Annotated in this window: 57 protein-coding genes and 3 pseudogenes (1 of these 60 cut by a window edge); 19 read left to right on the top strand and 41 right to left on the bottom strand. The window is 73.0% G+C overall.

The genetic code is table 11. The annotated features are described in order from the left end of the window. A protein-coding gene (locus ACZ4V1_RS32465; RefSeq protein ID WP_468343589.1) for a hypothetical protein crosses the window boundary here: on the bottom strand, positions 1-173 show its 5' portion. The gene continues 49 nt to the left of window position 1, outside the view; only the first 173 of its 222 coding nucleotides appear in the window; its start codon is at positions 171-173; its stop codon lies beyond the left edge, outside the window. Positions 174-329: 156 nt separating this feature from the next. Continuing rightward, positions 330-1,172, bottom strand: coding sequence for an SDR family oxidoreductase (locus tag ACZ4V1_RS32460; protein WP_468343586.1), 843 nt, complete (start codon positions 1,170-1,172; stop codon positions 330-332). Positions 1,173-1,263: 91 nt separating this feature from the next. Between ACZ4V1_RS32460 and ACZ4V1_RS32455 the strand changes: the two genes are divergently transcribed. Beyond that, on the top strand, positions 1,264-1,620 hold the full coding sequence (locus ACZ4V1_RS32455) for a winged helix-turn-helix transcriptional regulator (RefSeq protein ID WP_468343583.1): 357 nt from the start codon (positions 1,264-1,266) through the stop codon (positions 1,618-1,620). A gap of 260 nt (positions 1,621-1,880) precedes the next feature. Here ACZ4V1_RS32455 and ACZ4V1_RS32450 read toward each other — a convergent pair whose 3' ends face one another. After that, positions 1,881-2,096, bottom strand: coding sequence for a hypothetical protein (locus ACZ4V1_RS32450; RefSeq protein WP_468343580.1), 216 nt, complete (start codon positions 2,094-2,096; stop codon positions 1,881-1,883). 108 nt (positions 2,097-2,204) lie between these two features. Then, positions 2,205-2,699, bottom strand: a complete 495-nt coding sequence (locus tag ACZ4V1_RS32445; RefSeq protein ID WP_468343577.1) for a hypothetical protein — start codon at positions 2,697-2,699, stop codon at positions 2,205-2,207. Between the two features lie 202 nt (positions 2,700-2,901). Between ACZ4V1_RS32445 and ACZ4V1_RS32440 the strand changes: the two genes are divergently transcribed. After that, positions 2,902-3,870 (top strand): GlxA family transcriptional regulator, encoded by a 969-nt coding sequence (locus tag ACZ4V1_RS32440; protein WP_468343574.1) that lies wholly within the window; start codon positions 2,902-2,904, stop codon positions 3,868-3,870. Positions 3,871-3,975: 105 nt separating this feature from the next. Here ACZ4V1_RS32440 and ACZ4V1_RS32435 read toward each other — a convergent pair whose 3' ends face one another. The 3 genes from ACZ4V1_RS32435 to ACZ4V1_RS32425 all read right to left on the bottom strand — a co-directional run bounded on the left by ACZ4V1_RS32435 (position 3,976) and on the right by ACZ4V1_RS32425 (position 5,709). Next, positions 3,976-4,239: a DUF5133 domain-containing protein gene (locus ACZ4V1_RS32435; RefSeq protein WP_468343571.1), complete on the bottom strand. Its 264-nt coding sequence runs from the start codon at positions 4,237-4,239 to the stop codon at positions 3,976-3,978. 181 nt (positions 4,240-4,420) lie between these two features. Beyond that, positions 4,421-5,269 (bottom strand): NAD(P)H-binding protein, encoded by an 849-nt coding sequence (locus tag ACZ4V1_RS32430; RefSeq protein WP_468343568.1) that lies wholly within the window; start codon positions 5,267-5,269, stop codon positions 4,421-4,423. After that, positions 5,266-5,709, bottom strand: a complete 444-nt coding sequence (locus tag ACZ4V1_RS32425) for a nuclear transport factor 2 family protein (protein ID WP_468343631.1) — start codon at positions 5,707-5,709, stop codon at positions 5,266-5,268. The genes ACZ4V1_RS32430 and ACZ4V1_RS32425 overlap by 4 nt, the downstream gene beginning before the upstream one ends. A 191-nt stretch (positions 5,710-5,900) precedes the next feature. Here ACZ4V1_RS32425 and ACZ4V1_RS32420 point away from each other — a divergent pair, with 191 nt between their 5' ends. Further along, entirely contained in the window at positions 5,901-6,485 is a 585-nt protein-coding gene (locus ACZ4V1_RS32420; RefSeq protein ID WP_468343565.1) for a TetR/AcrR family transcriptional regulator, read from the top strand. Positions 6,486-6,573: 88 nt separating this feature from the next. Here ACZ4V1_RS32420 and ACZ4V1_RS32415 read toward each other — a convergent pair whose 3' ends face one another. Beyond that, entirely contained in the window at positions 6,574-7,122 is a 549-nt protein-coding gene (locus tag ACZ4V1_RS32415; RefSeq protein ID WP_468343562.1) for a hypothetical protein, read from the bottom strand. A 28-nt stretch (positions 7,123-7,150) separates the two neighbouring features. Beyond that, positions 7,151-7,549 carry an ATP-binding protein gene (locus ACZ4V1_RS32410; RefSeq protein WP_468343559.1) on the bottom strand — a complete coding sequence of 133 codons (399 nt, stop codon included), beginning with the start codon at positions 7,547-7,549 and terminating at the stop codon, positions 7,151-7,153. A 360-nt stretch (positions 7,550-7,909) separates the two neighbouring features. On the opposite strand from ACZ4V1_RS32410, the gene ACZ4V1_RS32405 reads away from it, so the two are divergent. Next, positions 7,910-8,137, top strand: a complete 228-nt coding sequence (locus tag ACZ4V1_RS32405; protein ID WP_468343556.1) for a DUF397 domain-containing protein — start codon at positions 7,910-7,912, stop codon at positions 8,135-8,137. Positions 8,138-8,285: 148 nt separating this feature from the next. Next, positions 8,286-9,206: a helix-turn-helix domain-containing protein gene (locus ACZ4V1_RS32400; protein ID WP_468343553.1), complete on the top strand. Its 921-nt coding sequence runs from the start codon at positions 8,286-8,288 to the stop codon at positions 9,204-9,206. Positions 9,207-9,294: 88 nt separating this feature from the next. Here ACZ4V1_RS32400 and ACZ4V1_RS32395 read toward each other — a convergent pair whose 3' ends face one another. From ACZ4V1_RS32395 to bdeA, 9 genes are all read right to left on the bottom strand, one after another. After that, positions 9,295-10,113: an SAM-dependent methyltransferase gene (locus ACZ4V1_RS32395; RefSeq protein WP_468343550.1), complete on the bottom strand. Its 819-nt coding sequence runs from the start codon at positions 10,111-10,113 to the stop codon at positions 9,295-9,297. 146 nt (positions 10,114-10,259) lie between these two features. Beyond that, positions 10,260-11,540 carry an ABC transporter substrate-binding protein gene (locus ACZ4V1_RS32390; protein WP_468343547.1) on the bottom strand — a complete coding sequence of 427 codons (1,281 nt, stop codon included), beginning with the start codon at positions 11,538-11,540 and terminating at the stop codon, positions 10,260-10,262. After that, positions 11,537-12,706, bottom strand: coding sequence for a branched-chain amino acid ABC transporter permease (locus tag ACZ4V1_RS32385; RefSeq protein WP_468343544.1), 1,170 nt, complete (start codon positions 12,704-12,706; stop codon positions 11,537-11,539). Before ACZ4V1_RS32385 ends, ACZ4V1_RS32390 begins: the two co-directional genes overlap by 4 nt. Next, positions 12,699-13,595 carry a branched-chain amino acid ABC transporter permease gene (locus tag ACZ4V1_RS32380; protein ID WP_468343541.1) on the bottom strand — a complete coding sequence of 299 codons (897 nt, stop codon included), beginning with the start codon at positions 13,593-13,595 and terminating at the stop codon, positions 12,699-12,701. The genes ACZ4V1_RS32385 and ACZ4V1_RS32380 overlap by 8 nt, the downstream gene beginning before the upstream one ends. Then, positions 13,592-14,392 carry an ABC transporter ATP-binding protein gene (locus ACZ4V1_RS32375; RefSeq protein ID WP_468343538.1) on the bottom strand — a complete coding sequence of 267 codons (801 nt, stop codon included), beginning with the start codon at positions 14,390-14,392 and terminating at the stop codon, positions 13,592-13,594. The genes ACZ4V1_RS32380 and ACZ4V1_RS32375 overlap by 4 nt, the downstream gene beginning before the upstream one ends. Further along, on the bottom strand, positions 14,389-15,180 hold the full coding sequence (locus ACZ4V1_RS32370; RefSeq protein WP_468343535.1) for an ABC transporter ATP-binding protein: 792 nt from the start codon (positions 15,178-15,180) through the stop codon (positions 14,389-14,391). The genes ACZ4V1_RS32375 and ACZ4V1_RS32370 overlap by 4 nt, the downstream gene beginning before the upstream one ends. Before the next feature lie 708 nt (positions 15,181-15,888). After that, on the bottom strand, positions 15,889-17,172 hold the full coding sequence (locus ACZ4V1_RS32365) for a PucR family transcriptional regulator (protein WP_468343532.1): 1,284 nt from the start codon (positions 17,170-17,172) through the stop codon (positions 15,889-15,891). A gap of 117 nt (positions 17,173-17,289) precedes the next feature. Then, positions 17,290-20,043, bottom strand: a complete 2,754-nt coding sequence (locus ACZ4V1_RS32360) for a helix-turn-helix transcriptional regulator (protein ID WP_468343529.1) — start codon at positions 20,041-20,043, stop codon at positions 17,290-17,292. 239 nt (positions 20,044-20,282) lie between these two features. Beyond that, on the bottom strand, positions 20,283-21,203 hold the full coding sequence (gene bdeA, locus ACZ4V1_RS32355; RefSeq protein WP_468343526.1) for a bis(hydroxyethyl) terephthalate hydrolase: 921 nt from the start codon (positions 21,201-21,203) through the stop codon (positions 20,283-20,285). A gap of 567 nt (positions 21,204-21,770) precedes the next feature. Here bdeA and ACZ4V1_RS32350 point away from each other — a divergent pair. Next, entirely contained in the window at positions 21,771-22,655 is an 885-nt protein-coding gene (locus ACZ4V1_RS32350) for a Gfo/Idh/MocA family protein (RefSeq protein WP_468343523.1), read from the top strand. A 6-nt stretch (positions 22,656-22,661) separates the two neighbouring features. On the opposite strand, the gene ACZ4V1_RS32345 is transcribed toward ACZ4V1_RS32350, so the two are convergent. Beyond that, entirely contained in the window at positions 22,662-23,030 is a 369-nt protein-coding gene (locus ACZ4V1_RS32345; protein WP_468343520.1) for a hypothetical protein, read from the bottom strand. A gap of 130 nt (positions 23,031-23,160) precedes the next feature. Then, positions 23,161-23,664 (bottom strand): annotated as a pseudogene (locus ACZ4V1_RS32340) (GNAT family N-acetyltransferase); the annotation flags it as partial. A gap of 205 nt (positions 23,665-23,869) precedes the next feature. On the opposite strand from ACZ4V1_RS32340, the gene ACZ4V1_RS32335 reads away from it, so the two are divergent. The 3 genes and pseudogenes from ACZ4V1_RS32335 (at position 23,870) to ACZ4V1_RS32325 (ending at position 26,762) form a co-directional block, all read left to right on the top strand. After that, the gene (locus ACZ4V1_RS32335) at positions 23,870-25,084 is read left to right on the top strand and encodes a glycoside hydrolase family 64 protein (RefSeq protein ID WP_468343517.1); all 1,215 of its coding nucleotides are present in this window, start codon (positions 23,870-23,872) and stop codon (positions 25,082-25,084) included. Positions 25,085-25,315: 231 nt separating this feature from the next. Then, positions 25,316-26,464 (top strand): annotated as a pseudogene (locus tag ACZ4V1_RS32330) (PP2C family protein-serine/threonine phosphatase). 76 nt (positions 26,465-26,540) lie between these two features. Beyond that, a complete protein-coding gene (locus tag ACZ4V1_RS32325; protein WP_468343514.1) occupies positions 26,541-26,762 on the top strand; it encodes a hypothetical protein in 222 nt (73 codons plus the stop codon). Positions 26,763-26,869: 107 nt separating this feature from the next. On the opposite strand, the gene ACZ4V1_RS32320 is transcribed toward ACZ4V1_RS32325, so the two are convergent. The 4 genes from ACZ4V1_RS32320 to ACZ4V1_RS32305 all read right to left on the bottom strand — a co-directional run bounded on the left by ACZ4V1_RS32320 (position 26,870) and on the right by ACZ4V1_RS32305 (position 32,319). Next, positions 26,870-27,358: a DUF5709 domain-containing protein gene (locus ACZ4V1_RS32320; RefSeq protein WP_468343511.1), complete on the bottom strand. Its 489-nt coding sequence runs from the start codon at positions 27,356-27,358 to the stop codon at positions 26,870-26,872. A gap of 97 nt (positions 27,359-27,455) precedes the next feature. After that, positions 27,456-28,934 carry a hypothetical protein gene (locus ACZ4V1_RS32315; protein WP_468343509.1) on the bottom strand — a complete coding sequence of 493 codons (1,479 nt, stop codon included), beginning with the start codon at positions 28,932-28,934 and terminating at the stop codon, positions 27,456-27,458. 293 nt (positions 28,935-29,227) lie between these two features. Then, positions 29,228-31,582 carry a glycoside hydrolase family 65 protein gene (locus tag ACZ4V1_RS32310; RefSeq protein ID WP_468343506.1) on the bottom strand — a complete coding sequence of 785 codons (2,355 nt, stop codon included), beginning with the start codon at positions 31,580-31,582 and terminating at the stop codon, positions 29,228-29,230. Next, positions 31,579-32,319 carry a beta-phosphoglucomutase family hydrolase gene (locus ACZ4V1_RS32305; RefSeq protein ID WP_468343503.1) on the bottom strand — a complete coding sequence of 247 codons (741 nt, stop codon included), beginning with the start codon at positions 32,317-32,319 and terminating at the stop codon, positions 31,579-31,581. The genes ACZ4V1_RS32310 and ACZ4V1_RS32305 overlap by 4 nt, the downstream gene beginning before the upstream one ends. Positions 32,320-32,372: 53 nt before the next feature. Between ACZ4V1_RS32305 and ACZ4V1_RS32300 the strand changes: the two genes are divergently transcribed. Next, entirely contained in the window at positions 32,373-33,053 is a 681-nt protein-coding gene (locus ACZ4V1_RS32300; RefSeq protein WP_468343500.1) for a nucleoside/nucleotide kinase family protein, read from the top strand. Positions 33,054-33,123: 70 nt separating this feature from the next. Here the strand turns inward: ACZ4V1_RS32300 and ACZ4V1_RS32295 are convergent, their stop codons facing one another. Further along, a complete protein-coding gene (locus tag ACZ4V1_RS32295) occupies positions 33,124-33,285 on the bottom strand; it encodes a hypothetical protein (protein WP_468343497.1) in 162 nt (53 codons plus the stop codon). Between the two features lie 207 nt (positions 33,286-33,492). Between ACZ4V1_RS32295 and ACZ4V1_RS32290 the strand changes: the two genes are divergently transcribed. Continuing rightward, positions 33,493-34,410: a MurR/RpiR family transcriptional regulator gene (locus ACZ4V1_RS32290; protein ID WP_468343494.1), complete on the top strand. Its 918-nt coding sequence runs from the start codon at positions 33,493-33,495 to the stop codon at positions 34,408-34,410. A gap of 328 nt (positions 34,411-34,738) precedes the next feature. Beyond that, positions 34,739-35,122 (top strand): hypothetical protein, encoded by a 384-nt coding sequence (locus ACZ4V1_RS32285; protein ID WP_468343491.1) that lies wholly within the window; start codon positions 34,739-34,741, stop codon positions 35,120-35,122. A gap of 88 nt (positions 35,123-35,210) precedes the next feature. Here ACZ4V1_RS32285 and ACZ4V1_RS32280 read toward each other — a convergent pair whose 3' ends face one another. Both ACZ4V1_RS32280 and ACZ4V1_RS32275 read right to left on the bottom strand, forming a co-directional pair. Beyond that, on the bottom strand, positions 35,211-35,699 hold the full coding sequence (locus ACZ4V1_RS32280) for a flavin reductase family protein (RefSeq protein WP_468343488.1): 489 nt from the start codon (positions 35,697-35,699) through the stop codon (positions 35,211-35,213). A gap of 22 nt (positions 35,700-35,721) precedes the next feature. Continuing rightward, positions 35,722-36,558: an ATP-grasp domain-containing protein gene (locus ACZ4V1_RS32275; protein WP_468343485.1), complete on the bottom strand. Its 837-nt coding sequence runs from the start codon at positions 36,556-36,558 to the stop codon at positions 35,722-35,724. A 128-nt stretch (positions 36,559-36,686) separates the two neighbouring features. Between ACZ4V1_RS32275 and ACZ4V1_RS32270 the strand changes: the two genes are divergently transcribed. Together ACZ4V1_RS32270 and ACZ4V1_RS32265 are read left to right on the top strand one after the other, a co-directional pair. Beyond that, positions 36,687-37,421 (top strand): TetR family transcriptional regulator, encoded by a 735-nt coding sequence (locus ACZ4V1_RS32270; protein ID WP_468343482.1) that lies wholly within the window; start codon positions 36,687-36,689, stop codon positions 37,419-37,421. 200 nt (positions 37,422-37,621) lie between these two features. Next, positions 37,622-38,035: a Zn-ribbon domain-containing OB-fold protein gene (locus ACZ4V1_RS32265; protein WP_468343479.1), complete on the top strand. Its 414-nt coding sequence runs from the start codon at positions 37,622-37,624 to the stop codon at positions 38,033-38,035. 153 nt (positions 38,036-38,188) lie between these two features. Here ACZ4V1_RS32265 and ACZ4V1_RS32260 read toward each other — a convergent pair whose 3' ends face one another. Beyond that, entirely contained in the window at positions 38,189-38,575 is a 387-nt protein-coding gene (locus ACZ4V1_RS32260; protein ID WP_468343476.1) for a PPOX class F420-dependent oxidoreductase, read from the bottom strand. A 41-nt stretch (positions 38,576-38,616) separates the two neighbouring features. Then, the gene (locus tag ACZ4V1_RS32255) at positions 38,617-39,792 is read right to left on the bottom strand and encodes a MalY/PatB family protein (protein WP_468343473.1); all 1,176 of its coding nucleotides are present in this window, start codon (positions 39,790-39,792) and stop codon (positions 38,617-38,619) included. Between the two features lie 238 nt (positions 39,793-40,030). Here ACZ4V1_RS32255 and ACZ4V1_RS32250 point away from each other — a divergent pair, with 238 nt between their 5' ends. After that, positions 40,031-41,401: a S1 family peptidase gene (locus tag ACZ4V1_RS32250; RefSeq protein ID WP_468343470.1), complete on the top strand. Its 1,371-nt coding sequence runs from the start codon at positions 40,031-40,033 to the stop codon at positions 41,399-41,401. 113 nt (positions 41,402-41,514) lie between these two features. Here ACZ4V1_RS32250 and ACZ4V1_RS32245 read toward each other — a convergent pair whose 3' ends face one another. The 4 genes from ACZ4V1_RS32245 to ACZ4V1_RS32230 form a co-directional block, all read right to left on the bottom strand. Beyond that, the gene (locus ACZ4V1_RS32245; RefSeq protein ID WP_468343467.1) at positions 41,515-41,649 is read right to left on the bottom strand and encodes a hypothetical protein; all 135 of its coding nucleotides are present in this window, start codon (positions 41,647-41,649) and stop codon (positions 41,515-41,517) included. 44 nt (positions 41,650-41,693) lie between these two features. Next, entirely contained in the window at positions 41,694-41,897 is a 204-nt protein-coding gene (locus ACZ4V1_RS32240; RefSeq protein WP_468343464.1) for a hypothetical protein, read from the bottom strand. Between the two features lie 143 nt (positions 41,898-42,040). Continuing rightward, positions 42,041-42,226 (bottom strand): hypothetical protein, encoded by a 186-nt coding sequence (locus ACZ4V1_RS32235; protein WP_468343461.1) that lies wholly within the window; start codon positions 42,224-42,226, stop codon positions 42,041-42,043. A gap of 150 nt (positions 42,227-42,376) precedes the next feature. Beyond that, positions 42,377-43,540 (bottom strand): ROK family transcriptional regulator, encoded by a 1,164-nt coding sequence (locus ACZ4V1_RS32230; protein ID WP_468343458.1) that lies wholly within the window; start codon positions 43,538-43,540, stop codon positions 42,377-42,379. 300 nt (positions 43,541-43,840) lie between these two features. On the opposite strand from ACZ4V1_RS32230, the gene ACZ4V1_RS32225 reads away from it, so the two are divergent. After that, positions 43,841-45,043: a Gfo/Idh/MocA family protein gene (locus ACZ4V1_RS32225; RefSeq protein ID WP_468343455.1), complete on the top strand. Its 1,203-nt coding sequence runs from the start codon at positions 43,841-43,843 to the stop codon at positions 45,041-45,043. Positions 45,044-45,075: 32 nt separating this feature from the next. Here ACZ4V1_RS32225 and ACZ4V1_RS32220 read toward each other — a convergent pair whose 3' ends face one another. The 5 genes from ACZ4V1_RS32220 to ACZ4V1_RS32200 all read right to left on the bottom strand — a co-directional run bounded on the left by ACZ4V1_RS32220 (position 45,076) and on the right by ACZ4V1_RS32200 (position 49,546). After that, positions 45,076-45,771 carry a L,D-transpeptidase family protein gene (locus tag ACZ4V1_RS32220; protein ID WP_468343452.1) on the bottom strand — a complete coding sequence of 232 codons (696 nt, stop codon included), beginning with the start codon at positions 45,769-45,771 and terminating at the stop codon, positions 45,076-45,078. A gap of 154 nt (positions 45,772-45,925) precedes the next feature. Further along, complete coding sequence (locus tag ACZ4V1_RS32215; RefSeq protein WP_468343450.1) at positions 45,926-46,726, bottom strand: SDR family NAD(P)-dependent oxidoreductase; 801 nt, start codon at positions 46,724-46,726, stop codon at positions 45,926-45,928. 59 nt (positions 46,727-46,785) lie between these two features. After that, positions 46,786-47,712 (bottom strand): SDR family oxidoreductase, encoded by a 927-nt coding sequence (locus ACZ4V1_RS32210; RefSeq protein ID WP_468343448.1) that lies wholly within the window; start codon positions 47,710-47,712, stop codon positions 46,786-46,788. Between the two features lie 116 nt (positions 47,713-47,828). Beyond that, positions 47,829-48,458, bottom strand: a complete 630-nt coding sequence (locus tag ACZ4V1_RS32205) for an MBL fold metallo-hydrolase (RefSeq protein WP_468343446.1) — start codon at positions 48,456-48,458, stop codon at positions 47,829-47,831. Beyond that, positions 48,458-49,546: an S-(hydroxymethyl)mycothiol dehydrogenase gene (locus tag ACZ4V1_RS32200; RefSeq protein ID WP_468343443.1), complete on the bottom strand. Its 1,089-nt coding sequence runs from the start codon at positions 49,544-49,546 to the stop codon at positions 48,458-48,460. The genes ACZ4V1_RS32205 and ACZ4V1_RS32200 overlap by 1 nt, the downstream gene beginning before the upstream one ends. 129 nt (positions 49,547-49,675) lie before the next feature. Here ACZ4V1_RS32200 and ACZ4V1_RS32195 point away from each other — a divergent pair, with 129 nt between their 5' ends. Continuing rightward, on the top strand, positions 49,676-51,433 hold the full coding sequence (locus ACZ4V1_RS32195; RefSeq protein WP_468343440.1) for an ABC transporter ATP-binding protein: 1,758 nt from the start codon (positions 49,676-49,678) through the stop codon (positions 51,431-51,433). Between the two features lie 77 nt (positions 51,434-51,510). On the opposite strand, the gene ACZ4V1_RS32190 is transcribed toward ACZ4V1_RS32195, so the two are convergent. After that, positions 51,511-51,795, bottom strand: a complete 285-nt coding sequence (locus tag ACZ4V1_RS32190; protein WP_468343437.1) for a hypothetical protein — start codon at positions 51,793-51,795, stop codon at positions 51,511-51,513. A gap of 213 nt (positions 51,796-52,008) precedes the next feature. On the opposite strand from ACZ4V1_RS32190, the gene ACZ4V1_RS32185 reads away from it, so the two are divergent. Beyond that, on the top strand, positions 52,009-52,335 hold the full coding sequence (locus ACZ4V1_RS32185; protein ID WP_468343628.1) for a nuclear transport factor 2 family protein: 327 nt from the start codon (positions 52,009-52,011) through the stop codon (positions 52,333-52,335). Positions 52,336-52,371: 36 nt separating this feature from the next. On the opposite strand, the gene ACZ4V1_RS32180 is transcribed toward ACZ4V1_RS32185, so the two are convergent. Together ACZ4V1_RS32180 and ACZ4V1_RS32175 are read right to left on the bottom strand one after the other, a co-directional pair. Beyond that, positions 52,372-53,379 (bottom strand): CU044_5270 family protein, encoded by a 1,008-nt coding sequence (locus ACZ4V1_RS32180; protein WP_468343434.1) that lies wholly within the window; start codon positions 53,377-53,379, stop codon positions 52,372-52,374. After that, positions 53,372-53,983 carry an RNA polymerase sigma factor gene (locus ACZ4V1_RS32175; RefSeq protein ID WP_468343431.1) on the bottom strand — a complete coding sequence of 204 codons (612 nt, stop codon included), beginning with the start codon at positions 53,981-53,983 and terminating at the stop codon, positions 53,372-53,374. The genes ACZ4V1_RS32180 and ACZ4V1_RS32175 overlap by 8 nt, the downstream gene beginning before the upstream one ends. A gap of 9 nt (positions 53,984-53,992) precedes the next feature. Here ACZ4V1_RS32175 and ACZ4V1_RS32170 point away from each other — a divergent pair. After that, positions 53,993-54,211: pseudogene (locus ACZ4V1_RS32170) on the top strand (aa3-type cytochrome oxidase subunit I); the annotation flags it as partial.

Below are 54,211 nucleotides of genomic sequence, written 5' to 3'. Positions count from 1 at the left end.
TTGAGTGAGGGCTGCTGGTCGTCGGGGCCTGGTGCGGTTCGGGTGCCGGGCTGGACGGACAGGCCGGGTTCCGGTTCGGTGAGGACGCCCCTGGCGACCAGGCGTTTCAGCTTGGAACGGATGCCCTCGGTGTTCTTCGGGGCGATCGGCAGGCCGAGGGCCTCGCCTGGCACAGGTCGCGCGCCCGCATCGGCTTCCTGGTGGCGGTGAACGCGCGGAGGCCGGTCCGGCCGTCCACTGAGGCGGCGAGGTCGCCGGATCCATCGACTTCCCGGCCTACCGTCACGAGGGACAGCCCTGGGAGCCGCTGCCGGCCTGAGCTGGGTGGGTCAGCGGAAGGCGGCGATGTTGCGGTCGACCCAGTCGGCGAAGGACCGCGGCGGACGGCCGAGGACCTGCTCCACGTCCGGGCTGATGCGCAGTTCTGCCGGGGTCGGGCCGCCGATGATGTCCAGGGTGTCGTCGGCGAGCTCCGGCGGAACGGCCCGGGTCATCGCGGACTTGGCCTGTTCGCGGCTGAGTTCGTCGAACCGGATCGGCGAGCCGAGTGCCGTGGCGAGGACCTGCGCCTGCTGACGCGGTGTGATCACCTCCGGGCCGGTCAGCTCGAACACGCCGCCGGCGTGCCGGTCGTCGAGCAGGCTCGCCGCCGCGACCTCGGCGATGTCGAGCGGATCGACGACCGGCGTCCCGATGTCGCCGAACGGCGCGGCAACCGCACCCTGCGTGCGGACGGGTTCGGCCCAGGCATGGGCGTTGGAGGCGAAGCCACCCGGCCGCAGGATGGCCCAGTCAGGGCCGGACCGCCGCAGGGCGTCCTCCAGCGCACGCATCGCTGTGCGCGTGCGGCCGTGCGGCCTGGTCGCCACCCCCTGAGAGGAGAGCAGGACGACGCGGCCGACCCCTTCGGCGGCGGCCAGGTCGATCAGCTCGGCCGGCTGCCCGGCGCCAGGGGCGTGCAGGTCACCGGAGAGCAGGACGAACAGGGCCTTCGCTCCGGTCAACACGGGTGCGAGGCCCGCCGGTTCCGCCATATCAGCGGTCAGATGGCGGACGCCGGCCGGTACCGGCGCCGCGTGCCGCGACACCGCGGTCACCTGCTCGCCGGCCTCGGCGAGGGCCTGCACCAGCGGCTTGCCCACATTTCCGGTCGCCCCGGTTACCACGATCATGAACTGCTCCTCGTTCGTTGGGCGTTGCGGTAATGACGCTAGGGACTGCCCTTACGTCCGGTAAGGACGTACCTGGAGGTAAGCTCAGGACATGACGGAAGGTGCGCAGGCCACGCAGGCCGACCCAGGGCAGCGGTATGACGTGCTTCACACCGACTGTCCCGCCCGCGAGGCACTCGACCACGTGACCAGCAGGTGGGGCGTCTGGGTGCTGATCTCGCTGCGCCGCAACGACCTCCGGTTCTTCGAACTACGCAAGAGCATCCGGGGAATCAGCGAGAAGATGCTCGCCCAGACCGTGCGTGGTCTGGTGCAGGACGGCCTGGTCTGGCGGAAGGTCGAGCCGACGACGCCCCCGCAGGTCACCTACGGCCTCACCGAATTCGGCCGGCACATCGGCGAGCCGCTCGAGGAGCTGTTCAAGCGACTCGACAGGGGCCCCCGGTAACCGCACCGGCACGGCCCGCCCCTCCCGCTCCCGCGTCCTGCGGGCGATGACCTCCGTCATGGCCCGCCGCCTCACCGGCACCACCCTGCCCTCCTGGAGGACCGCATGAGCGAGAACCAGCAGGTCACAGCGGTGCTGGAATACGTGGAGACGCGTGAGCGCGAACCGGCCGACCAGGCCCCACACCTCCGCGCCCGTATCGAGGAACTCACCGCGCAGCTCGGCGAGGTGGACGCGGAGTGCGAGAACCTGCGCGACTCTCAGTGCGGGCGCGGGCCGGGCAGCAGGGCGGTGCGTTGCCAGCCGGCGCCCGGGGACTGCCGCCGTTCGTCGCCGGGCAGGTGGCCGGGTGAGTGCAACGGGCGCATGACAACCTCCAGCTCCCTGCTCACGCGTTCGGCATCCCGTCGCACCTGCTCGGGAACGTCACCGCGTTCGGCGACGAGTCGGTCGTAGATGGGGGAATCCTGGAACACCCGTCAACGTGCCTTTCTTGTCGTCCGCCCCCGCACGGAGGCGCGACTGAGCAGTCTAGGCGCCCGTCCACCCGGGGGTGTGCATTCCGTCCATGAGGTGACGGCCGCTCAGGCGCCGGTCGTGGAGCCGGGCCGGACGATCATGAGGACCGTGACCGTGGCCCACAGCAGGTTGAACAGGCCGGTGAACATGGCGAGCCGTGCGGTGCGGGCGCGCTCGACGGGCTGCCGGTCGGTCAGTTGCTCCAGCAGTTCCTCCTGACGGGGCAGGACGAAGGCGACCAGGATGCCGGCGGCTGCCGCGGTCAAGGTGATGGACGTGATGAGCCACGCGTCCCCCAGGACGCCCATCGCCGACGCGGTGGCGAAGCCCAGGACCGGCACCGTGATGCCCAGGCCGGCGTAGACCCGGCAGATGCGGTGGAGCAGCCGGACGGTGCCCACGTCCCCGGTGTCCGCGGTACCGGTTCCGCCCCCGGCCCCCGCGGGCACCGCCACCACCGCCCGTCGGGCGGCCGGCGGGAACATGCTGGCCGCGACGGTGACGGGCCCGATGGCGATGATGGCGGCCAGGACGTGGAGGGACAGCAGGATCTTGGTCATCGGTCGGGGCTCCGGAGGCAGTTCGGTCGAGGTGGTGGGAGCCACGTTAGGAAGCGGCCAGGTGATCGCACAGAGGCCGAAACGACAGCTTCCAACGGATTCTCGCCAACACCGTCATCAGGGAGTGTCCGGCCGGACGAGGACGCAGTCAGGGGTGTGCACGGGGTTCTGGCCCCGGCGGGAACCCGCCTATCGTGACGTCATGCACTCCGTGGCGATCCTGGTCCTCGACGACGTCGTGCCGTTCGACATGGCGGCGCCCATGCAGGCCTTCGACTGGACGCGACTGCCCGACGGGCGCAGCCCGTACCGGGTCCGGCTGTGCGCGGAGTCGCCCGAAGTGCGCACGGACGGGCTCGCCCTCCGTATCGACCGGGGTCTGGAGGCTCTGGAGTCCGCCGACACGATCATCGTGCCGGGCCGCTCGGAGGAGCACGGTCCGCCCTCGGAGCGGGTCCTCTCGGCGCTGCGGAGGGCGGCCGGTGCCGGTACGCGGATCGCTTCGGTGTGCGTGGGCGCCTTCGTCCTCGCGGAGGCCGGGCTGCTGGACGGGCTGCGGGCGACCACCCACTGGATCGCCGCGGCGGAACTGGCCCGCCGCTATCCGCGCGTGGAGGTGCTGCCGGACGTGCTCTACGTCGACAACGGGCAGCTGCTCACCTCGGCGGGCGCCGCCGCGGGCCTGGACATGTGCCTGCACATGATCCGCCGGGACCTGGGGTCGGCCGTCGCCGCGCACGCCGCCCGGATGTGCGTCGTACCACTGGAACGGGAGGGCGGGCAGGCCCAGTTCATCGTGCACGAGCGTCCGCCCGTGCCCCGGGGCTCGGACCTGGAACCGCTGCTGGAGTGGATCGAGGACAACCTGGGCGGAGAGGTCACCCTCGGGGCGATGGCTGCGCGCGCGGGTATGAGCGAGCGCACCTTCAGCCGCCGGTTCCGCGAGCAGACGGGCACCACTCCACTGCAGTGGCTGCTGCGCGCGCGGGTGCGGCGTGCCCAGTTCCTGCTGGAGAACGGCGACCACCCGATCGAACGGATCGCGCGGCAGGCGGGGTTCGGCTCCCCCACGGCCTTCCGGGAGCGGTTCCGCCGGGTCGTCGGCACCACTCCGCACGCCTATCGCGCGGCGTTCCACGGAAAGCCGGTCGCGCCCGCCGTCCGCGCGTAGGGCCCGCCTCGCGGATCAGTCCTGCGTTGTCGGTCTGATCGCACTGATCGCACTGATCGGACCGGCCGGCCTGGTTCCCAAGGCGGGCCCCCAGGTACGGCGATGTCACACGGCCAGCGACAGGCCGCCCTCCCCGTCCGAGTCCGCCACGCGGACGGCGTCGGGTGTCCGCCCCTTGGCGAGCAGCAGGGCGTCCGCCTTGGCCACCGCGTCGTGGATGCCGGTCGTCGCCATCATCACGCACAGCGTGTAGCTGACGTCAGCCAGCTCTCGCGCCGTCGCCGGCCGCTCCCTCTCCGCCTGAGCGATCCGCAGTGACGCGTACCGCGTCAGCAACTCCCTGACGACCTTCGGGTCCGGTTCGAGCACGAGCGCCCCTCTCTCGAGTTTCGCTGCGTATGCCCGGACCCGGCCGGACCAATCACACTGTGTGCGCCCCCGCTCGCAATTGACGAAAATCCGTCGCTTCCTGTCCGACCATCATCGCGATCGGTCGACGACTTGGTTGAACAGAGACTCAACGAGTTCGGGTGCCCTGCCTGTTCGCAGGTCACTCACCGGCACCGAGCTCCCTTTCCAGCACCTCCCGGAAGCCGTGCGGCGCGCGGCCGGTGACGCGTTCGACCGTGTCGGTGGTGCGGTCCTCGGCCCCCCGGGCGATGGCTCGGTCCAGGTCGGCCAGCATCGCGGCGAAGTCCGGTGGCACCAGTGTCGCGAGGCGGGCACGCAACTGCCCGTGGGTCAGGTGGCGGTGGACCACGGGCCGGCCGCCGACCTGTGTGAGGATCGCGGCGATGTCGTCGTAGCCGAGGGCCTCGGGACCGGTGAGGATCAGGTCCGTACCGGGGGCTCGATCGTCGGTGAGGGCCCGCACGGCGACGGCGGCGATGTCGTCGGCGTCGACGAAGCCCACGCGGCCGCTCCCGGCGGCGGTGAGTATGGCGCCGTCCTCCCGGACGCTGACGGCGTGCGCGTGGGCGCCGGTGAAGTTCTGCATGAACCAGGACGGCCGCAGCACCGCCCATTCCTCGAACAGGCCGGGGAGCGCCCGGTGCACCGCGCCCACCGCCGGGCCGCCCTCGGGAACGGCCGAGGAACTGAGCAGCACCGCACGCCGCACGCCCGCGTCTCGCGCCCTCAGCAGGAAGGGCAGCATGACCGCGGCCGGGTCCCAGTCGCCCGGCGGCGGAACGAGGTAGACGCGGTCGGCTCCCTCGAGGGCCGCGTCGTGCGTGGTGGCGTCGTGCCAGTCGAAACGGACCGCTTCGGCGCCCGGTAGCGGGACCGCGCGCCGGCTCGCGGCCTTCACGCGGTGGCCCGCGGCGATCAGCCGGGCGGCGGTGCGGCTGCCGGTGGTGCCGGTGGCTCCGATGACCAGTGTGGTGCCGGTGCCGGTCATCGGGTGCTCCCGGCGAAATCGGTACCGGGTTCCTGGAGGGCGAGCGGATTCCAGTAGTCACGGTAGGAGGTGAACCGCCCGTCCTGGACGGTCACCACGGCGATGTACGTCATGTCGAACGGCGCGCCGGTCTTCACCACCCTGCCCACGCCGCGCATCTCCACCACGACGGTCCGCGGGTCGGTGGTCTCGTGGATCCGCAGTTCTGGGAAGTCGTGCAGGTCGATGTGGTCGGGGTAGTGGCGCATGTAGGCGGCGACGGCCTCCCGGCCCTCCAGCCGCCTGGGCCGGCCCTCGGGGGCGAAGGGGAATTCCATGACTCCGTCGTCGGACCACAGACCGGCCCAGGCGTCGACGTCCTTGTCCAGCAGCAGCCGCAGGCTGTGGCGGTACAGGTCCGCCGCCGGGACAGGCGCGGTGGACGGGGTGGGCGTGGGCATGGGCATGGATGAGCCCCTCTCTGTCGCATACAATACGGACCAGCGGTCCGCTTCAAACAATACGGACCAGCGGTCCGCTTTGCAACGCGCGCCCACGCTTGCTCGCGCCCAGGCGTGCGCCGTGTGCCCACGCGCGCCGGCGTCCGCCCACCCACCGACCCACAACCCTGCCCGCCACGGAGGAGACCCCTGTGACCGAGCGCAAGCCCCGCAAGGACGCCGCCCGCAACCGGGAGGCCGTCCTCGCGGCCGCCGACACCCTCTTCGACCGGCACGAGAGCCCGGACGACGTCACCATGGCGGACGTCGCGGCAGCGGCCGGTGTCGGCAAGGGGACGCTCTTCCGGGCCTTCGGCGACCGGACCGGGCTGATCAAGGCGCTGTACGAGGCCCGGATGGAACCGATCGAGCGGGCCGTCGAGACGGGCCCGCCGCCACTGGGCCCCGGCACTCCCCCGGCGCGGCGCGTCCCCGCCCTGCTCGACGCGCTCCTGTGCTTCAAACTCGACAACCGCCGCCTCGCGCTGGCCCTGGAGGCCTCCGGCAGCGACAGTCCTTACGGGGCAAGCCACTACGAGCGCTGGCACACCTTGCTGCGCACCATGCTGGAGCAGGTCCCCGGCCTCGCCGACTGCGACTTCGCCGCCCACGCGCTGCTCGCCGCCGTCCGGGCCGACCTGGTCGAGCACCTGGCCGGCCGGGAGGGCGTGCCGCGCGAGCGGATGCGGGCCCGGCTGGCGGACTTCACCGTCCGGGTACTCGGCACCGCCCCATGAGCACCGGAAACGACGTACGGAACGGTGTGCCGACACGCCGACGCTTCGCGAGAGACCCGCGCCTTATCCCCCCTGGAGGGCGCGGGCCTCAGTCTCCGAGCGTGCGGGCCAGTTCGGTCGTGGCCCGCGCGATCTCGCTGTCGCCCTCGGCCAGCAGCCGCTCGAGCCCGTCCCGCCGGGCGCGGACGGCCTGCCGCGCCGCGCGCTCCCACGCCACCGGGTTCTCCCGGTGGTTGAGCAGCTTGGGGTAGGCGGTGGCGGTGGTCTCCCACTGACGGGCGTCGGCGATGTTCTTGAGCAGCTGGATGATCTGCGCCCGGCAGCTCACCTGGGGCCGCTGCGCCAGTTCCCACAGGAAGGGGACGGTCGCGGCGGTGGCCTGTTCGACGACGAAACCGTACTGGCAGATGCGTTTCCGCAGATCGCCGAGGGCGGCACGGGCGGTCTCGGCGTCGCCCCAGGCTACCTTGCGCAGCAGCCTGGGAATGGCCGCGGCCGAGCCGGTGGAGTCCTGGATCTCGCTCCACGGAACGCCGTCCAGCCCCGCGAGGGGGGCGGCGGTCCGGGGGGAGCCGGGCGGCTGCTTCTGACGGTCGGTGCGCTGGGTGCTCGGCTCGGGTGTCGGAGCGCTGCGCATGGTGTGGGGCCCTTCCGCGGCAGTCGGATCAGGTGAGGGGGCAGGTCGACAACTTGGCCCAGACGGTCTTGCCGGCCGGAGATCTCGGGGTCCAGCCCCACTCCTCCGAAAGGGCGTCGACGATGCACAGGCCGCGTCCGTGCTCCTGGAGTGCGGAGTCGCCGGACGGGGTGAACACGGGCGCGTTGTCCCCGGGATCGCAGACGGTCAGCATCAGATGGCCGGAGTCCCGGGCGAGCCCCAGCCTGACCTCGGGCGCGCCGGCCGCTGCCGACGGCACCGCATGCCGCACCGCGTTGGAGACGAGCTCGGTGATCACGAGGACGGCGTCGTCGGCGTGCCGGTCCAGGGACCAGCCGCTCAGCGTGTCCCGCGTGAAGACCCGGGCCCGGGCGAAGCCCTCCCCGCTGCAGGCGACGCGCAGCACCGCGGAAGTCGGCCGGACACCCGGCGCGTGGGTACTCGCGGGCGGAACGGGGAACGGCCACTCCCCCCGGCGTGCGGCCGGTCGCTCGGTGCGCGGAAGCTCTCCGAACCGGCCCGCCGGGACCGCCTCCGACACGGGTTCGCCGGGCGACCGGAGCGTTGGATGCGCAGGTGACGACACGGCATCTCCCTGATGCGACGTCAGGACGGGGCGCCATCCGGGGGGTTGACGCCACGGCTATTATCCACGCTGACAGCGCTCGCGTGCAATTGCACGAGAAATTGCGCGGAAAAAATCGGATGGGAGCGCACGAGGACCGACGGGACTCGGTCCGCTCCCCCGAACGGCAAGGAGACCGCGGTGCCACCAGTGCGCAACGGAGTGCAGGCCAGCCTGTTGGACGCCTGCTGGAAGAAGAGTCGGCACAGCAATGCCGAGGGCAACTGCGTCGAGGTAGCCCTCGTGGACGGAGGCGTCGCGATGCGCAACTCCCGCGATCCCGACGGCCCCGCGCTCGTCTACACGTCCGCGGAGGTGGCCGCCTTCCTGGCCGGGGCGAAGGAGGGCGAGTTCGACCACCTGCTGTGAGCGGGAGCGGGAGCGGGGCCTGGCCTCCGATGCGGGTGGCAAGCGCCAAGCGGAGGCCAACTACCCGTTTTCCACGGGCAGATGCGGTAGGCACCTGCGGGATGAGATAGTGTGGTTTCTCAAGTCTGCCGGTCTGCTGGGAGTCAGGATGTCCGCCGCGTCGCCTCGCATCTCCCGTCTCGAGCCCTATCTGGACCGGAGCGAGCCGGCTCCGACTCTGCTGAAGATGCTCGTCGGCGTTCAGCTGGCGGGCTTCCGCGAGGATGCCGGCCTGTCCCAGGACCAGGCTGCGCGTGACCTCGGGTTCAGCGCGGCGAAGCTCTCGCGCATCGAGTCGGGCAAGGGCCGCAAGCCCCCGACGGAGACGGACGTCCGCGCCCTGCTGGAGCGGTACGGCACCGACGTCTACGAGGCCTCGGTCCTGCTCAAGCTGTTGCAGCGCGCCGGTGAACCGGGCTGGTGGCAGCGGTACGACAAGCGTCTGATGCCCGAGTGGTTCGACCGCCTGGTCGGACTCCAGGAGGCCGCGGCGACCATCCGGACCTTCGAGATCCAGTACGTCCCCGGCCTGCTCCAGACGGCGGCCTACACCCGGGCCGTGGTCGAGCGGGGCCTGCCGAACGCGCCTGCCGGTGAGGTGCAGCGGCGTGTCGAGCTGCGCATGCGCCGCGCGGAGCTGCTGCACCGCGGTGACGCACCACAGCTGTGGGCGATCATCGACGAGTCCGTCCTGCTGCGTGTACTGGGCAGCCGCGAAGTCATGCGTGAACAGCTCGCGCACCTCGTCGCGATGGCGGGGCAGCCGCATGTGACGCTGCAGATCGTGCCGCTGGACGTGACGAACGCGTCGGCACCCGCGATCCCGGTCACCTATCTGCGCTTCGGCGGCATCGACCTGCCCGACGTGGTCTACCTGGAGCACATCAAGAGCGCCAACTTCCTTGAGGACCGCGACGAAACCGAGGAGTACCGGGTCGCCCTGGACCGCCTCGCCGACGAGGCGCTCACTCCGCGCGAGTCACTGGAGCTGCTGCGCGAGACGACGGCGCTTCGCTATCCCGAGAAGTAGCACGCGAGAAGCAGAAGTAGCAGGCGAGAAGCAGTGAAGCGAGACACGGGGCCGCACGCTCGGCGTGCGGCCCCGAGTGCTCAGTTCGCTAGCGGATGCGGCCCAGACCGCCGAACTCGATCCACTCGTCGGTGAGCTGGCGCGGAGCCACCTCACTGTCCGGGCGCCAGGTGGAGACCTCCACCAGGCCGGGCTCCAGGATGTCCATGCCCTCGAAGTAGGACTCGACGTCCTTGGGCTCGCGGACTCGGCCCCAGTTCCCGCGGGTCGCCTGGTCCATGAAGGCCGTGACGGACTCACGCACCTCGGGGTCCTCACTGACCAGCTGACACATCACCGCGTAGCTCCCGGGCACCAGCCGCTCGGTCACACGGCGGATCACCGCCGTCGGGCCGTCGGTGTCGCTGTCCGGGATGCAGTGGAAGACCGAGTTGAACAGCACGGCCACCGGCTGCGAGAAGTCGATCAGGCGCTGGGTGTCCGGGTGGGAGAAGATCTCCTCCGTCGAACGCATGTCGGCGTGGATGACGGCGGTGCGGTCGTTCTGGTCGAGCAGCGCGCGGCCGTGGACCAGCACCATCGGGTCGTTGTCGACGTAGACGACGCGCGAATCGGGGGCGATGCGCTGGGCGACCTGATGGACGTTGTCCTGCGTGGGCAGGCCGGAGCCGTGGTCCAGGAACTGGCGGATGCCGTATTCCTGCGCGAGAGTCCTGACGACCCGCTGCAGGAAGCGCCGGTTGTTCAGCGCCAGCCGACGGGTGCTGGGAACGACCTTGTCGAGTTCCCCTACCGCCGCCCGGTCGGCCGCGTAATTGTCCTTGCCGCCCAGATAGTAGTCGTACATACGTGCTGCCGTAGGCACGTTGGCGTCGATCTCCGTGGACAACTGCTTGTCGGCTTGCATCGTTCCCCCAGCTCCGTACCGCGCCAACTGCACTGGCATGACCGAGAGTACATCCTAGAGACCTGGTGTTCAGCGAAACCAGCGCCTCGGCGAAGCGGCCGTCAATTCGACTGTGTGACAGCCGAATTGACGGCCGATCGGGTCGGTCAGCCGCGGGCGGCCAGGTACGCGTCGATGCCGGGCGCCTTGTGCGCCTCCTCCACGCCGACCACGCCGCCGACCGCCTTGGCGTCGGGCTTCAGCACGTACGTGGACCGGCTGGCCGGCTCGGTCACGAGGGTGAAGTCCTGCGGAGTGCCGAGGCCGGTGTCGGCGTTCTTCTGCGAGCGGTGCGCCTTGACCACGTCCTGACGGGTGAGGCTGCCGCCCTCACAGGCCTTCTTCAGGTCGGAGCCCATCAGCTGGGCGGCGTTGTAGCCGGAGAGCACGCCCGAGTCGACCGGCTCACCCGGGTACTTCTTGTTGTAGGAGGCGACCATCTTCTTGACGCCCGGCAGGTCGGAGCTGACCGCCGGTGCGGCGCTGACCACGTGGACCATCGCCTCCAGCGCCGGTGCCGCCGGCGTCTTCATCAGCTGCGGGGAGTAGCCGGGAGCGCTGCTGACGATCGGCACCTTCAGGCCCCGGGCGGCGGCCACGCCGGCGAGGGAGGCGGTCTGGGCGGGGCCCGCGCTGATCAGGATCGCCTTCACCCCGGCCTTGCTCAGCGCCGAGACCTGCGCGGTCAGGTCGGTGTCCGTGGCCTTGATCTTCTGGCCGACCACCTTCATCCCCGCCTGCTCGGCGGCCCACTCGGAGCCCTCCAGCGCGTTGGTGCCGTAGTCGCCCTCGAAGTAGACGTGGCCGATCGTGTCGCCCTCGGCGATCTTCTTGGTGCGGGTCAGGAAGTCGACGGCGGCGATCATGTCGATGTCGTAGGTGGTGCCCAGGACCTGGACGGAGTCCTTGCCGAGCAGGGAGGCGGCCCAGGCCTGCGGGAAGGTCAGCATGTGGTCCCGCTCGATGTCGTCGAGCAGGGCCGCGACCACCGGCGAGCCGATCACCTGGGGGAGGGCGACGACGTCCGGGGCGATGTCGGCGTAGGCGGTGACCGCCTTCTGCACGTCGTAACCGTGGTCCTTGACGACGATCTCGACCTTGCGCCCGCAGATGCCGCCCGCGGCGTTGGCCTCGTCGGCCCACATCTGCTGGGCCTGCACGATGCTCTTGCCGAGGGTGGCGTAGGGGCCGGTGAGGTCGGTCAGCGCGCCCAGCTTGATGGCCTTGTCGCTGACTCCGGGGCCGGCCTTGACGCCGTCGGCGGCGTCGTCGGTGCTCCCGCCCTCCGCCTTCGTGCTGCATGCGGTGCCCGCGAGCAGCACGGCGGCCAGTGCCGCGGCCAGGGCGGCGGTCCGGGTGGTGCGGGGCCTGGGGTGCGTGACGTTCACGGGGTGTGCTCCTTGGTTCGTGCGGCGTTGGCGGTGGTGGCCGGCGTCCGGGGCGTGGCCCCGGCGCCCGGAGGGCCGGTGACGGGTGGCTTGCGGCGCAGGCGGGCGCGGGTCCGGCGGGCCAGTCCGTGCAGGCCGTCCGGGGCGTAGAGGAGGATCACGACGATCGCCGCGCCGTAGAGGTAGCGGGAGGCCTCGGTCGGGCCGATCGAGCCGTCGCCGGAGCCCGGGGTCGCCACCAGCGGCAACTGGTCGGCGTAGCGGGTCATCAGCAGGGGCAGCGCGGTGACGAAGACGGCGCCGGCGGTGGCCCCCGCCACCGAGCCGAGGCCGCCGATGACGATCATGGCGAGGTAGTCGACGGAGAGGAGGAGCGAGAAGTAGTCGGGCACGACGCGGCGGAAGGAGAGCGCGAGCAGGACGCCTGCGAGGCCCGCGTACATCGAGGAGACGACGAACGCGGCCGAGCGGTACCGGGCCACGTGCACGCCCATCACGGAGGCGGCGGTCTCGCTGTCGCGCAGTGCCACCAGGGCGCGTCCGGGGCGTCCGCGCAGCAGCCCGCGCGCGGTGAACCAGGTGAGCGCGAACAGGGCGAGGCCCAGGTACCAGAGCCGTTCCTCGGCGCCGAACGGCACGCCCAGGACGGTCAGTCCGGGATCGGTCTCGGCGAAGGTGAACCCGCCGATCTCCAGGGGCGGCACCGAGCGTCCGTTGAAGCCGCCGGTGACGGAGTCCGCGGTGAGCAGGACGTGGTGGCCGAGGAAGACCAGGGCGAGGGTTGCCACGCCGAGGTAGATGCCCTTGACCCGGCCGGCGACGGGGCTGAACAGGCCGCCCGCGGCGCCGGCGAGCAGCACGGCGAGGACGGCGGCGACGGCGGGCGGCAGCCCCGGCCCGGGTTCACCCGCCAGCCACACGTAGCCGTAGGCGCCGACGGCGAGGAAGAAGGCGTGTCCGAGGGAGAGCTGCCCGGCGGTGCCGCTGAGCAGGCCCAGCCCCACCGCGCCGATGGCCGCCGCCATGGAGAACAGGCCGATGCGCAGCCAGAAGGCGTCCAGGTAGAAGGGCAGGGCGCACAGGAGGAGCGCGGGCAGCAGGAGCCGGCCCTGCTTGAGGAGCCCGCCGCGCTCGAGGAGGGTGCTCCTCTTGAGGAGGTCAGACACGTGCCGCCCCCTTCGCGCCGAAGAGTCCGGCGGGGCGCACCAGGAGGACCAGCACCATCACGGCGTACGGGGCGACGTCCCCGAAGCCCTCGCCGAGGACGTGCAGGTCGGACTGGTAGCCGGCGACGAAGGCCTCGGTGAGGCCGATCAGCATGCTGCCGACCAGGGCGCCGACCGGGGAGGCCATGCCGCCGAGGATGGCGGCCGGGAAGGCCTTCAGCGCGATCTGCCCGGTGGTGCGCTCCAGTCCCGGCGCGGGGAAGGCGACCAGGAAGACCGCGGCGAGCGCGGCGAGTCCGCCGGCCAGGCACCAGGCGACGGTGCGTACGCGGGTCAGCCGTACGCCCATCAGGGCGGCGGCCTCACCGTCCTCGGCCGCCGCGCGCAGCGACAGCCCCCAGGGGGTGAACCTGAAGAGGGCGAAGGCCCCGCCGATGGCCACGGCGGACACCAGGATCGCGGCGATGCGGCTGTCGGCCACCGTCACCGGGCCCAGGTCGGTCACCGAGTTGCCCCAGGGGTCGCCGAGCGGCAGCAGGTCGCCGCCGATGCGCCGGGCCAGGTCGGTGACCAGCACGATGTCTATGCCGATGGTGACGATGGTCTGGACGTGGGCGGCGTGCGGATCGGTACCGACCCGTTGCAGCACCAGCCGGTCCAGCGCCCCGGCCACGGCCGCCGTCACGAGGACCGCGACGGCCAGCGCCCCGGCGAAGCCGATGTCGTCGTGGAGGACGGCGACGAGGTACCCGCCGAGCAGGAGCAGGGAACCGTGGGCGAAGCTCAGCACGCCCGAGGCCTTGAAGATGGTGACGAAGCCGAGGGCGATCAGGGCGTAGACGGACCCCAGGGCGAAGCCGTTGAGGAGGTTGTCCAGGAAGCCGGTCATGCCGCGTCCTCCCCGGTGGTGCCGGTGCCGAGGTAGGCGCGCAGCACTTCGGGGTCGCGCCGGACCTCGTCGGGGGTGCCGTGGGCGATGGCCTTGCCGAAGTCGAGGACGGTGACCTCGTCGGCGAGCCGCATGACCAGGCCCATGTCGTGCTCGACCAGCACGACGGACAGGCCGAGTTCGGCGCGGATCTCCCGGACGACCTCGGTCATGCGGATGCGTTCGGCGGCGTTCATGCCGGCCACGGGTTCGTCGAGCAGCAGTACACGGGGCTCCAGACAGAGGGCGCGGGCGAGTTCGACCCGCTTGCGGTCGCCGTAGGACAGCAGGGCGACGGGTGCGTCGAAGTGGGCGCCCAGGCCGGTGAGTTCGGCGATCTCACGTGCCTTGGCGAGGTGTTCGCGCTGTTCGCGCACGGCGCGCGGCAGACGCAGGGCGCTGGCGGCGAAACCGGCGTGGGACAGGGCGTGGCGGCCGAGCATCAGGTTGTCGGCGACGGTGCCCTGGGTGGTGACGATGTTCTGGAAGGTGCGGGCCACGCCGAGGGCGGCGATCTTGTGCGGGGCGAGCCGGGTCAGTTCGGCGTCGCCGAGTCGTACGGTGCCGGCGGTGGGCCGGTACAGGCCCGACAGGACGTTGAAGCAGGTGGACTTGCCCGCGCCGTTGGGGCCGATGACGGCGTGCACGGTGCCCGGGTCGACGGTGAAGGAGACGTCGTCGAGTGCGACGAGGCCGGCGAAGCGCACGGTCACGTTCCGGACCTCGAGCGCGGGGGGCGCGGTGGTTCGGGTGGTCACGCGGCCCCCTTGCCGTCGGTGGCCTCGCCGGTGTCGCCCAGGTAGAGGCGGCGTACGGCGTCCGTCCGGGCGAGTTCGCCGGCGGGGCCGGACAGCCGGATCTCGCCGACCTCCAGGACGTAGGCGTGTTCGGCGAGGGACAACGCCATCCCGGCGTTCTGTTCCACGAGGAGTACGGCGGTGCCCTGGGTGTTGATCTCGCGGACGACCTCGGCGATGCGGTCGACCATCATCGGGGCGAGTCCGAGGGAGGGTTCGTCGAGGAGGAGCAGGCGGGGCGCGGCCATCAGGGCGCGGCCGATGGCCAGCATCTGCTGCTCGCCGCCGGACAGCAGGCCGGCGGCCTGGCGGGTGCGTTCGGCGAGCCGCGGGAAGAGGGTGAAGACCCGTTCCCGGGCCTCGCGGACCTGAGCCGGGGCGCGCCGGCCCAGGCCGAGCCCGCCGGCCCGCAGGTTCTCGTCGACGCTGAGTCCGGCGAACACCCGCCTGCCCTCGGGTACCTGCACGACTCCGGCGCGTACGGCGGCGACCGGGTCCCGGCCGTCGAGGGCCGTGTCGCCGTAGCGGACACGGCCGGCCGTGATCGCGCCGCGGTGCAGGCGCAGTGTGCCCGACACGGCCCGCAGCAGCGTGGTCTTGCCGGCACCGTTGGCGCCGAGCAGCGCGACCACGCCGCCGTACGGGACGGTCAGGGACACGGAACGGAGGGCGGACAGTGCGCGCCCGTACGTCACGTCGAGGCTCTCGACGTGCAGGGCGGGCTCGCCGTCCGGTGGTGCTGCGGGCATCGCGGCTCCTTGGGACCGTGCCGAGGCCGGCACGGTGACGGGAAAGGGGGAGCTCACGACAGCACGCGCGCCGGTGGCGGTACAGAGCCCCGGCCCGGGTCGCTGCGGCGTCCCAGTCCCGGGCCGGAGAGTCTGTGCGGATGCCCAGACCCGGGCGGCGGGGGCCGCACCGGGGCGATGCCGACATGGCTGCGGGACCGCCGGGGAAGGCCGAGCCTCATGCGCGGTGCGCCGCCATGGTGGCGTGCTGGGCGTCGGTGTCCGCGGCCACGCCGCCGGACGGCACCCGCACCGCCACGGCGGGTCCCGGGCCGAGAGGTGACAGAGGGGTGCGGGTCCCGGGCCGAGAGGTGCGAGAGGTGGCAGAGCGGCGCGGGTTCCGGGCCGAGAGGTGGCAGAGCGGTGCGGGTTCCGGGGCTGTTGGGGGGTGTGGGGCATGGTGGGAGAGGGTGCCGACGTACACGCCGGGCCGGACACGGGGGTTCGCCCGTATGCGGGACAGACCGGGTGAGACACCATGGCGCACCGCTCGGAACCGGAGCGGAACCGTCCCGGATCCACAGGCCCTACCCGGAACCGGGACAAGGCCACACCAGACGCCGAAAAAGCACCACCGGGAACCCGCACGAGAGCACGCCGGTCGCCCAAGGCACCCCGCGGTACCGGAACGAGGTCAAGTCAGGCACCGGGGGGGCCGGTGCGGGTACGTCAGTCGTGCAGGAGTCGTCGGGCGGTCAGGGCCAGCGTCATCTCGACCACGTCGGCCGGGCGGGCCAGCGAGCGGCCGGTCAGCTGTTCGCAACGGCGGAGGCGGTTGAGGACCGTGTTGCGGTGGCAGTAGAGGCGTTCACCGGCCCGCTGCGCCGAGCCGTCGCAGTCGAGCCAGGTGGTGAGCGTGTCCAGCAGCACCTCACGGTCGGCCGGCTCCAGGCGCAGCAGGGGGCCGAGCACCCTCTCGGCGAGGGCCCGGCCGAGCTCGGGGCTGGCGACGACGAGGGCGGCGGGAAGGTGGTCGGCGAGCCGTGCCGTGCCGCCGGCCTCGGGGCAGATGGCCAGGGCCGTGTCGGCGTGCCGGCGGGCGTCGCCGACACAGGCCAGGCCGTCGACCGGGCTGCCGACGCCGATCCGGAGGCCCGGGAACGGAGCGCACGGCCCGGGCCCGGGTTCCTCCGGCCGCGGGAGTTCGTCGATACCGGTGCCGAGCAGGACGATGCCGTAGTCGACCTCCGCCCCGGCGTGCCAGTGGACACGTGTACCGGATGGCACGGCGGCGGCCCGGGCGGCGTCGGACCGCGCGTGTCCGCCGGTCACGGCGACGACGACGTACCGGCCCTGCTCGGGCAGGCCCAGCGCTTGCGCGGCCTCGGGCAGATCGGCGATGCGGCTGGTGCCGTCCAGCAGCCCGGCCGCCAGCAGCCGGGCCCGGTTCTCACGGCGCCGGGCGAGCTGCCACTCGGTCTGCCGGTAGGCGTCCGCGACGAGGGTGCAGTGCTCGTCGACGAAGTTCCACACGTCTGCGGCCACGTGTACGAGGAGCCGTACGTCCTCGGGCGCGATCCGGGCCGTCTCCTCGATCAGCCGCTGCCACACCAGTGAGCCGCCGAGGCGGAAGGCGTGCAGCAGCGCGTCCAGCGGAAGCCCCTGCTCGGCACGGGCGGTCCCGATCCGCCAGGAGCAGCGGCGGGCCGCTTCCCGCGCACCGCGCGGGTCGATCAGCGAGGCCACGCTGTGCCGCAGCGACCGGTGGACCTCCTGCCAGGTGGCGGTGGGGTCCTTCGTGATCACCGCGCGGTAGGCCGGCTCCTGCTCCTGCAGCAGGGCCACCAGCCGGTCGGCCAGGTCGGGCAGGTCGTCGAGCAGGGTGCGGGCGGCCCGGTGCAGCACCCGCAGGGCGTCGGCGTCCATCAGCGACGCGACGCTCGGTGTCCGCGGGCGTGGTACGGGCGTCAGTCCGGTGCGGATCGCTGCTCGTGACCGTACGGCGTGCTGCATCGCGGTCCTCCCCAGGCCAGGGCTTGCGGGGGCGCCCCGCGACGGGCTGTCCGCCCGCGCCGGGCACGCCCCCTGACTCGTCCTGCCCCGAAGGATGGCATACCGTCCGGTCGGTCCCTAGGGTTGTGCACCGGTCTTTTCGGTTCGTCCGGCGTGTCCGCCCTGTTCGGCGTGCTCCACCGCGCGGGCCAGCTCCAGGCGGGACCGTATGCCGAGCGCCGCGAAGGCCTTGCGGAGGTGGTAGTCGACGGTGCGGGTGCTCACCGCGAGGGTCAGCGCGACCTCGCGGTTGGTGGCGCCCTCGGCGACCTGACGGGCGATGCGCAACTGCTGCGGCGTCAGGCGGGACAGCGCTCCGGCACGTCCGCCGTGCGGTGCCGCGCCGAGGGCCCGCAGCTCGCCGCGCGCCTGGGCCGCCCAGACCCCTGCACCGCAGCGGTCGAAGCCGGCCAGCGCGGTGCCCAGGCGGCCGCGCGCCTCGCGGGGCCTGCGCCGGCGGCGCAGCCACTTGCCGTACAGGAGCGCGGTACGGGCCCGTTCGAAGTCGCCGCCCGCCTCGTCGTGCCGGTCGAGCGCGTTCCGGTAGAGGCCGTCGGCACGGTCCGGCGGGGCGAGTAGGGCGCGGCAGCGGGCCAGCTGCGCGGCGGCCTGCGGATCGGCGCCGAACGCCGCCCACCCGGCGAAGTCCCTGAGGACGGCACGGGTCTCCTCCTGGCGTCCGGCCAGGACCGCAGCCTCCACGAAGCAGGGCACGGCGAGCCACCACACCGCGAAGTGTCCCCGCCCGGGGCCGGGAAGGACCAGGAGGCCGAGCCGGTCGGCGGCGTCGAAGGGGCGCCCCCGGCCGAGGTCGGCCCGGGCCGCCGCCCACTCCGCGAGGGTGGCCGCCTGTGCGAGTCCGTGCCGCCGGGCGGTGGTCAGCGCGGCCGCCACATGCCGGGCGACGACGTCCGGCTCCTCCTCGATCGACGCCGCGAGGGCCAGCACCGCCCGGTGGTGGGCCGCCGTGTTGCGCTGTCCGACCCGCTGCGAGGTGCGCAGACCCTCCTCCGCATGAGTGCGGGCCTGCGGGTGCCGGCCGGCGCGCAGCTCGGCGTAGGCCAGGTACTCCAGTGCCCGCGGCACCAACGCGTCCGACCCGAGTTGCCGGGCGGCGGCCAGGGCCCGCGCCCCGGAGCGTCGGGCGGCGTCCACGTCCCCGAGCAGCAACGCGGCCGACGCCGCCCTCAGCAGAGCCTCCGGCCGGTCCTCGGTGGTGGCCCGCTCCACTACCTGCCCGAGCGGTACGACGGCCCGGTCGAGCCGCCCCTCGAGCAGCGCTCGCATGCCGACACGGTGGTCGCGCACGGCGCCGGCCACGCGCGCCGTGGAGTGCCGGGCGCCGGCCTGCCGGAGAGCGGGGGTCGTCGGCCCCGGGTCGGGCGCGAGTGCGGCCAGGCATGCGGACAGGTCTCCCGCCGCCCAGGCCGCGTCGGCGGCGGCCAGGGCGGCGGTCGCGGCGGCGGCGGGGGCGTCCGCGGCGAGCAGGGACGCGGCCAGCAGCAGCGACTGATGGGCGTCGCCGACGGGTCCGTCCCGCAGTTCCGTCAGGCCACGCACCCGTTCGGCCCGCCCCCGTACCGCGGCCGGTGCGGCGCAGCCGCGGGCCGCGGAGAGCATCGGGCGGGCCTGGTCGGTGCGGCCGGCGAGCAGGGCCTGCTCGGCCGCGGCCGTGTACCGCTCCGCCCGGGCCGGACCGTCGGCCGTCAGCTCGGCGGCGCGGGCGTACGCCGTGGCGCGCAGCCGGTGTGAGGCGGGCTCCGTGTCGTCGGCCGCGGCCGCCGCCAGCCGGTCCGCGAGCGACGGCGCGGGCGCCGGGCCGGTCAGGGACCAGGAGCGGTGCAGCAGCGCCGGGAGCCGCCGGCCGCCGGCCGCCGGCACATCGGCGAGCGCGCGGTGCGCGGCGCGCCGCCGGTCCGGCGCGGCGGTGGCGTGGACCGTACGGCACACCAGGGGGCCGTGGAAACGGAACCGGTCGTCGGCCAGGGCGAGGAGCGCGGGAGGCGGTTCCAGGGACGGGGCGGAGGCCGACGGCGACGCCGCCCGCAGGTGCCGCAGGGCGTCGAGCACCGGGCCCGCGTCCACGTCCGGTCCGTCCGAGGCGCGTACGGCCGCCGCCACCGTCAGCAGCAGGTCGTGCGCGTCCGCGGGCAGACCGGTCAGGGCCTCCCCCGCCACCTCCGTCAGGGTCGCGGCGTCGGCCAGGGGTCTGGGCGGGGGACGGTGCCCGCGCAGTTCGGCCGGTGAGAGCCGGCGGACCAGGGCGAGGAGCAGGGCCGGGTTCCCCTCCGCCTCTGCCAGCAGCTGCTCGCGGACGGCCGGGTCGGCGGCGCCGTCGGTCACCTCGTCGACGAGGGCTTCGGCCTGCGGCGGCGTGAGCGGGTCCAGGCGTACGACGGGCAGGTGGGCGTACTCCGGGTCGACGGCGCGGTGTCCGGCGACGGAGAGGAGCACGCCGACGCGGACCGTGCTGCCCAGGCGTTCGGCCGCACGGGCCAGTGCGGTCCGGGCCGGGGCGTCCCACAGCTGCGCGTCGTCGACGCATACGAGCAGAGGTGCCTCGCCGGCCGCCGCCCGCAGGGTGCCGAGCAGTTCCTCGGCGGTGGCGTTCCTGTCCCTGTCCGGGCCGGGTCCCAGGTGAAGTACCGGACCGGCCCGGAAGGAGCGGGCGGCCCAGTGGAGGAGGGTGGTCCGGCCCAGTCCGGGTTCGCCGGTCACGACGAGGTGGCCGCTGCGGGTGCGCAACCCGTCCAACAGTTCGCGTACGGCCTGTTGTTGCGTGCTGCGGCCGTGGATCCGCACGGCCGTACGTACGGTCGTCTCTCCGGTCATTCCCGGGAGGTTACGCGCGCGTAACCTGACGCGGAAGCCACCGGTCCGCCGCGGCCCGACGGCTGCTCCGCCCCGCCACCTGCGGTTGTGCACCCTGCGGCTGGGGTCACGCACTGTGCCGCCGCCCAGCGGTCGCGGCCCGGGGCCGTGCGGCGGCACAACACGCCGGCGGCGGCCGCGACGTGCCCGCGACCGCCGCCGGATGGTGCCGGATGGTGCCGGATGGTCCGTGAGGAGGGTCAGGAGCCGTGCGGGCAGTTGCCCCGGTACTCCTCGATGGTCAGGCTCGGCCGGGGCAGCGGGCAGAGGAACTGCTCGTAGCGGGTGTCGTTGTCGATGAACCGCTTGAGCCAGGAAATGCTGTACTTCGCGATCGTCGTGTCCGAGGTGTTCGGCGTGAAGTGGCTCGCGTTGTTCAGCTCCAGGTAGGCACGGTCCGTGCGGGACGGCAGGCTGGAGTAGAACGGCTCGGAGTGCGAGGAGACCGGGGCGATGGTGTCGCCGTCGGCCCCCACGATCAGGGTCGGGGTGCTGACCTCGGGCCAGGTCTTGTCCGTGTTCCAGGGGGTGAGCGGGATCGCGGCCTGGAGTGACGGCCGGGACTTCGCGGCCTCCAGGGAGCCGCCGCCGCCCATCGAGTGGCCCATGACACCGAGTCGGCTGCTGTCGATCCGTCCGCGGACTGAACTGCGCTCGGTGAGGTAGTCCAGGGCCGCCAGCAGTTGCCGGCCGCGGGAGCCGGGCTGGTCCAGCGTGGTGTTGGTGTCGATGGTGAACACGACGAAGCCCTGGGAGGCCAGCCTCGGGCCGAGCCAGGCGATCGAGGACTGGTACGCCGTGAAGCCGGGCGAGATCACGACGGCGCCGAACGTGCCGTCGCTCGTACTGGTCGGGTAGTAGATCGTGCCGCCGCCGAAGCCGGTGACCAAGAGCGAGGAGACGCTGGTGTCCGCCACGGAGTACGGGCCGCGCGGTGCCTCGATGCTCGACTGGGTGGGCGCCGGACCGCGCTCGTAGGGGTTGTCGGCGGCCTGGGCGCCGGGGCTGGTGAGGGTGCTGAGCGCGACGACGGCGGCCACGGCCGCCGTGACGCCGGCGAGCCGCCGCCGCGTTCCGCGGAACGCGGGGCGCGCGGCGTGGGTGTGGGGGTTCTGCTGCACGAGGATTCGTCCTCTCTGTCGTGGCGAGGTGCCGACCGGTGATCGCACACGGCCCGGGACACGTGGGGTCGCGTCCCGGGACATCCGCCGGACGGGCGTCGCCGATGTGCTGGCGGTGCCACTGTCGGCGGGCGGTGCGGTCCGGGGGATCGGCAGAATCACCGGCCTCGTACGACGAGCGGGCCTCGTACGACGAGCGGGGCCGCGGGCTCGGGGGACGGCGAGCCGAGGGCTCGGGGGCGGGCGGGCGACGGCGACAGGCGGGCGTGGGGAGGAGACGACGACTGGAGGCGGGCAGGGCTGGGGCAGGGCTGCCCGGACAGAGGCCGGCCCGCGGCAAGGGCAGGTGCAGGAGCAGAAGCGGGAAGGAGCAGGGACAGGGATGGGCAGGGACAGGTATGGGCCGGGGCAGGCCGGGGCAGGCCGCCGTCGGCGAACCCGGGGTCTTGCCCGGGCACCAGGTCGGTGTGGCACGCTCGGCTCGGGCCGGACCGGCGTGCGCCGGCCGTCAGGGAGAAACGTCGGCGGGCCCGGAGGCCGGGTTCGGCACTGCGGAGAGGCGACGGCATGCGTATCGGACTGCTCGGCACCGGACCCTGGGCGGACATGGCGCACGCCCCCGCCCTGCGCCGGCACGACGGCCTGGACTTCGTGGGCGTGTGGGGGCGCCGCCCGGACGCCGCCAAGGAGTTGGCGGATCGGCACGGTACGCGCGCTTACGACGATGTCGACGCCCTGCTGGCGGACGTGGAAGCCGTCGCGGTCGCGCTGCCTCCGGCCGTTCAGGCCGAACTGGCGGTGCGGGCGGCGCGGGCCGGTTGCCATCTGCTGCTCGACAAGCCGCTCGCGGCGACGGTGGCGCGGGGGCGGCCGGTGGTCGAGGCGGTGCGTGCGGCGGGCGTCGCCTCCGTCGTCTTCTTCACCACGCGGTTCCAGCCCGAGATCGAGGCGTGGATCGCCGAACAGGCCGCTCGGGGCGACTGGTTCACGGGGCGGGCCCAGTGGCTCGGCGCGGTGTTCACCGGCGACAGCCCGTTCGCGGACTCGCCGTGGCGACGGGAGAAGGGCGCCTTGTGGGACGTAGGGCCGCACGCCCTGTCCGTGCTGCTGCCGGTCCTCGGTGACGCCCGGCGCGTGACGGCGGCGGCGCCGGGCCCCGGGGACACCGTCCATCTGGTCCTGGACCATACCGGCGGCGCGTCGAGCACGCTCACGCTCAGTCTGACGGCGCCGCCCGCCGCGGCGGGTGCGACGGTGGAACTGCGTGGCGGGGCGGGCGTGACGCTCCTGCCCGAGGCCACTGAGGGACCGGTGCCCGCTCTGCTGCGGGCCGCGGACGCGCTGCTCGCCTCCGCCGCGGGCGGACGCCCCCACCCGTGCGACGCCGGGTTCGGCCTGCGGGTCACCGAGATCCTCGCCGAGGCCGAGGCCCTGCTGAACGCCCCTCGGTGAGCGCCGTCAGTCGCCGGTCCGCTCCCGTTCGGACGGCTCGTCCCTCCACCGGAACCAGGCCCTGTCGCCCTGGACGTGCAGCAGGAACCCGGCGACCGGGCCGTCGGGAGAGACCAGCCGCACACGTCGTTCGATCTCGGCGCGGACCGCCTCCCACCGGGCCCGGTGCCCCTCGTCGTCCCGTTCGGCGAGGGCCAGTTCTCGGGTGAACAGATCCTGGACGGCGCCGTATGCCGGACCGGGGCGGAACCGGCCCGACAGCCAGGGGAAGTCGGCTTCCTCGATCAGGATCTCCCCGATCTCCGAGCCCGTCTCCCCCTCCTCCCCCGCGTCCGGCGCTCCGCGCACGTGCCAGATCTCGCCCTCGAACCCCACATCTCCTCCGCCCGCCACCTTTGGCCACTGCGCGGGACAGCATGCCACCCGGCACCGGCACCACACGGGCACCGGCACCGGCACCGGCACCGGGCCGAAGGAATGCCGGCCCGGCGCCGGCGCCTGACGACTACCGGACGACCGCCCCGGGCCGGAAGTTGATCCGTTCCCGCACGACCGGGTAGCCGGCCTTGGCGAAGTTGGCGGCCATGGGACGGTTCCCCCGGTCGGTCGCGGCGGAGACGAACTCCGCGCCCCTCTCGACCAGGAAGTGGGTGCACTCGGCCAGCAGGTCGTAGGCGTATCCGTGTCCGCGGTGTTCGGGCAGCACGCCGATGAAACCGACGCACGGACCGGACGGGTTGTGCACGGGGACGGGCATACCCGCCGGCTCGCCCCGCGGGGTGTACGCCACCTGCCACCACTCCCGCGGCGACGGGCACCAGTGGAAGGAGTCCAGTTCCGACTGCGCGGCCTGGTCGAGCCCGCCCTGCTCGATGTCCATCAGCGCGTGGGCGTCAAGGGTGGCGGAGTGGATGCGGCGCAGCGCGTCGAAGAACACCGCGTCGTCCGGTTCGGGACGGAAGTCCAGACGGCCGGGCCGCTCGGGAAGCCCGCACTCCGGCGTCCGGCGCGGATTAAACGAGGCTTAAAGATCGGTTAAGCGTTCCCTGCGCGGCGCCGGGCACTCCAAGTCCCAGCTGGGTCAACGGCCTTCGGTGCGTGTGGGGACGGTTGGCCGGGCCATCCGCCGTGCGTACCATCGGCCACGTTCTGAGAGCGCTCTCAGAATTTCGCCTCCACACTGTCATGCCCCGATCACTCTGGAGATCCCCCACATGACTCCTCGTCACCAGCGCCCGCTCGGCCGCCGCAAGCTGCTCGTCGCCCTCACCGGAGCGGCCGTGGCCGCCCCCGTAGCCGCCGCCGTCGCCCCGCACGCCCTGGCCGGCGTCGGTTCGGACGGTGACACCGCCGCCCCCGAGGCCAAGGCGGCGGGCGCTCTGCCGCTGACGATCGTCAACAGCACCGGTTCCTTCGGCAACGCCGACGTCCACGTCTACATCGTCGGCAACCAGGACGGCCGCCAGGTGCGCGTCACGCCCGACGGCACCGTCGCGCCCGTGGCGCTGTCGGACAACGGCGCCGACGGCTACACCGACTACGCGATCAGCCTCGCCGGCAGCGGCGAGACCAGGCTGAGCCTGCCCTACCTCTCCGGCCGGATCTACGTGTCGCTCGGCGAGAAGCTGAGGTTCAAGGTGGTCGCCGACGGTGCCGGCAACCCGGCGCTGCAGTACCCGGCGGGCTGGGTCGAGTCCGATCCCAACCACGGGGTGCTGCACGACTGCGCCGAGTTCACGCACAACTCCGCCGGGATGTTCTGCAACACCACCATGGTCGACATGTTCAGCGTGCCGCTCGCCATCCGGCTGACCGGCGCGAAGGACCAGACGACGGGCACGGTGCGCGCCGGCGGCCGCGCGGCCGTCTTCGAGGCGATGCGGCGGGTCGAGGAGTTCGCCCCGCTGATCGTGGACGACACCCGGGTGATAGCGCCGGGGCACGGCCTGGACGCCGGTCTCTTCCCCAAGGACTACCTCGCCCCGTACATCGACGAGGTCTGGAGCACCTACACGGGCAGGGACCTCAGGATCACCACCAACGCCGGGACCTTCACCGGCCGGGTGCGCGGCGACCGGCTGACCTTCGACGGGCCCGCCCAGGTGTCCTTCGCCAGGCCGTCCACCCGGGACGTGCTCTTCTGCGACGGCGCCCTCGCCGCGCCCAACGACGGCACGACCGGCCCCGTCGCCGCGGTCCTCGGCGCCGGTTTCAACCGCTCCACGCTGGTCTCCTCGGCCGACCAGCCGACGACCGACCCGGCGACGTTCTACGGGACCGCGCTGACCAACCACTACGCAAAGGCCGTGCACGCGGCCACCGAGGACGGCAGGGCCTACGGCTTCGCCTTCGACGACGTGGCTGACTTCGCCTCCTACGTCCAGGACACGGCACCCACCGGATTCCGGCTGACGCTCACCCCGTTCTAGGGACTGTCCGACGATTCCCGTCGTCGCCCGGAGGGCGGCCTCGCGGCGACAGGTGCGCACTCCCGGCGTGCCGGCTGCAGAGCCTCGTACCGGATGTACTCGGTTCTGCGCCCGGTGCGCCCGGTGCGGCGGGCGCGCGTGTGTGGCGCCGAAAGGCAGGCGGGAACCGTCGGGCAGCCCTGGGTGTGCCGTCCGCGTGCGGGAGGCCGGGCGGCGTAGGAGCGTGGTGGTGTGCGAAAGGTGCCTGCCCCGCCACCGCGCCGGGGCGCGGACCGGCGGAGCCGGCTGAGCGGGGCTCCGCCGCCCCGCTGGGTGCGGGTGCTGCCGCCGGCCCTCGTCGCGGCGATCTGCGCGATCACCCTGATCAGCCACGATCCCCTCGACATCGGCTTCCTGCTGGGTGCCATCCCGCCGCTGGCCGTGCTGTCGTACAGCCCGCTGGGGACCGCCCTGCTGGGCGGTGTGGTCATCGCACTGCTGCACGTCCCGGCCTTCCAGCTCGACCGGCCGGGCGACGCCGACCTGCTGACCGTCGTGTTCGTCGCGGTGCTGAGCGTCTTCGTGTCCTTCGTACGCAGTCGCCGCGACGCCCAGCCGGGTCTGGAACGGACGGTCGCCGAGGCCGCGCAGCATGCCGTCGTGCCCCCGCTGCCCGAGCGGGTCGGGGCGGTGCGCTGTGCGGGGCTGTACCGGGCGGCGCGGCGCGGGACACTCGTCGGGGGCGACTTCTTCGACGTACGGGACGGGCCCTTCGGCGTCCGGGTCGTGACGGGGGACGTGCAGGGACACGGGCTGTCGGCGGTGCCGACGGTGGCCTCGCTGCTGGGGGCGTTCCGCGAGGCGGTGCTCGACCAGTCGGACCTGGCGTCGGTGGCCGGGCGGCTCGACCGCAGGCTGCTGGTGGACTCGGCGGACGCGCGGCACGCCGAGCTGTTCTCGACGGCCGCGCTGCTGGAGTTCTCCGCCGACGCCATCGAGGTGCGCGTCGTCGTCTGCGGCAACCCGCCGCCGCTGCTGCTGCGGGGCGCGCGGGCCACGGAGCTGGAGGTGTCCCCGTGGACGCCGCTCGGGCTCGGGCCGGCGGACGCCGGCGCGATCGAGGCCCACGGTGTCGCTGCGCCCCGGTGACCGGCTCTTCCTCGCCTCGGACGGAGTGGTCGAGGCGCGGGACGACGGCGGCGCGTTCTACCCGCTGGCCGACCGGCTGACCGCGTTCGCCGACGAGGACTCCGCCCTGTTCCCCGGCCGTGTCTGGGCCGATCCAGTGCGTTTCTGCCCGGACGTGGAGGACGACGTCACGATGCTCGTCCTCACTCCTTCGCCGCCGACGCCGGCCTGAGCCGAAGCGGTCTCCGGATGCGGGGGCCGCTTCCGCATTGAATGGTGTTATCGGGATATTCGGGACCGACAACAGCACGGCACCGAAGCAGCGATCCGGATCCGAGGAGCACTGATCATGTCGACGTCACAGCCCGACGCCTCCCGACCGTCCGAAGCACACGCCGGGGACGACCGCGCCACCCCGGACGACCTGCTCCACACCCGCACCGGCACCGACGTGTCCCCGGAGGACCTCGTCCTCGCGGCCGGGCGGGACGTCACCCCGAAGAACCTCGAATGGGCCAGGCGGAAGCTGGACGAGGAGGGGCCCGCCGCTCTGGACAAGCTGCTGCCCTGACCGGGCGGCCACCGGGCGTCGCAGGGCCCGGGCCGGTGCGAGCGGCACCGCCCCGGGCCCTGCGACGTGTGAGTGTGCCCGGCGGGGCGAGCAGGCGCGGCCGTGGCCTACCGGCCGTCCTCCCCGTCCGGCAGCGCCGTCTCGTCCTCCACGACGTGCATGGCGGCCTCCTCGGCGCCCGCGGCTCCGCCGTCGATGCCGACGTCCTCCGCGACGGTCTCCTTCGTCGTGTCGGTGCGTACCCCCTCGTCGGGGGCGACCAGACGGCCGGAGCGGTCGGTTCCCGCCTCGGGGTCGACCGGTTCGCCCTCGCCGCCGGGCTCGTCGCCCACGCCGTCCCCGTCCGGTGCGGACACGTCGGGCCTCTCCTGGGTCAGCCGCTCGTCCAGGGTCTCTCCGTCGTGCTGCTCGGCGGCCGTGGTGCCGTGCTTGGTCACGCCGAGGGGCTTCTCCGGCGGGGAGTAGCCCTCGTCCAGCGTGTCGTCGTAGGTCCGCTCGTCGACGGCGTCCTGGAGGTCGAGGGGCGCGGCGTCCTCCTGCTCCTCGTTGGTTCCGGTGGGCTGGTAGACGTCGTCGGCCATCGGGTCCGTGCCCATCGCTGCCTCCCTCTCGCGCTGCGTCGGCTCGGTGGTCTCGGTGTGCGGTTCGCGTTTCCCGATACGCGATCTCTAACCCGTTCCCCGCCCGGGATCTTCACTCCCGGGGTGCGACGCGGATGCTCAGGTCGGTGATGCGGTGCGGTGCCCAGTCGCGGGCGTAGCCGGGCGGGGTGCCGCCCGGGCCCGTGACGGCGGCGACCGGAATGCGGCGGGCGGTGTCCACGATCTCGGCGGCGGTGATGTTCTCGTTGTTGCCGCTGGTGGCGCCGGAGGAGCAGCCCGTGTAGTAGCCGATCGGGATGGATTCGTGCCCGGTGATCAGACAGGGCGGGCGGACACCGAGCCGGTGCAGTTCGTCGGCGACGCGGGCCCAGTCCTCGCGGCTCTCGACGTTGCGGTCCACGGTGCCCACGAGGACGGCGAACTGCACCGCCAGATGGCCGGCCAGCGCGAGCGCGACGAGGGACGCGGCCGGCGGGCGCCATCGGCCGCGTGCCGTGCGGACCAGATGCCACAGGGCGTCGGCGACCGGTACGGCGAGCAGGGCGTAGGCCGGCTGGAGGAAGCGGGGTGCCGCATAGCCGATCATGAAGAGGTACGGCAGCGCGGCCGTCACGGCACAGGCGAGCGGGATCAGCGTGCGGGCGGCGCGCCGGGCCCGGACCGCGACCACGGCGCCGAAGGCGGCGACGGCCGGGAGGACGATCCACCACAGGGTGACCACCGGGTGCGGCATCGAGCCGGTGCACGGGCGGCACAGGCCCCGTCCGCCCAGGCTGCGCATCTGGTCGTCGACGGCGACGTTCCAGCCGAGGCCGCCCTGGATCTCGGAGGCCCTCGACAGCCGCTCCCCGAGGCCGCCGTACCAGCCGAACGCCTCGATCACCCACTCCACGCCCCCGGCGGCGAGGCCGCCCACCAGGGCGAGCAGCAGCGGCCAGTGGCGGCGTACGAGGACGAGGACCAGCAGCGGCAGGGTCACCCAGACCGCGTCCGTGGGCCGCATCCACGCCATCAGCGCGGCACCGGCCACCACCCCCCACAGCGCGGCCCGCCCGGAAACCCCCCGCCAGGACCGCAGGAAGCAGCCGACGCAGACCAGGGCGCCGATCGCGACCCAGTAGTTGGGCATGGCCTGCGGACCGTAGAAGAGGGTCACCCACAGGGTGGCGAAGAACGCACCGGCCGTGGCCAGGACGTGGGCCGGGAACAGTCCCTTCCAGGACCGCAGCGCGAGGTACAGGCCGAGGCCGGACAGCACGGCGAGGTAGACGCGCAGCAGTTCGGTGGACGACGACCAGGACGCGACGGGCGCGACCAGCAGGGAGACGCCTCGGGAGCGCGGTGCGCTGAAGAAGGCGGCCGGGTGGTGGGTGGTGACCTGGCTGACGTACACCGTCTCGTCCCAGCCGAGGCCCATCCCGGGATGGACGAAGACCAGCTGCAACAGAGTGAAGACGGCGGCCACCGCCGCGATCAGGGCGTCACCGCGCAGGCGCCGGGGGATGCCGGGCTTCGTCGTCGCCTCGTCCCGCCGTCTCCCGGCGAGCATGGCTCCAGCGCCGTCGGCCATCGTGCACCCCTCACCCCCGCTCGTCGCGGGGCCGCTCGTCCTCACCTCCTGCCGCCAGTGGCGGGAGCCCGGAAACCCGGAAAACAAGATCAACCTAACCCGCGTGCCGCGGATACGCAGGGGGGAACTCGGCCAGTCGCACCGTCCGGTCCCCTCCCTCCCTCTCTGCCTTCTCCCTCCCCATCTCGCTGTCTCCCTCCTCCCCTCCCCCCTCTGTCCCCTTCCCTCCTCCTCTTCCTCCTCCTCTTCCTCCCCTGTCTTGCCCGGCCTCCTCCCGCCCCGTGTCCCGTCGGTCAGTGGGGGTTGGGGCGGCGGTGCGGGGGCTGTTCGGGGGTGGGGCGCCGTTTGGGAGCCGGGATGGCGCGGGTGACGGGGCCGTCCCCGTCCACGGTCAGCGCGCTCCCGTGGTGATGGATGGTCAGGGGTGCGCCGTCCAGCAGCGTGTACCTCGCCTCGTCGGCGGCGATCTCCACGCGCAGGCACCGGCCGCGGAACTGGAGCCGGAAGGCGAGACGGCTGAACTTCTCTGGCAGGCGCGGCGTGAACCGGAGGCTGTCGCCGTCGCGACGGGTGCCGCCGAACCCGGCGACCAGCGCCATCCACGTGCCGGCCAGCGAGGCGATGTGGAGTCCGTCGCGGGTGTTGTGCTCCAGGTCCGCGAGGTCCATCAGGGCGGCTTCGGCGGCGTAGTCGTAGGCCAGGCGCAGATGGCCGGTCTGGGCGGCGACGACGGCCTGGCAGCACGCGGACAGGGAGGAGTCCCGTACGGTCAGCGGCTCGTAGTAGGCGAAGTTGCGGGCGATCTGGTCCTCGTCGCAGTGGGCGTCGAACCAGCTGCCGCAGGTGTACATCGCCAGCACGAGGTCGGACTGTTTGATGACCTGTTTGCGGTAGAGGTCGAAGTAGGGGAAGTGCAGCATCAGCGGGTACTGGTCGGCGGCGGTGCGCGCGAAGTCCCAGCGCTGGTGGCGGGTGAAGCCCGAGTGCTGCTCGTGGACGCCGAGCTCCTCGTTGTAGGGGATGTTCACGGACTCGGCGGCGTCCCGCCAGGCGGCGCTCTCCTCGTCGTCGACGCCGAGCCGGACCGCCTCGTCCGGGTGGCGTTCGCACGCGTCGGCCGCGGAGATGAGGTTCGAACGCGCCATGAGGTTGGTGTACGTGTTGTCGTAGGCGATGGCGCTGTACTCGTCCGGACCGGTGACGCCGTCGATGTGGAAGACGCCGTGGTGGTCGTGGTGGCCCAGTGAGCGCCACAGCCGGGCCGTCTCGACCAGCAGTTCCAGGGCGGTGTCGCGTTCGAAGTCGGTGTCGCCGGTCGCCGCCGTGTAGCGCACCGCGGCGTGCGCGATGTCCGCGGCCACGTGGAAGGCGGCCGTGCCGGCCGGCCAGTACGCGGAGCCCTCCGAGCCGTCGATGGTCCGCCACGGGAACGCGGCGCCGCGCAGCCCGAGCTGGGCGGCGCGGTCCCGGGCGGCGGGCAGGGTGTCCCGGCGCCAGCGCAGCGCCTCGGCGACGGCCTTGGGCTCGGTGTAGGTCAGCACGGGCAGCACGAACATCTCGGTGTCCCAGAAGGCGTGCCCGTCGTATCCGGAGCCGGTCAGTCCCTTGGCCGGAATCGCCCGCTGTTCGGCGCGGGCTCCGGCCTGCAGGACGTGGAACAGGGCGAAGCGCACGGCCTGCTGGATCTCCTCGTCGCCGTGCACCTCGACGTCCGCCCGCGCCCAGAAGTCGTCGAGGTAGGCGCGCTGTTCCGCCACCAGGCCGTCCCAGCCGCTGTGTTCCGCTGCGGCGAGTGCCGCCTCGACCTGGTCGCTCATCGCGGGCCGGGAGCGGGCGCCCGACCAGCCGTGGGCGACCGTCTTCTGCACCCGCAGCCGCTGTCCCGGCTCCAGCACGGAGGTGACGGTCAGGCGGGCCACGTCCGCGTTGCTCTCGCTGCTGGTGGTGATCTCCCCGGAGGTCTCGACGACATGCTCGGCGGCCACCGCGACCCGCAGACCGCTGCGCCGTGTCCGGTGGACCAGGCGCAGCCGGGAGCCCATGGCCATGCCCTCCTCGGGCTCCAGCGGGGACCGCAGCGCCTTGGCCGTCCGGGGATCGCCGTCGGGGTCGGGCAGGCTCTCGTTGGCGACGAGCTCCGACTGGATGACCACCCGGGTCCGGCTGTCGACGGGCTCGACCTCGTACTCCACGGCGGCGATGGCCCGCTGGGTGAGGGAGACCAGCCGGGTGGAGCGCACCCGGATGGTCGTACCGGCCGGGGAGGTCCACTCGCAGGTCCGCTCCAGCACTCCGCGCCGCAGGTCCAGGGTGCGTTCGTGCTTCACGAGCCGCCCGTAGCGCAGGTCGAACGGTTCGTCGTCGACGAGCAGCCGCAGCAGTTTGCCGTTGGTGACGTTGATGACGGTCTGGCCGGACTCGGGGTAGCCGTAGCCCGCTTCGGCGTACGGCAGCGGGTGCAGTTCGTAGACGCCGTTGAGGTAACTGCCGGGCAGGCCGTGGGGTTCGCCCTCGTCGAGGTTGCCGCGCCAGCCGATGTGCCCGTTGGACAGGGCGAAGACGGACTCGCTCTGGGCGAGGAGGTCGAGGTTGAGGGCCGTCTCGCGCACCGACCAGGGCTCGACGGCGTACGTCCGGTTGGTGATCACGCCCGGCCTCCCAGTTCGGCGAGGTCCTTGACGACGCGGTCGGCGCCGTGGGCGTAGAGGGCGTCGCTCTGGCCCACGCGGTCGACGCCGACGACGTAGCCGAAGTGTCCGGAGCGGCCGGCGTCCATGCCGGCGAGCGCGTCCTCGAAGACGGCGGCGTGGGACGGTTCGACGCCGAGGTCGCGGGCGGCGGCGAGGAAGGTGTCGGGGCGTGGTTTGCCCGGCAGTTCGCGCGCCCGGGCCACCACACCGTCGATCCGGACGTCGAACAGGCGCTCGGCGTCGATGGAGCGCAGCACGTCCCGGGTGTTGGCGCTGGAGGAGACGATCGCGGTGGCGAGTCCGGCGGCGCGGACCGCGTCGATGTAGCGCAGGGTGCCCTCGTACGGCTCCACGCCGTCGGTGCGGATCTTCTCGAGGAGCAGCTCATTCTTGCGGTTGCCGACGCCGCTCACGGTCCGCGCGTCGGGCGGGTCGTCGGGACCGCCCTCGGGCAGTTCGATGCCGCGGGAGGCGAGGAAGGAGCGCACGCCGTCGGCACGGGGGCGGCCGTCGACGTACTCGTCGTAGTCGGAGTCGGTGAAGGGACGGAAGTCCGCGCCGTCCCGCTCGCGCAGGAAGGCGTCGAACGTCTCCTTCCAGGCGGCGGCGTGCACCACCGCCGTCCTGGTGACGACCCCGTCGAGGTCGAAGAGGCAGGCCTGGATACCGTCGGGAAGTCCTAGCTGCGTCGTCATAACGACACAGTTCCCCGCCGGGGCGGGTCCGATCAGGTGACACACTCTGCGGTGTGCCGCTGACTTTCGACGACCTCCTGGCCCGTGCCCGTTCCCTCCCGAAGGACGGGCGGCGAGCGCTCCTCGGCATCACCGGAAGCCCCGGCGCCGGAAAGTCGACGCTCGCCGAGCACCTGGTGCGGGAACTGAACGGGAGCGGCGAGCCGTGGGTCGCGTACGTCCCCATGGACGGCTTCCACCTCGCCGACGCCGAACTGGACCGGCTCGGCCGCCGGGACCGCAAGGGCGCCCCCGACACCTTCGACGCGGCGGGGTACGCGGCGCTGTTGCGCCGGCTGCGCGAGGAGGCGGGCGGTGAGGGGGCGGGCGGTGAGACCGTGTACGCGCCCGGCTTCGAGCGGGTGCTGGAGCAGCCGATCGCCGGGGCGGTGCCGGTGCCCCCGTCGGCTCGGCTGGTCGTGACGGAGGGCAACTACCTGCTGCTGGGGACCGGGGCATGGGCGCGGGTGCGCTCCCGGCTCGACGAGGTGTGGTTCTGCGAGCCGGCGGAGACGGAACGGGTCCGCCGGCTGGTGGCGCGGCACGAGCGCTTCGGCAAGTCCCACGAGGAAGCGGTCGCCTGGGCGCTCGGCACCGACCAGCGCAACGCCGACCTGGTCACCGCGACCCGGGACCGCGCCGACCTCGTGGTACCGGCGGGGGCGATGCCGGGCGCGGGCGGCCGGGTGTACTGACCCGCGGGATGCCGGCCGTCCCGCGTTCGGCCTCCCTCACGCGCGGTGCTCCCCTCGCTTCCGCCGCCGGTCATTCCTCGTCGTAGTCGTCGGGGCGGACGTGCGCCTCCTCCAGGGCCTCGCGCATGGTCCGGCCGGTACCGCCCGGAGGGCGGGGCGCGTCCTCTTCTCGCTGGTCGAGGACGTCGTCTGTGGTTTCGGTCTTCGGCCGGTTCTCTTCCGGGACGGTCATGACGGCGGCTCCTCGTCCGTGCTGTGGGTTCTTCCGTGGGGCGGGTTCCCGGACGGCGCCGGGCTATCCACGCGGGGTGCGGATGCCGGTCGCGTGCGGGGACGGATTCCGGCCCGCGCGGGGCCGGGGGACGGCCGGTGACACCGTCCTGCCGGGCACGGGGGGTGAGTTATGTTGACCTCCGTGGGAGACAAAGGAGGCGCACCCGTGTCATCGCCACAGCAGGCACGCGCGCAGGCATCGGCGATCACCTCGGGACGGGCGGCTCCGGAGACGGAGGCCTCCCCCACGTCCCGGCTCAGGACGCTGTTCGACCGTCCCCGTCTCTCCCCCGGCCAGCGACGCATCGCGCAGTACCTCATCGAGCACCTCACCGAGGCGGCGTTCCTGTCCATCACCGACCTCGCCGACCGGGCGGGCGTGAGCCAGCCGTCGGTGACGCGGTTCGCCTCGGCGGTCGGCTTCAGCGGTTACCCGGCGCTGCGGGAGCAGCTCCAGTCGATCGCGCTGGGCACCCGCGGCGGCGCTGCGGCCGAGGAGAACCGGGGCAACGAACTCCAGGCCGCCGTCGACGCCGAGATCGAGAACCTGGAGAACCTGCGGCGCGACTTCGCCGACGCGGACCGGGTGATCGACGTCGGACGCAAGCTGGCCGCCTCCGCGCCGCTGACCGTCCTCGGGCTGCGCATCTCCGTCTCGCTCGCCGAGTACTTCGCCTACGCCGCCCGCCGGGTCCATCCCGACGTGCGCCTGGTGACCCGGGGCGGCACCGTCGCCTACGACGCCCTGCTCCAGTCCCGGGAGGCGGGCGGCACCTGGGTGCTGGCCTTCTCCATGCCCCGCCACGCCCACGAGACCCTGGGCGCCGTCCGGGTGGCACGGAGTGCCGGACTGAAGGTCGCGCTGATCACCGACCTGGCGCTCGGCCCCGTCGTGGACGAGGCCGACGTCACCTTCGCCACCGGTACGGGGTCGCGGCTGGTCTTCGACTCCTACGCGGCGCCGGGTGTGATGTGCGCGGCACTGCTCCAGGCCATGACCGACGCCGATCCCGAACGGACACAGGCCCGGCTGGAGGAGTACGAGCAGGTCGCCGACCAGCACCAGTTCTTCCTCCGGGATTGAGCCCGCTCCCCTTTCCCGGGGCTCGGCACGGCGATTGGTCGGCGCAGACGGGGGCCATCCCGGTCAAAGCAGGCATGAATGTTTTCATACGCCTTGCAAAGCTGATGGCATATATAAATACTGCTCACGGATCGCGACCCGGCCGCCCCGGAGCGCGTCCACACCCGCGTGAACATCCCTGGCCGCCGACTCCTACCCGCTCCGTCGCGCCGTGGGCTGTTCCGCCGGGCGCCGCCTGCGCGAGCGCCCGCGGCGGTCCCGGTCGTCCCCTGGACCGGGACCGCCTCAACCGTCGCCCCACCCCGTCGACGCCGCACACCCGGAAGCGATGATCATGCCCCTGACGACCACGCGCATCAGCCCGGACTGGCCGTGCCAGGTCAAGACGCCCGGCAGCTACGACTGGGAACGCTCGGCGGCCAAGTGGCTGCGGGAACTGGTGCCGGCCCGCTACGCGGGCTACCCGGCGCTGATTCGCCACCCCGTGCTGCTCGCCCGGCATGCGCAGATCCAGGTCCAGCACGAGATCCGGGTGGCCCGCACCGCCCTGCAGACCGCCCGGGCGGACCTGCCCCGGCTCGGCCTGGCCGAGTCGGTCATCGAGCACACCATCAAGCTGTACGCGGCGGAGGTACTGCAGTTGCAGCACATCGCACGCAGCGTGCGGGCGGTCACCGAGGCGCTGGTCGAACGGGGCACCGCCGGACGCTGATGCGCACTGCCCCCGCGCCGGACCGCGCGGGGGGCCGGACGGACCGCGCGGGGGCCGGACGGACCGGCCCGATCGCCGTGGCCGCCGGTCAGTTCACCGGATGGCCCGGCCGGATGGTGTGGGCGTCGGCGAGCCGCAGCAACCGTCCACCGGACGTGTCCCGCCCACCCCACTCGACCGGGTCGAGGACGAAACCGACGTGGTCGCCGCCGGCGGCCCTCGCCACGACCCGGCCGACGAACCACGCCTCGGTGTCCTCCAGCACGACCGCCCCGCCGTACCCCTCGCGCCAGCGGACCTGCTCGAACTTGTCCACCAGGTCGCCGGTCCGCCCGCCGAAGACCTCGGCCGTCCCGCGCTGGTCGCGGGCGAGCAGATGGACGGCCAGGACCTCGGCGGACCGCGCCACCCGGAAGGTCCGGTTGACCTCGGAGAGCCACACGACGAAACGCACGGGGTCCAGGGAGCACTGCGAGGAGAAGCCGACCAGGCAGCCCGCCCGTTCCCCGTCCGCCGCGGCCGTCACCACACACATGTCCGGGTCGAGCCGGTCGAGAAAGGCGTCCATGACGGCCATGCTAGGCGCCGTCCCCCGCGGGTCAGGCCGCGAGGAAGCGGCGCAGGGCCGCCCGCAGCGCGGTGACGAAGGAGTCGCGGCCCGCCTCGTCGAGGGCGTCCAGCGACAGGTAGGGATTGAGGTCCTCCAGCTCGACCAGGAGCAGCTCACCGCCGGGCGCGCGGCAGGCGTCGACGCGCTGGACCCCGTGGTCGATGCCGTTCCACTCGATGAACCGGCGCGCGAAGTCGAGATCCTCCGGGGTGGCCTCGTACGGCTCCAGCCGCCAGCGCCGCCCGCGGTCCGGTGCGTACAGGGCGTACTGGAATTCGTGGTCGACGAAGTAGAAGGAGACCTCGTGGGCGAAGTCGACACGCGGCTGGACGAGGACGTCCCCGGCGTCGTCGCGCAGGGTTGTCCGTATGCGGTCCGCGGGCACGAACCGCAGGCCCGCCGAGTCCGCGCCGAGCCTGGGTTTGACGACGTACTCGTCCGCCGCGGGAAGCCGGTGCAGGTCCTCCGGCCGGTCGACCGTGGGGATGACCGGGTACCCCGCCTCGGTCAGCTCGAGGAGGTACCGCTTGCCGGCCATGTCCGCCCGGCCGGTGAGCTGGTTGTAGACGCGGGTACCGCGCTCGGCCGCGCGCTCGCGGAAGGCGTCATAGGCGGCCGGGTACCCCAGTACGGGACCGCTGTTGCGGACGACGACCGCGTCGAAGGCGTCCAGCAGCGCGGCGGCGTCGCACGGGTGGCACAGGGCGAGGTCGAAGTCCTCGCGCAGCCGGGAGGTCAGGAAGACGTCCTCGTCGCAGTAGCGGCGCCCGCTCGCCACGTAGGCCAGGTCGGTGACGTACAGGACGCGGGGGCGAGCGGACTGCATGCGGAACTCCTCGGGGCTGACCGGAAGTGATCGTATGCGACCGCGCAGCGGAGACACGAGGGTACTCGGTTCCCTCCAAACACTGCACTGAGTGTCAGGGACACTGGTGAGCTGCTACGTTCCCCTTCATGAGCTCCAGCAGTGCGGCGCCCCGCCGCGGGGACGGGACGGACGCGGCGGGCAACCGGCCGCCGATGCGGGAGGCGCTGGTCGCGGCGGCCTTCCGGCTGTTCCTCGAGCGGGGCTACGAACAGACGACCGTCGACGACATCGTCGCGCTCGCCGGTGTCGGACGGCGGTCGTTCTTCCGCTACTTCCCCTCCAAGGAGGACGTGGTCTTCCCCGACCACGAGCGGTGCCTGGCCGACATGACCGCCTTCCTGGCCGCCTCACCCGAGGAGGCGGACCCGGTCGCCCGGGTCTGCGACGCGGCCCGGCTCGTACTGCGCATGTACGCCGAGAACCCGGCCTTCTCGGTGCAGCGTTACCACCTCACCAAGAAGGTCCCCGGGCTGCGCGCGTACGAGCTGTCGGTGGTGTGGCGCTACGAGCGCGCCCTCGCCGAGTATCTGCGCGGGCGCCTGGGCGGGCGGCCGGACGGGATCCTGCGGGCCGACGTGATCGCGGCGGCGGTGGTGGCGGCGCACAACAACGCCCTGCGGTCCTGGCTGCGTTCGGACGGGCGGGACGACGCGGGCGCCGCGGTGGACCACGCGCTGGGGTACGCGCAGTCCGCGTTCGGCGGCGTCCCGGTTCCGCTCCGCGACGAGGCACCCGAGGACGTGGTGGTCGTGGTCTCCCGGCGCGGGACACCCCTGTGGCAGGTCGTCCGGGAGGTCGAGACCGCGTTCGCCCGCGACTGACGCCGACCGCCGCGCGGGCACGGGTACGGCGTCGCGGGTGCGGCGGCGCGGAACGAAATCGAGGGTACGGAGTGCCTTTACGAGTGACACTCAGTGCCATACGCTGTGGGGCGTGCACGGTGGCACGGCGAGCCGCGCATGCGCGTGCCCGGGCGACCGCGCACGTGGGATTCCGGCCCGAGTGCAGGGAGTTGACCAGCGTGTACCACCACTCAGGAAACGTCGCTCAGCAGGCAGCCGGCTCCGCGACGGGCGTGCTCGACCCCAAGGCCCCGGAGGCCGAGGCCATCTTCTTCCAGCGCTGCGCCTGGTGCGGCACCGCCATGTACCACCGGGTGCTGTGCCCGGTCTGTCGCGGCAGCGACCTGCGGACCGAACGCAGCGAGGGCGCGGGGACGGTACGCCACGCCACGGTGGTGCACCGCAACACCCCGGCCGCGCGCAACGTCTCCCTGATCGAGATGGCCGAGGGCTTCGTGCTGCGCGGCCGGGTCATGGGACCGCTCATCGGCATCCACAGCGGGGACCGGGTGCGGCTGTCCACGGCAAAGGACCCGGTGCGGGGCGAGCCGGTCTTCCAGCTGGTCGACGAGCCGTACCGGGCCTGGACCTGAGCGCCGGCCGGCCCGCCGCGGGGTGCTCCGCACAAGGCGACGGCCGCGCGCGGGCGGGGAGTTCACCTCGTGCGGCAGACCCTTGCGCCGGGCGGCCGGGCCACTGCTCGCGCACCCGCCGGCCCCCGGCGGTGGGCCGTGGCCGCCCGTCGTTCAGGACGCGAGCGTGATACGGATCCCCAGCGTGCCGTCCAGACCCCGGCGCAGCCGGCTGCCCAGCAGGGTGAGCCGGCCGACGACGCCGTACTTGCGGGCGATCAGGCGGCGGTAACGGCCGCTCGTGGCCGGGCCGCAGATCTCCGCGGTCGCCGGCACCTGGTCGCCGGTCGGCCTGCCTCGTACGTCGCAGGGACCGACCAGGACGTCGGCGCGGTTGCGTACGCGCTTGACCTTCCAGGAGTCGGCGGCCGTCCAGATGCCGAGGGCGTCCTCGTCCCGTACGACCCACACCGGGGTGGCGACCGGCGCGCCGTTCTTCCGGTAGGTGGTGACCAGCAGGTACTTGCCGGCGCCCAGCCGGGCGAGTGACGCGTCGTCCATGGTCCGGAGTATAGGTGCCGGGCCATGTCGCGCCCCTCGCCTCAGGCCGCCGCCACCATCCTGCGCACCGCCTCCGTGATCACCTCGGGCGAGGTCGCCAGGTTGAGCCGTACGTGTCCCGCTCCGCCGGTGCCGAAGGGGATGCCGGAGCTGAGGGCGACCCGGCCGCGCCTGAGGAAGACGTCCGCCGGGTCGTCGCCGAGACCGAGCGCGCGGCAGTCGAGCCAGGCGAGGTAGGTCGCCTCCCCGGGGCGGTGGACGACGCCGGGCAGCTGTCCGGCCAGCAGGTCGGTGAGCAGCCGCCGGTTCTCGTCGAGCCCGGCCAGCACCGCGTCCAGCCAGGCGGCGCCGTCGCGCAGGGCGGCGGTGTGGGCGAGGACGCCGACGTGGCTCGGTCCGTGGCCGACCTCCTCGGGCATCCGCGCCAGGTCGGCGGCGGCGCCGGGTCCGGCGAGTGCGAGCGCCGCCTTGAGCCCGGCCAGGTTCCACCCCTTGGACGCCGACATCAGCGCGAGGCCACGCTCGGCGCCGGGCACGCTCAGGTACGGCGTGAACCGCGCGCCCGCGGTGACGACCGGCGCGTGGATCTCGTCGGCGACGACGCGGACGCCGTACCGCTCGGCGAGGGCGGCGACGGCGGCCAGCTCACCGGCGGTGTGCACGGTGCCGGTCGGGTTGTGCGGGCTGCACAGCAGGTAGGCGGCCCGTCCGCCGTCGGCGACGGCCCGCGCGAAGGCCTCCTCCAGCGCCCCGGGGTCGATCCGCAGGTCCGCGCCGAGCGGCGCCTCGACGACTCGCCGGTCCATGTGCGTCACGAACTGGTAGAACGGCGGGTACACCGGCGGGTTCACGACGACCGGATCGCCCGGTCGCGTCACCAGCTTGAGCATCTCGACGACGCCGAGCATCACGTCGGGCACGATCGCGGTGCGTTCCACGGCGAGGTCGTCCCAGCCCCACCGTTTGCCGGCGAAGGCGGCCAGGGCCTCGGCGTAGGCGGTGCCGACGGGGTAGCCGGTGTCGCCGAGTGCCATGGCGTCGGTGACGGCGCGCGCGACGGGTTCGGCGAGCGGCACGTCCATCTCGGCCACCCACAGCGGCAGTACGTCCTCGGGGTGGGTACGCCACTTCATGCTCGTGCGGCGACGCAGCTGGTCCAGGGTGAGTGCGCGCAGGGGGTTGGGTTCACCGGGCCGGTCCTGCGGGATGCTGGTCATGGGGCACAAGATAGGGGGCCCCGGTGTGATCGGGAAACGGGGCCGCCCCTGCACAGACGCCACCACCCGCCACCACCCGCCACCACCGCCGGCGGCCGCACGCCGGCCCGGGCGGGCACCGACGGGATCGCCGGCCCGGTGAACGCGGACCGGCCCGCCCCCGTATGGGAGGAGGGCGCTCGACGTCCGGAGGCCCCCGCGGCGGCGACGCCGTGTGTCCGGGTTCGGGAGCGCACGCATGAGGCACGCACGACGACGCATCGTCCGGCGAGTGGCACGGCTGGCGGCCGTCGGCGGACTCCTGGTCGGGGGGACGATGGTCACCCGGGCCGTGGCGAGCGAACCCCCCGACACGTCCACCGCCCCGCACACGTTGGCGCAGCCCGCCTCCGGCACCGGCGCCGGCCTCGTGTCACGGCTGGGCACCTCCCGTACGGCGGGCCACTGGGTCGGCTCCGACGGGCGGCCGGTCGTCGCGGTCACCGACGAGAGCACGGCCGAGGAGGTGCGTCGGTCCGGGGCCGAGGCGAAGCTCGTGCGGCACAGCATGTCCGAGCTGAAGTCGGCGACCTCGACGCTGCGTTCGACGCCCCGGGCGCCCGGTACGGCGTGGGCCCTCGACTACCGGTCGAACGAGGTGGTGGTACGGGGTGACAGCACGGTCTCCGGATCCGACTGGTCCCGGCTGACGGGCGTCGCGGAGGACATCGGCGGCTTCGTCCGCATGGAGCGCACCGAAGGCACCTTCACGACCCGGCTGAACGGGGCGGAGCCGATCCTGTCCACCGCCGGGCGCTGCTCGGCGGGCTTCAACGTGACCGACGGGACGAGCGAGTTCATCCTCACGGCAGGGCACTGCGGGCCGACGGGCTCCGTCTGGTTCGGCGACGACGGGGGTGACCGGCAGGTCGGCAGGACGGTCGCCGGAAGTTTCCCCGGGGACGACTTCTCCCTGGTGGAGTACGCGAACGGCAAGGCGGGCGACGGCGCCGACGTGGTGGCGGTCGGCGGCGGCAAGGGAGTGCGGATCACGGGCACGGGTGAACCGGCCGTCGGGCAGCGGGTGTTCCGCAGCGGCAGCACCAGCGGGCTGCGCGACGGCCGGGTGACGGCCCTCGACGCGACGGTGAACTACCCGGAGGGCACGGTCACCGGCCTCATCGAGACCGACGTGTGCGCCGAACCCGGGGACAGCGGGGGCCCGATGTTCTCCGAAGGTGTGGCGCTCGGGGTGACGTCGGGCGGCAGCGGCGACTGCGCCAAGGGGGGCACGACGTTCTTCCAGCCGCTGCCGGAGGCGATGGAGTCGCTCGGCGTGGAGCTGATCGTCTCCGCGCGGGAGGGGGCGGGGCCGGGCGCCGCGCCCTCCTCGCCGGCCGCCACGGGTGGCGCCGGCACCGCGCCGGGCGCCGCGGCACCGGGGGCCGCCGCTCCCGTGACGGGCGTCAGCGGCTCGACCCTGCTGGCCCGTCTCACCGACCGCCGCAACGTCGGCCCGGGCATGCTCGTCGCCGCGGGCAGCCTGATCGCCCTGGTGGCCACCCGGTGGATCCGCGCGGAACAGGACCGCAAGGCCTACCGGCGGCACTACTCGGCGACATGGGGGTGAGCCGTGGCGCGCGGGCCCGTGCGGTGACGTGGCCGTCCGCCGAGGTGAGGGCCCGCGACCGGCGTCCGGCCCGGTCGATGACGGAGCCCCGGCCCCGGACCACCCCGCGGGCCTCAGCCCAGCGTCAGCAGCGCCGTGGCCGCCGCCGCGCCGATCAGGCCCACCGCCTGCCGCCGGTCGGCCCGCTCGTGGAGGAGGGCGAGGCCCAGGACGACGGGCAGTGCCGGGTACAGGGAGGCGAGGACCACGGCGACCGACAGCGGTTGCCGCCGGGCGGCGAGGAGGTACAGGATCAGGCCGAGAGCGGCAGCGCGACGCCTGTGACGGCGCTCACCGTGCCGGTGACGGCGCTCACCGGCACCACCACGCTCATCGCGCCGCGGCTCAGGCCCCGGTTGAGGAAGTGCATGGCGACACAGCTGCCCACGCCCGACAGGGCGCCCCACAGCAGCTCCGCGGGGCGGACGCCGTGGGTGGTCACGAGGAGGGCGGCCACGCAGGCGGGCGCGAGCCCGCCGGCCTGGCCGAGGAAGGTGACGACGCCGTAGCAGACGGCCGAGGTCAGTGCGAGAAGGACACCCGTCCCGTGGGGGTGCCCGGGGCCGGTGGTCCGATGCGCCGAGGGCCCTCAGGCGCCGGTCAGGCCGCCTTCACGGGCTCCGGGGCCGCGGTGGCCCACTCCATGACGAGCCGCTGGTACTCCGCACGCTGCTCGACGCTCAGTGTCCCGCCCGACCGGAGCCACAGGGCCCGGATCTCCTCGTTGACCTCGGCAGCCGATCGCTCGGAGGAGGGTTCAACAGTGGTGGACATGCTGTGAAGCATACGGCGCCCGGCGTGAAGACGATGTGAGTAATGGCCCCCCAAACGGACATACCGGACCGTGTCGCTGATCACGTCGATCGCCCCATCTGTCAAGGCCTATGGGCGAGTTCGTTCGCACCATCTGTGTTCTGGCGCACACGGCCCGCCTCTTCACACCTGCGCCGCCCCCAGTACCAGCACCTGGATCGCCAACACCGCGGCACCGCGCGCCCAGTCGTGGAAGTCGGACACCTTGGTCTCCAGACCGACCGGCGCCGCCCGCGGATGCCGGTTGTCGCGGATGGTGCCCTCCACCACACCACCGGCCACGTCCATCAGACCGACCCCCTCCCCGGCGAGCAGGATCCTCTGCGGCATCACGAAGTTGGCGATCTGCGCCACCAGGGTGCCCAGGGCCCGCCCCGCCTCCTCGACGACCCGGGCCGGCACGGGCTCCCCCTCGGCGGCGGCCGCGAGGATCTCCTCGTAGCTCGGGGCGCGGCCGGTGGCGGCGGCGACCTGGTAGCGGATGTTGGGGATGGTCAGCAGTGAGACGGCGCTGCCGCGCCGGCCGTCGGGGGTGAGCGGGCCGTGCGGGTCGAGGATCCAGTGGCGCCCGAAGCCGCGGTCCTCGTCCCCCGAGTACGGCACCCGTCTGCCGCCGAGCACGAGACCGTAACCGATGCCGGCGCCGATGGTGAGGACGACGAACCGGTCCAGGCCGCGCCCCGACCCGAACCAGGTCTCGGCCTCCACGAAGGCCGCGGTGTCGTTCTCGACGACGACCGGCAGCCCGGTGCGCTCCTCGACGAGTCCGGCCAGCGGAACGCCCCGCCATCCCAGGAAGGGTGATTCGCCGACGACGGCCCGGTCCTCCACGAGCCCTCCGACGCCGATGCCGATGCCGGCGACCCGGGGACGGCCGCGGGACAGCTCCCCGGCCATGGCGGCCAGCAGATCGGCGACCTCGACGGGGTCGTGGGTGGCGAGCGGACGGTCGTGGCGGGCGACGATCTCACTTCTGAGGGTGGTGACGACGCCGTACACCATGTCACCGGTGATCTTGAAACCGAGGAAGTACCGGGAGTCGGCGACCACGTCGAGCGGCTGCGACGGACGGCCCTGCCGCACTCCGGCCGGCGCACCCTCCTCCGGGACCTCGACCAGCAGCCGCGACTCGATGAGCGGCTTGGTCAGCCGGGTGAGGCTGCCCGGGGAGAGAGCGAGCCGCCGGGCGATCTCGCTGCGCGACAGTGGTCCGTGCAGGAGCACCTCGATCGCCACGGAGCGTTCACCGGGACTCAGCGGGAGCCAGCTTTCGGCACTGGTGGGCATGACGGTCGAGCCCTACTTTCTTCCAGCTCGGAAACAACGAGGTCGATGCAGGTCTCACCCTGCCTCGGTCGACGGCACTCGCGCCACCTCTTGACGCTACGTTTCTTCCGCGTCAAAAGTAAGTAGCCACGAGCCGCCGCACGCGAGGGAGCCCCCGATGACCATCCCCACCGGGCGACGGTACGGCGCGGCAGGCGCCGCCTCTCCCCCGGCGGCCCCGACGAGACCAACGACCAGATCAATCTCATCCTCGACCAGTGACACGACCTGTGACACGACCAAGTGAAGGGCACGCCATCCATGACGTTCTCCCTCGGCATCGTCGGTGCCGGCCAGTTCTCCGGCCAGTTCGCCAGGCTGTTCCTGGCCCACCCAGGTGTGAGCGACGTGTACGTCACCGACCTGCTGCCGGAGCGCGCCGAGCGGCTCGCGGCCGCCGAAGGGCTCACCGGCACCTTCCCCACCTACGAGGCGATGCTGGAGTCCAGGGCGGTCGACGCCGTCGCGATCTTCACCCAGCGCTGGACCCACGGCCCGCTCGTCCTCCAGGGACTGGGCGCGGGCAAACACGTGTACTCGGCGGTCCCGATGGCGATCGGCACGCAGGAGATCGCGGAGATCATCGACGCGGTCAAGGCGACCGGACTGACGTACATGATGGGCGAGACCAGCCAGTACCACCCCGCGACGGTGCACGCCCGCGACCGGATCGCCGAGGGCGCCTTCGGGCGGCTCTTCTACGCCGAGGGCGACTACGTCCACGACATGGACCTGGGCTTCTACGAGGCGTACCGGTACAGCGGCGGCGAGGACTGGAAGTCCACCGCCAGCTATCCGCCGCTGCTGTACCCGACGCACTCGGTGGGCGGGGTGCTGGGCGCCTGGCGGACGCACGCGGTCAGCGTCTCGGCGCTCGGGGTGGTGGACGAGCGCGGGGACGGGGTCTTCGACCGGTCGGTCAGCCGGTTCGACAACGACGTCTCCAACGCGACGGCGTTGTTCGAGGTGGCCGGCGGCGGGTCGTTCCGTACGAACGAGTTCCGGCGGGTCGGCTATCCCTCGCATATCCGGGAGTCACGCTTCCGCTTCTTCGGCACCGAGGCGAGCATGGAGCAGCTCGCCACGGTGGCCCTGTGGCAGGACAAGAACGGGGTGCGGGACATCAGCGAGCTGCTGGAGCCCAAATCCACCATGTCCCCCGACGACCCGTCCCTCCAGCACGTCGCACCGGAGCTGCGGGGCGCCTTCACCTCCGGGTCGGCACCGGTGCACGACCGGGCGCGGCTGCCGAGGGCGTTCGACGAGATGCACAACGGGCACGAGGGCAGCCACCACTTCCTGGTGGACGACTTCGTGACCGCGGTGCACTCCCGGACCCTGCCGTCCGTGAACGCGTGGGTCGCGGCCCGCTACACCCTGCCGGGCATCATCGCGCACGAGTCCGCGCGGCAGGGTGGGGCCAGGCTGGAGATCCCGGATTTCGGGGACGCGCCCCAGCTGTGACGCGGCCGTGCGAGCCGGGTGCCCGATCACCGTCAGGTGCCCGGCTTGCGGCCGTACACGTAGACGTCGTCGCCCTTCTTCAGCAGCGACCAGTACTTCTTGGCGTCGGTCTTCGTCATGTTGACGCAGCCGTGCGAGCCCGGCGGGTTCCACATGCTGACGCCGGCCGAGTGGAAGGCCTGGCCACCGTCGAAGAACTGGCTGTAGGGCATCGGCACGTCGTAGATGGTCGAGTGGTGGTCGATGTTGCGCCAGTAGACCTTCTTCAGACCGGTGCGGGTCTCGTGTCCGTTGCGGCCGGTGCGGACCGGCACCGGTCCGTACACCAGCTTCCTGCCGTCCTGGATCCAGCTCAGTTGCAGGGTGAGGTTCACACAGGCGATACGGCCCTTGTCGACAGGGCATTTGCCCGCCTTGTCGGGCTTCTTCCCGACGGCCTTCTGCTTCTGCATCAGGTCCATCACGCCCCAGGTGACGGGGCCCGCGTAGCCGATGTTCGGCTTGATGCCGTGCTTGGTCTGGAAGGCGCGGATCGCCTTGCAGTCGGCGGTGGACTGTTTGCCGTCGGCCGGGCGGCCGAGGAACTTCTCCACCTTCTTCTGGTGAGTGCCCGTCTGTGCGGTGCAGCCGGCCGCCTGGGCCGGCGCGGCACCGAGCGCGAGCGTGAGCGGTGCCACCAGTGCGGTGACTGTGAGTGCGACGGCTCCCCGTCTGCGTACGTCCCCCATGGCTGGTCAGCCTTTCCCTCTGTAGCGGTCGGTGCGGGCGGAAGGCCGCCCGCGGCGCTTTCCCCGCCTGGTAGACAGCCGCCCGGCGGCTTCGGTTGCCCGCCGCGCCCGGGTCGCGACGAAACCGTGACGAACACCACCGGACGCCCGCACATCAGTCCGCGTCGTCGTACTCCTGGACCGCCTTCCGGAACCCCGTGTTGACCGCGGTCAGCCCTCCGTCGACGACCAGCGTGGTGCCGGTGACCCAGGCCGCGTCGCGCGAGGCGAGGAAGGCGACGGCCGCCGCGATGTCGTCGGGTTCGCCGACCCGCCCCAGCGGGTACAGCCGCCGCAGGGCCGCGAGATCGTCCTCCCGGTCCTCCCAGGCCGTGGTGCGCACGGTGCCGGGCGTCACGAGGTTGACGCGGACGCCGCGCGGCCCGGCGTGTCCCGCGAGGGTGCGGGTCAGGGAGGCGAGGCCCGCCTTGGCGGCGCTGTAGGCGTGGTTCCCGAAGTCCTGGGCGCCGTTGACCGAGCCGACGCTCACGATCGCGCCGCGCCCCGAGGCGGCGAGGTGGGGCAGCGCGGCGCGGCAGCAGCGGTAGGCGCCGGTGAGGGTGACGTCGAGGTCGCGGGACCAGACCTCGTCCCGTTCGTCCTCGAAGAGCGGGGCGTCGGGCGCGCAGGCGTAGGCGTTGTTGACCAGCACGTCGAGGGTGCCGAAGGCATCCACCGCGTGGGCGACGGCCGCCTCGACGGACGCCCGGTCGGCCACGTCGCAGGCGAACGCCTCGGCGGTGAGGCCCTGCCGCGTCAGCTCCCCGGCCGTGCGCCGCGCGGCGAAGAGGTCCACGTCGGTCACCAGCACCCGTGCCCCCTCGGCGGCGAACCGGCGGGCGGTGGCCGCGCCGATGCCCCGGGCGGCGCCCGTGATCAGTACTCCGTGGTCGGTGAATCGCCCTGGTTCCGTCATGGCCCGACCGTACTGCCGTGGCGATCCGGGGCACGCGGCCCGCCGGCCGCTGCCGCCCGTCAGCGGTAGCCGGTGACGTCGGCCGGCTTGCCCGCGTCCTGGACCTCCACGACGTAGCGCCAGGCGTCCGGGCGGCTGCCGTCGAGGTCGGTGAAGCCGTACTCCCCGGCGAGGCCGCCACTGGAGAGGGACCGGCCGTTGAAGCGCGCCACGTCCGGGTCGGCGGCGAGGGCGGCGACGGCGCGGCCCACGTAGCGGGGCGTCTCGGAGATGGCGAAGTGCGGGACGCGGTCGAGGGCGTCGCGCCAGTTCTCCTCGCGTACGCCGAAGTGATCGAGCATGATCTCCGAGCGCAGCCAGCCGGGGGTGAGCGCGACGGCCGTCGCGCCGCGCGGGCCGAGTTCGTGACCCAGGGCGAAGGCCATGCGCAGGACGGACGTCTTGGCCAGGTCGTAGAAGAAGGAGTTGCGGTAGTGGACGCGGTTGTAGTCGTCGGTGCCGTCGGTGACCTCGACGACCAGCCCGCCGGGCCGGCGCAGCAGCAGCGGCAGGGCGTGGTGGCTGGTGACGGCGTGGGTCTCGACCGCGAGCCGCAGGAGTCTGAGGCCCTTGTCCAGGTCGTGCTCCCAGACGGGGCTGTCCCACTCGAAGAGGTTCTCACCGCCCCAGATGTCGTTGACCAGGACGTCCAGACGGTGCTCCGCACGGGCGACGCGGTCGACGAGCACGGCGACCTGCGCGGGGTCGAGGTGGTCGGCCGGTACGGCGATGCCCCGGCCGCCGGCCGCGGTGACCAGGTCGGCGGTGTCCTCGATCGTCTCGGGACGGTCGTACTCGGAGCGCCGGGCGCGGGTGCTGCGGCCGGTGACGTAGACGGTGGCGCCGGCCGCGCCCAGTTCGACGGCGATGCCGCGTCCGGCGCCCCGGGTCGCCCCGGCGACCAGGGCGACCCTGCCTGTCAGCGGCTTCTTCGGTGACCCTGCCATGTCCGGCTCCCGTTCCTCTCCCGCACGAGCGATGTCGTGATCGAGAGTGCCCGGGAAGCCGGACATCTTCTGTCACCTTTTATGCGTGTCCTGTTCGGCACGCGTTCCGCGACGGGTCAGTGTCCGCGCTTGATCCACTCGTCCAGGTGCGGGGCCTCGGCTCCGATGGTGGTCCCGTCGCCGTGGCCGGTGTGGACCTTCGTCTCGGGCGGGAGGACGAGCAACCGGTCGCGGATCGAGTCGACGATGGTCGGGAAGTGGGAGTAGGAACGGCCGGTGGCGCCGGGCCCGCCCTGGAAGAGGGTGTCACCGGTGAAGACGGCACCGAGGCCCGGGTCGTACAGGCAGACCGCACCGGGCGCGTGTCCGGGGGTGTGCAGGACCGTCAGGTCCGCCCCGGCGGCCTCGATGACCTGGTCGTCGGTCAGCCAGGCGTCGGGGGCGCGGTCGGGGTGGGTCTGCTGCCACAGCGGCAGGTCGTCCCGGTGCAGCCAGATGACGGCGCCGGTGCGCTCGGCGAGGGCCGGTGCGGCGTTGACGTGGTCGTTGTGGGCGTGGGTGCACACGATGGCGGTGAGCCGGCGGTTTCCGACGGCCTCGGCGATCGCGTCGGCGTCGTGGGCGGCGTCGATGACGATCACCTCGTGGTCGTCGCCGACGAGCCAGACGTTGTTGTCGACGTCCCAGGTGCCGCCGTCGAGGCTGAACTGTCCGGAGGTGACGAGGCGTTCGATGCGGGCGGTCATCACAGCACCACCACCGAACGCAGCACGTCACCGGCGTGCATCCGCTCGAAGGCCTTCTCGACCTCGTCGAGCCGGATCGTCTCGGTGACGAACTTGCCGAGGTCCAGGCGGCCCTGGAGGTGGAGGTCGATGAGCATCGGGAAGTCCCGGGAGGGCAGGCAGTCGCCGTACCAGGACGACTTCAGGGCTCCGCCGCGCCCGAAGACGTCGAGGAGCGGCAGTTCCAGCTTCATCTCGGGGGTCGGCACGCCGACGAGGACGACGGTGCCGGCCAGGTCCCGGGCGTAGAAGGCCTGCTGATACGTCTCCGGGCGGCCGACCGCCTCGATGACCACGTCGGCGCCGAAGCCGCCGGTCAGTTCGCGGACCGCCTCGACGGGATCGGTCTCGCGGGAGTTGACGGTGTGGGTGGCGCCCATGCCCCGGGCGGTCTCCAGCTTGCGGTCGTCGATGTCCACGGCGATGACCTTCGCGGCCCCGGCCAGGTGAGAACCGGCGATCGCCGCGTCGCCGACGCCACCGCAGCCGATGACGGCGACGGTGTCGCCGCGGCCGACGTTCCCGGTGTTGATGGCGGCGCCGATGCCGGCCATCACCCCGCAGCCCAGCAGTCCGGCCACCTGAGCGGAGACGGCCGGGTCGACCTTGGTGCACTGTCCGGCGGCGACCAGTGTCTTCTCGGCGAAGGCGCCGATGCCGAGCGCCGGGGAGAGCTCCTGGCCACTCGAGGCGAGGGTCATCTTCTGCTCGGCGTTGTGGGTGTCGAAGCAGTACCAGGGGCGGCCGCGCAGACAGGCCCGGCACTTGCCGCACACCGCGCGCCAGTTGAGGATCACGAAGTCGCCGGGGGCCACGTCGGTGACGCCGGCGCCGACCGACTCGACCACTCCCGCCGCCTCGTGGCCGAGCAGGAAGGGGAATTCGTCGCTGATGCCGCCCTGCTTGTAGTGCAGGTCGGTGTGGCACACCCCGCAGGCCTGGATGGTGACCACGGCCTCTCCCGGTCCGGGATCGGGCACGACGATCGTCTCGATCCGCACCGGTTCGTCCTTGCCCGGTGCGATCACGCCGCGTACTTCCTGCGCCATGGTCTGGAACCCTTCTTCGGCCACTCGATGAATCCGTCCGAGCCTACGCGCAACTGATCGGGACGGGCCGACGGCAGGGCGACATAACCTGAGCCGTCCGCCCGTACGCCCGTCCTACGAAGGAGCGCCGTGAGCATCGCGGAGACGGAGACCGGTCCACCCGCCTGGCGGCTGCTGCTGGGTTACGTACGGCCGCACCGCTGGGCGCTGTTCGGCGGTGCGCTGCTCTCGCTGCTCACCGGACTGACCGGACTGCTGCTGCCACTGGTGGCCCGCGGCCTGATCGACGACCTGTCGCACGACCGGGCCATCGCCGGCACGCTGCTCGCCATGTCGGGTCTGGTCGTGGCCAACGCGGTGGTGGGCGCCCTGGGCACCTACGTGCTGCGGCGCACGGCCGAGTCGGTGGTGCTCGACGCGCGGCGCACCCTGTCGTCGTATCTGCTGCGGCTGCGCGTCCCGGCCGTGGACCGCACCGAGCCCGGCGACCTGATGGCCCGGATCACCTCCGACACGACGCTGCTGCGCGCGGTCACGTCCGAGTCGCTGGTCGGCCTCGGCACCGGCGGGCTCACGCTGGTGGCGACCATCGTGATGATGGGGCTGGTCGATCCGGTGCTGCTCGGGGTCACGCTGGCGGTGATCGCGGGCGCGGGGACGGTGATCGGGCTGATCGCGCCGCGCATCAACCGGGCGAGCAAGGAGGCCCAGAAGGCCGTGGGTGTGATGGGGGCCGCGCTGGAGCGGGTGCTGGGGGCCCTGCGCACGGTGAAGGCGTCGGGTGCCGAGCACCGGGAGGAGCGGGTGCTGCACGACGCCGCCGAGGAGTCGTGGCGGCAGAGCGTGCGGGCCGCCAAGTGGTCCGCGGCGGCGGGCAACACGGCGGGGCTGGCCATCCAGATCGCCTTCATCACGGTGCTGGCGGTGGGCGGGGCACGGGTGGCGACGGGGGCCGTGGACGTGGGCACGCTGGTCGCGTTCCTGCTGTACGTGTTCTTCCTGATATCCCCGCTGCAGGAGGTGATCGGCGCCGTGGCGCAGTACCAGACGGGTGCGGCGGCGCTGGTGCGCATCCAGGAGGCACTGCGGCTGCCCGCCGAGCCGCCGGTGCGGTCCGCCGCCCCGCTGCCCTCCCCGGGGGACCGGCCCGCCGCCCTCGTCTTCCGGGACGTGCGCTTCCGCTACGCGGACGATCTGCCGTACGTCCATCACGGGGTGACCTTCGAAGTGCCGGCCCGGGGCATGACGGCGTTCGTCGGTCCGTCCGGCGCGGGCAAGACCACCGTCTTCTCACTCGTCGAGCGGTTCTACGACCCCGAGTCGGGTGAGATCACGCTCGACGGCCGGAGCCTGCCGGACTGGGAGCTGTCCTCCCTGCGGGCCGCCATCGGCTACGTGGAGCAGGACGCCCCGGTGCTGTCCGGGTCCTTGCGGGAGAACCTGTTGCTGGGCAACGGGGAGGCGGACGACGGCACGCTCGCCGGGGTGCTGAAGACGACCCGGCTGGACGGTCTGGTGGCCAGGCTGCCGAAGGGCCTCGACACGCTGGTCGGGCACCGCGGCACCAAGCTGTCGGGCGGTGAGCGCCAGCGGGTCGCCATCGCCCGCGCGCTGCTGCGCCGTCCCCGGCTGCTGCTGCTCGACGAGGCCACCTCGCAGCTGGACGCGGTCAACGAGGCGGCGCTGCGCGACACCGTGGCCGACGTGGCCCGGACGACGACGGTGCTGGTCGTCGCCCACCGGCTGTCCACGGTGACGATGGCCGACCGGATCGTGGTGATGGACGCGGGCCGGGTCCGCGCTGTCGGTACGCACCGGGAGCTGGTGACCGCCGATCCGCTGTACGCGGAGCTGGCGGCGACCCAGTTCCTGGCCACCGGCGGCTGAGCCGCGCCGGAGGCGTCCGGTCGCGGGTGAGGGCCGCCCGGAGTCGGGCGGCCCTCGACGACTGGTCGGTCCGGCTGTCAGCCCAGGGCGGGGACGGCGCCGAACAGGGGCGAGACCAGGCCGGTGACCTGCTGGAGCTGATTGAGGTCGTTCAGCCGGTTCAGCTGCTGGGAAGGCCTCGGCAGCTGAGCCCGGTCCTCGGCGGGCATGTCACCGACCGCGAGCGAGTCCAGCGTCTGCGTCACGCTGAGCTTGTCCACGCCCAGCGCACCTCCCTCGGCCGCGCTCGCCATCGGCGCGGCGAGGCCGGTGACACCGGCGGCGAGCCCGACGGCGGCGACCATACGTCGTGTTGAGATCATGCTCTGAGCAACGCGCGCGGGCCCGGCGCGGACACGGGCGGGCGGCGCCGCTCACTCGTGAGGACCAGTGGTCCGGTCCCGATTGCCGCGGGCGTCCGGGCGGAGGGAGCTCGAAGGAGAGGACCGCGGCGGCCCGTTCCCTCCCTCGGGCCGCGGCCCTCCGAGGAGGTCGTCACGGGCACCACGGCAGCTCCCGGCTTCGACGCCGAAGCACTGCGCCGGGGCGTCGAAGGAGAGTCGGCGGCACCCCTCGTGTCGCTGTACGCACAGGACGCGGAGGTCCGCATCGTCGACCGGTACGACCAGCCCAGCCGTCCGAAGGTCCTGCACGGCCGCCAGGAGATCGCCGAGATGCTCGACGACGTGTACGGCCGCGACATGACGCACCGGATGGACCGTTGCGTCGTCCAGGGCGACCACGTCGCGTTCACCGAGGAGTGCACGTATCCGGACGGTGTGCGGGTCTTCGCCGAGTCGATGCTGTCGCCGCGGGACGGCATGATCGTCGAGCGGGCCACCGCCCAGGCCTGGGACGAGTAGCGGGCCCGGTCTGCCCGAGGGTCCGCGGCGGGCCGGTCAGCGCGTCCAGGCGCTGTACTCCATGACGTCGCCCGCCGTGACGCCGTACTCGGGCTGGTCCTCGGTGAACGTGGTCTCCAGGCCGAGGACGGCGCCCGTGGCCGGGTTCATGATCAGCATGTGGCGCACTCCGGTCCCCTCGTACACGTAGGCCTGGCCGCGCCGGCCGAGGCGGTCCGTGACCTGTCCGGCGGGCCGCAGTCCGTCGGCGTCCGCGAGGAGGCGGGCGAGCGCGGCGGACTCCCGGGCGCCCAGGGTCCAGTGGTCGAGCAGCACCTTGGTCGCGTCGAGGAGCCGGGGCGTGTCCAGTGAGTCGCCGTACAGGGCCTCCTCCAGGTAGGCGCGCAGTCGTCCGGCGTCGTGCGGCGGGCGGGACTCGGGCGGGGCGTCGCTCCAGCTCGGCGGGTAGGTCGTCCGGCTGATGACGTGGCCGTCGTCGACCAGGCGCGGGGTGCCGTCCTCGTCCTCGCCGAGGACCGGGCGGCCCGGGTGGCGCGGGTCGGTCGCGACGACCAGCTCGGTGTGGCGGCCGTCGGCCGTCCAGCGCACGACGCGCTCCACGGGGAGGGTGACCGGGGGTCGGTCGTCGGACATGCCGAGGCTCCAGGACCGCACGTGCGTGCCCTTGCGCAGTCCGGGCCCGCCGTCGGCCGCGGTCTGTTCGGCGCGGTCGGCGAGCCGGTCCAGCGGTACGGGGGCGGCGTCGGCCAGCACCACCAGGGGGCGTGGGGCGGCGACCGCGGGCGTGGTGCTCGGACCGCCGAGCAGCAGTGCCAGTGCGGTCACGGCGACGACGGCGGTGGCGGCGAGCCCCCAGGCCAGGCGGACGCCGCGGCGGGCGGGGCGCCGGCCCCGCGGTGGCCGGGAGGACGGGTGGGGCCGTGGTTCGCGCAGCAGCTCGTTCAGGTGCCGTTCGGCACGACCGTCCAGGGGACCGTCGCCGAGACGCGGGGTATCGGCCGGCACGGGGTTGGCGCGGCGCAGGAGGTCGAGTTCGTCAGCCATGGCCGTGTTCCTTCGCGGGGGCGGCGTCGCCGGTGGTCGCCGGGTACGGGGACCGCCGGACGTCCTGCGTGCCCGGCCGGGGGTTCGGGGAGGGGGCGAGTGGCGGGCAGATGCGATCGATCTCCGTTCTCAGCCGGGCGCGGGCCCGGTGCAGCCGCATCGAGGCGGCCCGCCTGCCGCAGCCGAGGGCGACGGCCAGCTCCTCCACGCCGAGTTCCTCCCAGGCCGTCAGCCGCAGCACCTCCTGGTCCTTCGGGGAGAGCCTGGCCAGGGCCTCGTGCACCCAGCCGCCCGGCGGCTCGGCCTCGGGTCCGCGGGCGATCTGGCGGCCGTGTGCGGCGTCGTCGTTGCCGAGCCGGTCCAGGAGCCGCCGGCGGCGTCCCTGCCCGCGCACCGCGTTGGCCAGGCAGTTGCGTGCCACCCCGTACAGCCAGGGCAGCGGGGTGTGCGGCAGCTCGGCACGGCGGCGCCAGGCCACCGTGAACACCTCCGCCACCACTTCCTCGACCTCGCCCGTGCGCCCGTCCAGCCGTCGCGCCACGTAGCGGCTGACCGCCCAGTAGTGCTCGCGGTAGGCAGCGGCGAAGATCTCGTCGTTGCTCATGTTCCGTTCGTGTCCGGCACACTCGTGATCGTCACAGTTCATTTCGTGACGCTCGTCTCGTCCTGTGAGTGTGACGTCCGGGCGGGGCTCGGACACAGGCGGGGTGTGAGGAACCTCGAGAGCATCAAGTGGCTGACGACCACGGACCACAAGACGATCGGCACGCTGTATCTGGTGACGTCGTTCGCGTTCTTCGTGATCGGCGGCGTGATGGCGCTGTTCATGCGC

The sequence above is a fragment of the Streptomyces sp. NPDC028991 genome (assembly GCF_055564775.1).
Note: the sequence above shows the minus strand (reverse complement) of the source record. Positions and strands in the feature narration are given on the sequence as shown.

Bases quoted from the DNA above. Each gene is read 5' to 3' on its own strand.
- ACZ4V1_RS32460 (WP_468343586.1), bottom strand. From the start codon at position 1,172: ATGATCGTGGTAACCGGGGCGACCGGAAATGTGGGCAAGCCGCTGGTG.
- ACZ4V1_RS32455 (WP_468343583.1), top strand. From the start codon at position 1,264: ATGACGGAAGGTGCGCAGGCCACGCAGGCCGACCCAGGGCAGCGGTAT.
- ACZ4V1_RS32445 (WP_468343577.1), bottom strand. From the start codon at position 2,699: ATGACCAAGATCCTGCTGTCCCTCCACGTCCTGGCCGCCATCATCGCC.
- ACZ4V1_RS32440 (WP_468343574.1), top strand. From the start codon at position 2,902: ATGCACTCCGTGGCGATCCTGGTCCTCGACGACGTCGTGCCGTTCGAC.
- ACZ4V1_RS32430 (WP_468343568.1), bottom strand. From the start codon at position 5,269: ATGACCGGCACCGGCACCACACTGGTCATCGGAGCCACCGGCACCACC.
- ACZ4V1_RS32425 (WP_468343631.1), bottom strand. From the start codon at position 5,709: ATGCCCACGCCCACCCCGTCCACCGCGCCTGTCCCGGCGGCGGACCTG.
- ACZ4V1_RS32415 (WP_468343562.1), bottom strand. From the start codon at position 7,122: ATGCGCAGCGCTCCGACACCCGAGCCGAGCACCCAGCGCACCGACCGT.
- ACZ4V1_RS32400 (WP_468343553.1), top strand. From the start codon at position 8,286: ATGTCCGCCGCGTCGCCTCGCATCTCCCGTCTCGAGCCCTATCTGGAC.
- ACZ4V1_RS32395 (WP_468343550.1), bottom strand. From the start codon at position 10,113: ATGCAAGCCGACAAGCAGTTGTCCACGGAGATCGACGCCAACGTGCCT.
- ACZ4V1_RS32380 (WP_468343541.1), bottom strand. From the start codon at position 13,595: ATGACCGGCTTCCTGGACAACCTCCTCAACGGCTTCGCCCTGGGGTCC.
- ACZ4V1_RS32370 (WP_468343535.1), bottom strand. From the start codon at position 15,180: ATGCCCGCAGCACCACCGGACGGCGAGCCCGCCCTGCACGTCGAGAGC.
- ACZ4V1_RS32365 (WP_468343532.1), bottom strand. From the start codon at position 17,172: ATGCAGCACGCCGTACGGTCACGAGCAGCGATCCGCACCGGACTGACG.
- ACZ4V1_RS32360 (WP_468343529.1), bottom strand. From the start codon at position 20,043: ATGACCGGAGAGACGACCGTACGTACGGCCGTGCGGATCCACGGCCGC.
- ACZ4V1_RS32350 (WP_468343523.1), top strand. From the start codon at position 21,771: ATGCGTATCGGACTGCTCGGCACCGGACCCTGGGCGGACATGGCGCAC.
- ACZ4V1_RS32335 (WP_468343517.1), top strand. From the start codon at position 23,870: ATGACTCCTCGTCACCAGCGCCCGCTCGGCCGCCGCAAGCTGCTCGTC.
- ACZ4V1_RS32325 (WP_468343514.1), top strand. From the start codon at position 26,541: ATGTCGACGTCACAGCCCGACGCCTCCCGACCGTCCGAAGCACACGCC.
- ACZ4V1_RS32320 (WP_468343511.1), bottom strand. From the start codon at position 27,358: ATGGGCACGGACCCGATGGCCGACGACGTCTACCAGCCCACCGGAACC.
- ACZ4V1_RS32315 (WP_468343509.1), bottom strand. From the start codon at position 28,934: ATGGCCGACGGCGCTGGAGCCATGCTCGCCGGGAGACGGCGGGACGAG.
- ACZ4V1_RS32305 (WP_468343503.1), bottom strand. From the start codon at position 32,319: ATGACGACGCAGCTAGGACTTCCCGACGGTATCCAGGCCTGCCTCTTC.
- ACZ4V1_RS32295 (WP_468343497.1), bottom strand. From the start codon at position 33,285: ATGACCGTCCCGGAAGAGAACCGGCCGAAGACCGAAACCACAGACGAC.
- ACZ4V1_RS32285 (WP_468343491.1), top strand. From the start codon at position 34,739: ATGATCATGCCCCTGACGACCACGCGCATCAGCCCGGACTGGCCGTGC.
- ACZ4V1_RS32280 (WP_468343488.1), bottom strand. From the start codon at position 35,699: ATGGCCGTCATGGACGCCTTTCTCGACCGGCTCGACCCGGACATGTGT.
- ACZ4V1_RS32275 (WP_468343485.1), bottom strand. From the start codon at position 36,558: ATGCAGTCCGCTCGCCCCCGCGTCCTGTACGTCACCGACCTGGCCTAC.
- ACZ4V1_RS32270 (WP_468343482.1), top strand. From the start codon at position 36,687: ATGAGCTCCAGCAGTGCGGCGCCCCGCCGCGGGGACGGGACGGACGCG.
- ACZ4V1_RS32260 (WP_468343476.1), bottom strand. From the start codon at position 38,575: ATGGACGACGCGTCACTCGCCCGGCTGGGCGCCGGCAAGTACCTGCTG.
- ACZ4V1_RS32255 (WP_468343473.1), bottom strand. From the start codon at position 39,792: ATGACCAGCATCCCGCAGGACCGGCCCGGTGAACCCAACCCCCTGCGC.
- ACZ4V1_RS32250 (WP_468343470.1), top strand. From the start codon at position 40,031: ATGAGGCACGCACGACGACGCATCGTCCGGCGAGTGGCACGGCTGGCG.
- ACZ4V1_RS32235 (WP_468343461.1), bottom strand. From the start codon at position 42,226: ATGCTTCACAGCATGTCCACCACTGTTGAACCCTCCTCCGAGCGATCG.
- ACZ4V1_RS32230 (WP_468343458.1), bottom strand. From the start codon at position 43,540: ATGCCCACCAGTGCCGAAAGCTGGCTCCCGCTGAGTCCCGGTGAACGC.
- ACZ4V1_RS32225 (WP_468343455.1), top strand. From the start codon at position 43,841: ATGACGTTCTCCCTCGGCATCGTCGGTGCCGGCCAGTTCTCCGGCCAG.
- ACZ4V1_RS32220 (WP_468343452.1), bottom strand. From the start codon at position 45,771: ATGGGGGACGTACGCAGACGGGGAGCCGTCGCACTCACAGTCACCGCA.
- ACZ4V1_RS32215 (WP_468343450.1), bottom strand. From the start codon at position 46,726: ATGACGGAACCAGGGCGATTCACCGACCACGGAGTACTGATCACGGGC.
- ACZ4V1_RS32210 (WP_468343448.1), bottom strand. From the start codon at position 47,712: ATGGCAGGGTCACCGAAGAAGCCGCTGACAGGCAGGGTCGCCCTGGTC.
- ACZ4V1_RS32205 (WP_468343446.1), bottom strand. From the start codon at position 48,458: ATGACCGCCCGCATCGAACGCCTCGTCACCTCCGGACAGTTCAGCCTC.
- ACZ4V1_RS32200 (WP_468343443.1), bottom strand. From the start codon at position 49,546: ATGGCGCAGGAAGTACGCGGCGTGATCGCACCGGGCAAGGACGAACCG.
- ACZ4V1_RS32190 (WP_468343437.1), bottom strand. From the start codon at position 51,795: ATGATCTCAACACGACGTATGGTCGCCGCCGTCGGGCTCGCCGCCGGT.
- ACZ4V1_RS32180 (WP_468343434.1), bottom strand. From the start codon at position 53,379: ATGGCTGACGAACTCGACCTCCTGCGCCGCGCCAACCCCGTGCCGGCC.
- ACZ4V1_RS32175 (WP_468343431.1), bottom strand. From the start codon at position 53,983: ATGAGCAACGACGAGATCTTCGCCGCTGCCTACCGCGAGCACTACTGG.